Below are 57,671 nucleotides of genomic sequence, written 5' to 3' on the forward strand. Positions count from 1 at the left end.
GGTAGTGTTCTTCCTGTCGCGAGGGAGATGATCTCTCGTCAGGCGTCAGTGGTGCTACCAGAGCACGTCCTACTTTCAGTAGGGAGAGTCCGTGCAACCCGGGCCTGGCGCTCCACGTCGGACGGGGTCCGGTACCTGAGAAGGTGCCGGGCCCCGTTCGCGTTCACCGGGGTCGCCCGGGCGGGCCGCGCCGGTCAGGTCACCGCGCGGTCGGAGCCGAGTTCGCGGGAGATGCGCAGGCCGACCTGGGCGACGACCGGGCCGAGGGCGCGGACCCGGGCGGCGGTCATCCGCGAGGTGAGGCCGGAGACCGAGAGGGCGGCGGTCACCTCGCCGGTGTGGTCGAAGATCGGGGCGGCGACGCAGCGGACCTCGGGCTCGTTCTCGCGGTCGTCGATCGAGTAGCCGCGGGCGCGGATCCGGGCGAGGTCGGCGCGCAGGTGGGTCTCGTCGGAGATGGTCCAGGCGGTGACGGGGCGCAGTCCGGCGGCGACGACCTCGGTGACCGCCTCCTCGGGCAGCCACGCCAGGATCGCCTTTCCGGTGGCGGTGCAGTAGGCGGGGGCCCGACTGCCGACCCGGGAGGCCATCCGGACGTTGGTCTCGTCCTCGACCTTGTCGAGGTAGACGATGCCGGGCGCCTGCCAGACGGTCAGGTGGACGGTCTCGCCGGCCTCCCGCTGGAGGCGGCGCAGGTGTTCGGCGGCGACGCTGCGCAGGTCGAGGGTGGAGAGGTAGGCCTGGCCGAGTCGGAGCGAGCCGTGGCCGAGCCGGAACCAGCCGGTCTCCCGGTCGCGGTCGAGGAGGTGCTCGTCCAGCAGCGGGCCGGTCAGCCGCAGGACCGTCGACTTGTTGAGGTCGAGAGCCTCGGCGAGCTGGGCGAGCGGGACGCCGCGGCCGTCGCCGTGGTCGCGGACGTAGCCGAGGACCGACAGCGCGCGACGCAGGGAGGAGGACTGGTTCCGCTCGCCCGTGGTCTTCTTCGGCTTCTCCGCGCCGGTGGCCGTGCCGCCCGCGGTCGCGCCGGCTGCCGGGCCCGCGCTCGTGCCGGCCGCGCTGACCGCCTTCTCCGTCATCGGTCCGTTCCCCTCTCGTTCCGCCACCGGACTGCGGCGGTTGTCGAACCGTACCCTCCCGCACCTCGCTTACCGCTTTTTCGATACACCGTTGTGCATTGCAAAACTTCCCGAACGGCCTCTTGTTGGCCGTGAGCGCCCGCGCCTAACGTCCCTGGCATCGAGCAGGCGACGTAGCCCACCCGAGCGGTCGCTCTGCCGTACCCCCACATCAATGCGTTCACGCACCCACCATCGGCCCCGGTCAGGGCCTGCTTCGACGCGCCCGTCCCCAGCGGCGCACGTCTCGGCGGCAACTGTCGGGAGGGGAGGTCTCCACCCATGCGAATCGTCAGACGGGCCGCCGCGGCCACCGTCCTCGCCGCCACGTGTCTCGCCGCCGCCGCCTGTTCGCCCGGTACCGCGTTGCCGGCCGGTGACAAGGCGGCCGACGACAAGACCGGCACCCTGCAGGTCTGGCTGTACAACGAGGCCGGCAACGCCGCGAAGGAAGCGGTCGTCAGCAAGGCCGTCGCCGAGTTCCAGGCCTCCCACCAGGGCGTCACCGTCAGTGTCAGCTACATCGACACCGACGCCTCGGCCCGCGCCGCCAAGATGAAGGGCGCGTTCAACGACCCGAACAGCGCCCCGGACCTGGTCGAGTTCGGCAACACCGACCTCCCCGGGTACGTCGCGGCCGGCGGCCTCGCCGAGATCGGCGCCGACCTCGACAAGTGGAAGGACAAGGGCGACCTCGACCCGGCGATCGCCAAGACCGCGGTGCTCGACGGCAAGACCTACGGCCTGCCCTGGTGGGTCGCCGTGCGGGCGCTCTACTTCCGCACCGACCTGTTCACCGAGGCCGGCCTCGCGGCCCCGACGTCCTACGCCGAGCTGGTCGCGGCCACCCAGAAGATCCACGCCGCGCACCCGGACACCTTCGGCATCGCGGTCGGCGGCAAGTACACCTTCGGCGCGCTCCCCTTCGTCTGGGACGCGGGCGGCGACATCGCCGCCAAGGAGGGCACCACCTACAAGCCGACGATCAACTCGTCCGCCTCGCAGGCCGGCATCAAGCGCTACACCGACCTCTTCGGCGAGAGCGGCTGCCCGGTCCAGCAGTGCGCCGACCTCACCGGCGGCAAGACCGTCGACCTCTTCGCGGCCGGCAAGTCCGCGATGGCGATCCTGCCCAACTCCAGCCGCAGCAAGGTCGACGCGGGCCCGGTCAACGGCAAGTACGGGGTCGTCCCGCTGCCCGGCGAGAAGCCCGGTTCGATCGCCCCGGCGTTCGCCGGCGGCAACAACCTCGGCGTGATGAAGGCGGCCAAGCACCGCACCCTGGCCGTCGAGTTCGCCGAACTGCTGGCGAGCCCCGCGTACCAGGAGCAGATGTACGACGCGATGGGCAACCTGCCGACGCTGAAGCCGGTCAACGCCAAGGTCGCCGCCAAGGACGCCTTCCTGAAGCCGTTCACCGACACCATCGCGGCCGGTACCAAGTTCGTGCCGCTGGACCAGGGATGGGCGCAGATCGACGCGCAGGCCGTCATCCCGACGATGCTCCAGCAGATCGTCACCGGCAAGGCGGACGTGGCGAAGGCCTCGGGCGACGCCGCCACGCAGATCACGTCGGCCTTCGCGGCCCGCTGATCGCCGGCCCCCGCAAGAGAGCAGGTCCCGCACGTGTCCGCACCCACCACGACCGCCCCGGCGGCGCCGCCCTCCCCGAGCGGGCGGCGCCGGGGCACCGGCCCGGCCGCGCCCCCGCGCGGCCGGCGCCGCCCCCCGCTGCTGCTCCTGCTGCCGGCCGCGATCATCATGATCCCCCTGGTGGCGTACCCGATCTACCAGCTCGGTCTGCTGTCGGTGCTGGACTTCGGTCAGGCCCAGGCCTCCGGCGGTGTGCCGACCAGCTTCGTCGGGCTCGGCAACTACCAGAAGATCCTCGGTGACGGACAGTTCTGGTCGGTGCTGACGCAGACGATCGGCTTCGCCGCGTTCTGTGTGGTCGCCACCCTGGCGGTCGGCGCCACCCTCGCGGTGCTGCTCACCAGGGTGGGCCGGATCTCCCGACTGGTGCTGACCACCGCCGCCATGGCGGCCTGGGCGGCGCCGGCGATGACCGGTTCGACGGTGTGGAGCTTCCTCTTCGACACCAACCTCGGTCTGGTCAACAAGACCCTGGTCAGCATCGGTCTGAACGGCTTCCACGAGTTCAACTGGTTCTACGACAAGTGGACCGCGTTCCTGATCGTGGGCGCCGTGGTGGTCTGGCACTCCTTCCCGTTCGTCATGGTGACGCTCTACGCGGGCATCAAGGCGATCCCGACCGAGATCCTGGAGGCCGCGGCGCTGGACGGCGCCGGCACCTGGGCCACCTTCCGCCGGATCACCGCCCCGATGCTCCGGCCGATCCTGACCATCGTGGTGATCCAGTCGGTCATCTGGGACTTCAAGGTCTTCACCCAGATCTACGTCATGACCGAGGGCGGCGGAATCGCCGGCCAGAACCTCGTCCTCAACGTGTACGCCTACCAGAAGGCGTTCGCGTCCTCCCAGTACGGACTCGGCGCGGCCATCGGCGTGATCATGCTGCTGATCCTGGTGATCCCGACGGTCCTCTACATCCGCTCGCTGCGACGGACGGGGAATGAACTGTGAACACCCGTGGCCGCAGGCGGCTCGCCGCCAACTCCCTCGCGATCCTGGTGGCCGTGGTCACCGCCTTCCCGATCTTCTGGATGGTGCTCTCGGCGTTCAAGCCGAAGGGCGAGGTGCAGTCGCTCGACCCCCGACCGTGGACCGCGCACCCGACGCTGGAGAGCTTCCGCCAGGTGCTCAGCGTCGACGGGTTCGGCCGGTACTTCGTCAACAGCCTGATCATCGCGCTGTCGGTGGTGGTGCTGTCGGCCCTGGTGGTCTTCCTCGCGGCGGTCGCCGTGACGAGGTTCCGGTTCAGGTTCCGCACCACCATCATGGTGATGTTCCTGATCGCCCAGATGATCCCGGTCGAGGCGCTCACCATCCCGCTGTTCTTCATGTTCCGCGACGCGGGGCGGCTGGCGCCGGGCGTCGGACTCAACACCCTGGCCTCGCTGATCCTGGTGCAGCTGGCGTTCTCGCTGCCCTTCGGGATCTGGATGATGCGCGGCTTCGTCGCCGCGGTGCCGGTCTCCATCGAGGAGGCCGCGCAGATCGACGGTGCGAGCCGGAGCCGGATCCTCTGGCGGATCCTGCTGCCGCTGGTGGCCCCGGGCCTGGCCGCGACCAGCGTGTTCTCCTTCATCGCGGCGTGGAACGACTTCGTCTTCGCCAAGACCTTCATCATCAGCGCGACCGAGAACCAGACCCTCCCCTCCGCGCTGCTGGTCTTCTTCAAACCGGACGAGAACGACTGGGGCGGCATCATGGCGGCCTCGACGCTGATGACCGTGCCGGTCCTGATCTTCTTCATCGCGGTGCAGCGCAAGCTGGTCTCCGGGCTGGCCGGCGCTGTGAAGGACTAGCCCGCGAGGGCCGGTGCCGCGGGGGAGAGGCTGCGGCGGGTGTAGCGTCCCGATCATGGAGGTGGGGTCCATGAACAGGGAACGCGCCGACGGGCAACTCGCCCAGATCGCCGAGACGGTGGGCCTCGCCCGCCGTCTCGGCACTCGTGTCCGGCTGCGCGGCGGCTGGGCGATGGACTTCTTCCTCGGCGAGCTCACCCGCGACCACGAGGACATCGACTGGTTCGTTCCGGCCGCCGACGCCCCCGCGCTCGCCGCCGGCCTGCACGAACTCGGCTACCGCCGGCTCGACGGCCCGCCGCCGGGCCAGCAGTTCCCCGTTCCCCTGAGTCGCTCCGGGGATGCTGCGGCGGCACCGGGCGTTCCGCCCTCCTACGCGGCCAGGGTCCCCTCTGCGGACGGGAGGCCGATCAGCGTGAACTCCGCCCCGCCGTCGTCCCGGACCGCCGCCCGCCGTCCGAACGGTGTCGGGTGCGGTCCCGCCAGCACCTCCCCGCCCAGCTCGCGCACCCGCTCGGCCGCGCGGTCGGTGTCGTCCGTGCCGAAGTGGACGCTCCAGACGGGCGGCGGACCGGCCGCCCCCAGGCCCGTCCCGCCGCTCCCGCTCCCGCTTGCGCGGCCCGTCCGGCCCGTCCGGCCCGTCTGGTCGGCGTCGGCCCCGTGGCCGCCGCCGATGCCGCCGGCCATGGCTCCGCCGACCCGGAACACCGTGCCGCCGTCCGCGCCCGACCCGTACTCGTACCCGAAGACCCGCCGGTAGAAGGTCCGGGCCGTGGCGGGGTCGGGGGAGAGCTGCTCGCTCCAGCTGAACGCGGACGGTTCGTCGACCAGACCCGCCCCCTGCCAGAGCAGCCCCTGCCGGAGCCCGAACACCGCGCCGGTCGGGTCGGCGACGACGGCCGCCCACCCCTGCTCGGGTCTCTCGAACGGCTCTCGGACGACGCGCCCGCCGGCCGTCCGGACCTCCTCGGCCGCCCGTCCGACGTCCGTCACCGCGAGGTACGTGGTCCACGAGCGTTCCTCGCCCGCCGGCCGCCGGACCAGCCCCGCGACCTGTGCCCCGCGCAGCGTCGCCACCGTGTACCCGGGCAGCCCGACGTACTCCCACCCGAACAGCGCGCCGTAGAACCGCCGGGCCCGCGGGAGGTCCGGGGTCCCCAGCTCGACCCAGCAGGGGACGCCGTCGCGGTACCTGCCCGCCTTCGGCATGCCGCCCTCCTCGCCGCCGGAACCACCCGGGCCCCTGGGGCCAGCCTCTGCTTCCGCCCGGCGCCCGGCAACCGGTCCGCGCCCCCTCGGGCCGATCCGCGCTCGTCGCAGCGCCCCCGCGCGTCCGTCAGGTCGCCCCCGGGCCCGTCAGAGCACCCCGCGCGGCCGGAACTGGATGCTGATCCGCGGCCCCACTGGCCGCGCCGTCTTCGGTACCGCGTGCTCCCAGGTCCGCTGGCAGGAACCGCCCATCACCAGCAGGTCCCCGTGCCCGACCGGGTGCCGCACCGCCGGCCCGCCACCGCCCCGGGGCCGCAGCAGCAGCGCCCGCGGTTCGCCGATCGAGAGGATCGCGACCATGGTGTCCACGTGTGCGCCCCGCCCGATCCGGTCGCCGTGCCAGGCCACGCTGTCCCGCCCGTCCCGGTAGTAGCAGAGCCCGAGCGTGCTGAACGGCTCGCCGAGCTCGTCCGCGTAGTGCGCGCCGAGCGCCGCCCGCGCCTCCCCGAGCACGGGGTGCGGCGGTGCGTCCTCCTCCCCGTAGGAGGCGAGCAGCCGGGGCACGTCGACGGTCCGCTCGTACATCTCGCGCCGCTCGGCCCGCCACGGCACCTTCGCGGCCAGGTGTTCGAACAGCTGGTCCGCCCCGCGGAGCCACCCCGGCAGCAGGTCCAGCCACGCCCCCGCGCCCAGCACCGTCCGCCGAACGCCCGACAGCGGCCCGAGGGCGGTCCCGGCCCGGCCGGGATCGTCGAACAGGGAGGGCTGGAGGTGGAGCGTGCTGCGCATGAGCCCAGCGTACGCCGTAATCGAACATGCGAGCGAAAAGACTGCGAGCGGCGCGCGCCCCGGAGCCGGCCCCGGCCGGGCGCCGTCGGGCCGGGCCGGGCGGTGCCGTCGGGTCGGGGCCGGGCCGGGTGCTCGCCGAGGGGGGCTCAGCTCACCGATCGCTTGACGAGGTCGGCGATCCGCGCCTCCACCTCGGGCGTCACCTCGGTCAGGGCGAAGGCCGCCGGCCACATGGGGCCCTCGTCGAGCTGCGCCAGGTCGCTGAACCCGAGCGTCGCGTAGCGCGCCTTGAACTTCTCGGCGCTCTGGAAGAAACAGACCACCTTGCCGTCCAGCGCGTAGGCGGGCATCCCGTACCAGAGCTTCGGTGCGAGGGTCGGGGCGTTGGCGGCGACGACGGCGTGGACGCGTTCGGCCATGATCCGGTCCGAGTCCCGCATCTCGGCGATCTTCGCGAGCACGTCCCGCTCGGCCTCCGCCGCCCTGTCGGCGCGGGAGCCGCGGCGCGCGGCCGTCTTCATCTCCTTGGCGTGGTCCTTCATCGCGGCCCGCTCCTCGGCCGTGAATCCCTCGTACGCGCCGCTGTCGGTGCTGCCCATGGCCGGGCTCCCCCTTGAAGAGTGGAACGGATCTTCGAACCGGCTCTCCGGTACGGGATCTTGAGAGGGGGCCATATCCTGACGTACCGACAGTGCCGCTGCGCCGCCGCGCCGGTGGTCCGGCCGGCGAGTCTCAGACCGCGATCACCGACAGTGTCCGGTCGAAGTAGTTGGTGACGTAGAGCCTCGACCCGTCCGGACTGGTCGCAGCGCCGCGCGGGCCGCCCGGGACGGGGATCGTGCCGGTGATCGTGTGGGTGGTGGTGTCGACCACCGAGACGGTGTCGAACGGGAAGTGGGCCACGAAGAGCCGCCCGCCGTCCGGACTGACCGCCAGCCCGTACGGTCCCCGCCGGACCGGGACGGTCGCCACGACGTCGGCGGGCACCGTCTCCTCCAGCGTCGGGATGCCGGTGGCGTCGATCACGGTGACCGAGTCCCGGAAGTAGTTGCTGGCGTAGAGGAGGCGGCCGTCCGGGCTCACGGCCAGGGCGACCGGGAAGTCCACACCGGTGAGGATCCCGCGGGTCTTGGTGAGGGTGTCGGAGACCAGGACCTGGTCGTCGATGGCGTTGGCGATCAGCAGTCGCGATCCGTCGGCGGTGATCGCCAGGCCGTACGGGCGGGTGCCGAAGCCGGTGGAGACGGCCTGGTCGCCGGTGGCGGCCTCGAACACGTGGATGAAGGTCGAGCTGTTCTCGGCGACGAACACGCGCGCGCCGTCGGCCGCGACGGCCACGCCGTAGGGGCCGACGGCGGCGGGGAAGGTCGTGGCCACGGTGTTCGCCGGAGTGTCGACGGCGGTCACCGTCCCGTCCAGGAAGCTGGTGACGTAGACGCGGCGACCGTCCCGGCTCGCCGCCACACTGTGCGGGGTCTGGCCCACGGGGATCGTCTCGATGGCCTGGTGATCGCCGTGAGCCCCGGTTGTGGGGGTGGTGAAGACTGACATGCGCTGCTACTCCTCCTCCGTCGTCGGGCCGGACGTCGGGCCCGCTGCCGATCACGTCGTCGGGTGCGGCGCCGGGCCCGCAGGCCCGCGGATCCGGTCTGTCGCGCGCGCCCGGGCGGAGCGCCCGCCCGCCGGGAGCCGTCACCGGCGCGAGTCCGGCCGTCCCGGGCGGAGTGCGCACAGCGGGAACCCTCCCCCGACACACCCGGAGGCGGTCGTCGCGTGGCCGCCACGGAGAGGGCCACCGCGTGGCCGGTCGAGTGGTCGTCGCCCTTCGATCGTACGCCCACCGACGTCCGCTGCCCACCGCGTCGGCGGCTCAACGGACGGGCGGAGCGCGGCACTTCCCCCTTCGGTCGGGCCGGATCAGGCTGCGACCACCCTGCTGCCGCCGCGCCGGGCGTACACCTCCGGCCGGTGGGCCCGCCTCCTCGGTGCGAGGCCGACGCCGGTCAGGAGGGCCATCGGGCCGATCGACACCAGGGGCCGGTTCACCTCGGGTGAGGTGAGGTGGCAGGCGAGCCGCGCGGCCGGCCGGCTGGTGACGATCAGGACCCGCTGCACGTCCGTCGTCCGGCCGCCGACGTCATCCGTCATGGCGGTGGAGAACACCCCGGCCGGGTCGTCGGTGGCGGCGGCCACCACTACGGAGCCGCCGAACGCCCCGCCCCTGGTCGGCACGGCGAGGGCGAGCACCAGCAGGGCGCGGACGATCCCGGCCCGAGGTCTGCCGAGTGGAAGCCCGGCAGCCGGACCACCGCCACGCCGAGCAGTGCCCGGCGGTGGTGGTGCCAGTGGTGGTGGGCGTGGCCGTCGCTCCCCCAGGGCAGTAGGGCGCCGCCGGCCAGGTCGACGGTCTCGGTCCGTCCGTCGCGCCCGCGCCGGACGACCACGTCGCCGGCCGGGCGGAGATCGTCGCCCTGGTGCGCGCCGACCTCGTCCTCACCATCGGCGAGCAGTGCGTCCGGCATCGGCCGTGGAAGGACGCGCTGCGCACCCCTGCGCACGCCTGCCGTGACACTTTCGCCGAGCGCCCCGGGATCATCCGTCTGCCGGCCACGGCCCCGCTTGCCGAACCGTTCACGCACGAGCTGTACGAGCGTGCCGTCCCGACGCCGGGGCCCCTGCCGTTCGATTTCTGACCAGGCGTGATGTCCTGCTAGTGTTCAACCCGTCGAGAGGAAACGATCTTCGCGAAGCGAGGAGCGGCCTCCCGAGCAGGCGTCAGTGGTGCTACCGGAGCACGTCCTACTTTCAGTAGGGAGAGTCCGTTCAACCCGGGCCTGGCGCTCCATCCGAAGCGGTCGTCCCCTCTCCGAGGGGGCGGCCGCTTCGTCGTTGTGCGGATCGGTCCTATCGCACGGCCCGGCCGAAACCCGTCGGCGGCGGTGACAACCCGCCAAGGTCGCGCTCCAGGTGGATCGGCGGCCCTTCGGGAGCGCACTCTCCCGGTCTGCGGCTTTGCGGTGACCTGCGGGCTGACGGTCCGTCAAAGGTTGGCCGAAAGTCGGCCCTAATGGTGTGAATATGCCATTGGAATGTTCGTCGTACAGATTCCGGCAGTAGCCTTCCGTGTCGAACCCGCCACTGGTCGTGGCGGTCCGGCCGGTGCCGCGCGGCCCGGAGGTGCGTGCGCCCGGCTGCCCGGAACCCTCCCCGACACCCTCCGGCCTGCGAAGCCACCTCGGCGGGGCCGTCCCGGACCCCTCCCCGAAGCCTCCCCGAACCCTCCGAAGGAGCCCGAGTGCCGGGTATCGACGAATGCCTGACCGAGGCGATGGCGATCGCAGGAGCCCGCGCCGCCAGTCTCGTCGACTGGAGCAGCGGCCTCGCACTGGGCAGCGTCGGCGTCAGCCCCACCGGCGACCATGATACGTCGGCCGCGGAGGCAACCGACCTGGTACGAGCGGCTGTTGAGAGCCCGACCTTCACCGGCTCGGAGGACTCGAAGGCACCGCTCCAGGACATTATCGTGACCGCAGGCCGCAGTTACCACCTGCTGTGCTTCATCGACACCGTCTTCGACAGCCGGTTGGTCCTGCACCTCTGGCTGGACCGCAGCGAGGGCAATCTCGCCGGCGCCCGCTACCGTCTCCAGTCGCTCGCCGAGGAACTGGTGCTCGGATGACGAACTTCCGGACGAGTGACCTGGCGACGGCGGGCGGGACGGTCGTCGGCTTTCGGCCACCCGCCGGGCGGCCGACGGTTCCGGCCGAGGCCGTCGCCCTCGGCTCCGTCCCCGCGGCCCGTACCGCCTCCTCCGGCCCCGGCCCCGCTCCCTCCTCCGGCCCCGCACCGGCGCCCGGTCCCGGCCCTGCCGCGGTGCCCGCTCCCGGCGCCGCACCGGTGTCCGCTCCCGGCGCCGCACCCCTTCCCGTGCACCCCGGCTGGACGCCCGGCGCGGTTGTCGAACGGCTGGCCGCCGAGCACGCCACCGGTGCCCTGCGCGGGCCCGCGGGCACCGTCTACCTCGTCGACGGCCTGGTCACCCACGCCGAGTCCGACCGGACACCCGACCTCGCCACCCTGCTCACCGCCTGCGGCCGGCTCACCCCCGCCACCTGGCAGGAGGAGGTCCGTCGGTCCGGCCCGTATGCCGGGGTCGGCGAGGCCCTGGTCGAACAGGGCCGGCTCACCCGCGGCGAGTTGGAGCTCTGTCACCTCGGCGCCCTCTACGACGCGGCCTGCTTCCTCCTGGACGCCCCGGCCGCCCTCGCCTTCCGGACCTTCGCACCGGGTGTGCGGCACTGGCTCGGCCCCGTGGCGGCCGTGGGCGTCCCCCGGCTCCGCCGGGAGGCCGAACGCCGGCGGATCCTGCTGGACCGCATCTGGCCGTGGCCCCAGCTCGACACCGCGCCGGTCCGTCCGGCCGCACGGCTCCCCGCCGCCCCCGGCCGCCACGCGCGCCGGATCCGCCCGCCGAGCCGCTACCAGCGCGACCTGCTGGACCACGCGGACGGCCGAAGAACCCCGGCGGAGCTGGCGCGGCTGCTCGGCCGCTCGGCGTTCGCCACCACGGTGGACGTCCGCCGGCTGGCCGCCGCAGGACTGCTGCTCGGGCCCGGGGTCGAGTCCGAGCCCGGCTCCGGTGCCGGTGTCGCTGCCGGCTCCGACCCCGGGGTCGGGAGCGGGGCCGGGTCGGGGAGCGGGGACGCCCCGGGGGAACCGTCCGCGTCCGGCGGTCTGCACCGGCGGGTACCCGGTGCGGCGCTGGCCGCGCTGGCCCCGGCCGCCTACGCGGCGTCCGTCGCTGCCGCCTCCGCCGCCTCCGCCCGACCTTCGACCCCGGCAGCCCACCCGCTGACCGCCCCCGATCCGGACATCGCGTTGCTGATCCGGGTCAGAACCCTTCTGGAGGCCCGACTTTGAACCACTCTCCGCCCGCGACCCCGCCCTCACGGCCATGAGGCGGGCGCTCAAGCAGCGTGTCGGAAGGAGACAACTGATCGCCTTGGAGACCGAACTGCTCGCCGAACTCCGCGCCCTCAGGCATCGGGTACCACACCTCGCGGGCGGTCTGGTGGCCGGTGTCGACGGCCAGCTCGTCGCGCACGACACCCACGGGACCGAGCCGTCGAGCCTGGCGGCGATGACCGCCGCCTCGCTCGGCCTGGCCCAGCGGCTCGCCGACAGCACCGGCCAGGGCGACTTCCGGGAGTCACTCGTCCGGGGCGAGCACGGCTACGTCGCCACGTACGCGGCCGGCGGAAGCTGCGTCCTCACGCTCCTCGCCCACCCGGACGCGAACGTGGGCCGGTTGCACCTGGAGGCCCGCCGTTCCGCCCAGCGCATCGCCGCGCTCCTCGACGACACCCTCGCGCCCAAGGAGGTGCGGGAGTCCAGGGAAGCGGCCTTCTGACCGGCGGCACGCAGCACCGGACACCCGACGACCCGACCACCCTCTCGACTGCTCCTCCCTCTCGACCGCTCCACCCTCTTGACCGCTCCACCTTCTCGACCTGCTCCACCCTCTTGACCTGTCCGACCTGAAACCCCACCACCGAACCGGAGAACCGACATGACGGACGCCGCAGGCGCGCTCAAGCAGGCCCTCACCGTGATCGAAGGCGCCATCGGCGCCGCCCTCGTCGACTACAACAGCGGGATGGCCCTGGCCACCCTCGACGGAGCCGGTGGCATCGACCTCAACGTCGCGGCCGCAGGGAACACGGACGTGGTCCGGGCGAAGATGCGCACCATGGACATGCTGGGCCTGAAGGACGGGATCGAGGACATCCTCATCACGCTCAGCAGCCAGTACCACCTGATCCGCCCGCTCACCGGCCGCAGCGGCAACGGGCTCTTCCTCTACCTGGCCCTGGACAAGGGCCGGGCCAACCTGGCGATGGCCCGCCACCAGCTGACGAAGATCGAGGCGGACCTGGAGGTCTGACCGGCCTCCGACCGCTCAGGCCTCTGTACGGGCGACGGACCCCGCGACGCGCGGCGCGGGGTCCGGGCCGGGTGTCGGTGCCGTCTGCAAGGCTGAGGTTCGTTCAGCAGAACGGCCGTCGAGACGGACGTCGTGACGAGAAAGGCCCGTGCAATGTCGACCAAGATCTTCGTCAACCTCCCCGTGAAGGACCTCGCCAGGTCCATCGAGTTCTTCACGTCGATGGACTACGCCTTCAACCCGAAGTTCACCGACGAGAAGGCCGGTTGTCTGGTCATCAGCGACTCCATCTTCGCGATGCTGCTGACCGAGCCGTTCTTCAAGTCCTTCTCCGAGAAGGAGATCCCGGACACCTCCGCGACCGCCCAGACGATCCTGGCGCTCGGTGTCGACAGCCGCGCCGAGGTCGACGCGCTGGTGGACAAGGCGGTCGCCGCGGGAGCCGTGGAGCCGCGTGAGGCCACCGAACAGGGTGGGTTCATGTACGGGCGCACCTTCGCCGACCTCGACGGGCACCTCTGGGAGGTGATCTGGATGGACCCGGCCGTCGCCCAGGACTGACGGGTCGACCGTTCACCCCGGACGGCCGTTCCGGGCCGAGGGCCACTCCGGGAAGGCCGCCCGGTCGGCTGCCTCGGGACAGCCGGTGCCGGGCGTGCTCGGGCCTGCCCGGGCGGGCTCAGCCGGTCCTGCCGTCCTCCGACCACGCGACCTCGCCGCCGGGCAGACCGGTGCAGACCGCGCCCTCGGGCGTGAACACGCGCCAGGGCGCGAGCAGGGCGTGCGGCGGGACGGACAGCGTGCCGACCCCGTCGAAGACCAGCTCCAGCCCTCCGGCCATGGTCACGCGGGCCCCGTCGACGGTCCGGCCCACCAGGCCGAGCAGCGCGCCGGTGGGATGGACGGTGAGTTCCGGGTAGAAGTGCTCCACCTCCGACGGCGCGGAGAAGCGGAACTCGTGCGCCACCCGGACGGTCACCGGACCGTCGAGGGTGAGGTCGAGCCGTCCGCCGCCGCTGACCGACGCCACCCGGCGGCCGGCCAGGGCGTCCTCGATCGTCTGCCGTGCTCCGATCCCGTTCTGCATGCGACCAGTGTGGACCGGCGGCCCGCCACCTGTCTCGCCACCGGTCCCGCCGCTCGTCCCGTCGGTCGGCCGGCCCGCCGTCCCGTCGGCCGGGCCGCCACCCGGCCCGTCACCCCGGTGCGCCGGCCGTCCGGCCGCTTCCGCGTGCCCCGGCGCTCAGTGCGCCGGTCGGCCGCCGACCAGCTCGGCCGGTCCGCCCGGCCGCCCGCGGGCGGCCAGCGCGGCCGAGGTCCTGGCCCACGACGAGGCCGACAGCAGCGCCCGCGCCTCGGCCGGATCGCAGAGCCGCCACTCGACCAGCTCGTCCTCGGCCAGGGCGATCGAGGCCAGCCGCTCCTCGGTCACCGTGCCACCGTCGAAGACGTACACCAGCACGGCGGTGTCCCGGGTGCTCGCCGGGTCCGCGCCCCGGCCGGGGAGCCAGTCCACGGCCAGCAGCCGGCCCGGCTCGCACGCCCACCCCAGCTCCTCGCGGACCTCCCGGCGGGCCGCGGCGCGCGGCAGTTCCCGGTCCGCCTCGACGCCGCCGCCCGGCAGCACCCAGTACGGCACCTTGCCTTTCGGGCCGTCCCAAGGCCGCAGCCGCACCAGCAGGACCCGGCCCGCCCGGTCCGTGAACACCGTCCGCGCCTTGGCCCGGATCCGTGGCCGGGTGGCGATGTAGGCCTCCCGGTCCAGCGGGGGCGCGACGGGCCCGGGGGCCCTCGCCGCGACGCCCGGCGATTCCGCTCCCTCCAGCCGCAGTCCTGCCAGTCCCGTGTACGCGGGCGGCGGTCCCGCCGCCAGGTGGTCGAGGGTGTGCCCGGCCGGAAGGCTGTCCTCCAGCTCCAGCGGCCCGGCCGAGCGCGGCGCCCGCAGGCACGCCGTCACCCGCCGGGAGAGCCGGGGTGGCAGCGCGTGGCCCGCCTCCTCGGGGGTCAGCCACGCCCAGCCGCCGACCTCGGCCCGGTCCGGCCTGATCGCCGCCGCCTGTTCCGGCGTCAGCGGGTCGGCCCAGTAGAGGTGGGCGGCGATCGGCGGACGGGAGTGGTCGAGCGTCCAGTCGAGACAGGCCAGCGGCCCGAGGCGGGGCGTGAACCCCAGCTCCTCCGCGATCTCCCGGGCTGCCGTGTCGCGCGGCGAACGGTCCTGCGGCTCCCAGCCCCCGCCGGGTACGGCCACCGGGTGCTCCCGGTCGTACGGCAGCCGGACCACCAGCACCCGCCCCCGCCGGTCGGGGAACAACACCCCGGCCGCCGCCAACAACTCGCGCCCCGCATGCCCCGTACGCTCCGTCAACGTTCCGCTCCCTCCGCCGTCCTCCCTACCCTGACACCCCGACCGCCCCCGACGGTTCCCCGGGTCCGGAGGAGCGGCCGGAGCCGGTCCGTCGACGACCGGCCGGGCAGCTGGCCGATCCGGGTTGCTCGGCTAGTCCCAGTCGTCCGCCCCGCCCAGCAGCTCGATCAGGGTCAGGCCCGGGTCGTCGGCCTCGGCGGACCAGCGGTCGTACGCGGTCTCCCAGAGCGGGGCCAGCTGCAGCATCCACGGGAGCCGGTAGCGGTGGACGAAGGGGGCCCGGTCCGGGTGGTGCACGATGATGCGCCTGCTCAGCAGGCTGCTCCGGTGCCGGACGCCGGTGCGGGCGTCGAGCAGGGTGGACCTGTCGCCGATCTGCAGCAGGTGCCGGCCGTCGACCTCGCGGAGCGAGGCGGGCTGCCGGCCGAGTCGGCCGGACCAGCGAAGCTTCCCGGGACCGGTGGAATCCACACCTGACAACGGGTCACCCCATTCGCGGAGGCGGGCGTGACCTCGGTCGGCCGCGTCCTGGTGCACCACATGGTGGCCCGGCCCCGACCGCAGCACAAGATCAATTGCCGGACGGGAGGCGGCCCCCGCCGTCCTGCTCGGAGCCGGCCGCCCGCCCGAGGGAGGTGACGGGCGGGAGGGAGGTGAGGGCGGCGGTCGTGGCGCGGGCCATCAGCTCGTCCTGACGGCAGGTGGTGCCCCGGAGGCGGGCGGAGCCCTCGACGGCGGCCAGCGCCAGCAGGCCCGGGAGCAGGTCCGTGCTGCGGTCCACGACCCAGCGGGTGCCCCGGGTGGCCATCCACCAGAGGTCCGCCAGCGTGCCCGGCGGCGGTTCGACCGGCTCCGGGACGGGGACCGGACCGAGCGGGCGCCCGGCGTCCGCGAGCAGGCCGTGGAAGCCCCGGGCGATCAGGTGGTGGCCCTCGGCACTCGGGTGCAGCCGGTCGACGCTGAGCAACTGCCGCTCGGCGCTCCAGGGCAGGTCGGCGATGTGCAGGTGGACGCTCCCGTGGCGGACGGAGAGGGCGTGCACCACCGCGTTCACCGCCCGCATCCGCCGGGCCAGCGGCCGGGCGAGCGGAGGCGGCAGCCGCAGCAGCGTGCCCGGGTCGGGCAGGCAGGCGGTGAGCACCTGCGCGCCGCCGTCCGTGAGCCGGCCGAGGACGGCGTCGAGCGCCCGCGCGGTCCGTGCGACGTCGAAGCCGGACCGCAGGGTGTCGTTGCCGCCGGCGACCACGGCCGCCAGCTGCGGACGCAGCGCCAGGGCCGTCGGCAGCTGCTCGGCCGTCAGGTCGGTGGTGAGTGCGCCGCTCCGTGCGAGGTTGGTGAACTCGACACCCGTGTGCGGCGGGGCCAGTGACCGGGCGAGCAGCGCCGCCCAGCCGCGCCATCCGTCGGCGATCGGGTCGCCGATCCCTTCGGTGAGTGAATCCCCGAGTGCCACGAACCGGACCGGTTCGCCGGTCCGTCGTGCACTCGCCCGTGTCGCCCCGTGAGCGGCACCCGGAACGGTGCCGTCTCCCTCGTCCACCGCCGCGATCGTGTTCATCGCACCTCCCACACCTTCCCGGGCCCTCCGGCCCGGCCGTTCCGTCCTGCGCATGCGCACGCGCGTTCGCCGCAGCGGGAGGACGGGGGCCGCCCTCCTGCTCGGCGCCGGTCCTGCGGCTCCCTGCCTGCGGCCCGTGGGCTTCCGCTATCCCGCGTCGTGGGTCCCCGGTGCGCCGGATGCGCCGGATGCATGTGGTGCGCCCGGTGTGCCGGATGCACCGTGAGCGGCCAGGAAGGCGGCCACGGCGGCGGGCCAGCCGTACCGCTCGGCCTGGGCGCGGGCGGCGGCGCGCCGGGCCGCTTTGGGGCGCGCGAGGAGGTCGTGCACTCCGTCGGCGTACCCGGCGCCCGTGGGTTCGGCGGCCACCCCGGCCGGGCCGACCAGCTCCGGCAGGGCGGAGCAGCGGTTGACGACCACCGGCGTGCCGCAGGCCAGCGCCTCCATCGCCGCCAGCCCGAAGGTCTCCACCGGCCCGGGGGCGATGACCACGTCCGCACAGCCGAGCAGGCGGGCGACCGCGTCGCGCCCGGCGAGGTGCCCGAGGAAGTGCACGGGCAGCCGGTCACGGGCGGCCCGGGCGGCCAGCCGCGACCTGAGCGGTCCGGCGCCGGCCACCGCGAGGACGGCGGGCAGGCCACGCGCGCGCAGCTCGGCGAGGGCGTCGAGCGCGTGCTCGGGACGCTTCTCGGGGGAGAGCCGCGAACAGAGCACCAGCAGCACCTCGCCAGGTGTCGCGTACCGGGCCCGTTCCTCGGCCCGTTCGTCGGCGCCCGGCGGGCACAGGGCGGCGAGGTCCACGCCGAGCGGCGCGCGGGCCACGTTCCGGACGCCGAGGCGGCGGAACTCGGCGGCGGCCCAGTCCGTCGTGCAGATCACCGTGTCGTACGACCCGGCGGTGCGGCCGTTGAGCCGGTCGGCCGCCGCGCCGGCGACCGGGCCGGGCAGGCCCCAGGTGCGCAGCAGTCCGGCGGCACTCTCGTGCGAGACCATCGCCGATCGGACGCCGTGCCGTCGCGCCCAGGAGCCCGTCCACCGCAGGGTGGTCCGGTCGGAGACCTCCAGCCGGTCGGGTGCGAGCCGTTCCAGTTCGGTGGCGACCGCGCGCCGGTCGGTGAGCAGGCGGTAGCCGCCGCTGCCGGGCAGGACCCGCCCGGGGAGGGTGACGACCAGTCCCTGTTCGTCCTCCTCCGTGGCTCGCCGCTCGCCGGGGACGACCAGCACCGGTGCGTGCCCGGCGGCCCGGTAGCCCGCGCCGAGGTGGCGCAGTGCGGTCCGCAGCCCGCCGGAGACGGGGGTGACGAAGTTCGCCACCCGGACGATGCGCAGCGGTCCGGCGGTCATGCCGTCAGCTCCTCCGTGACCGGAGTGCCGGCCGCGTCCCGGGTGGCGTGCGCGCGGGTTCCCGCGGCGCTCCCGGCGGCGTCGGCGGTCTCCTGGACGGCGTGCAGGCCGTTCCGGCCGGTGGTGTCCGCCCGGGGTGCACCGGCCTGCACGCTCCCCGGCACCGGCACGGCTGCGGGCACGGCTACCGGCACAGGCACGGCTGCGGGCACCGGCACCGGCACAGGCACGGCTACCGGCTCCGGCGTGGATGCCGTCGCCGTCGTCGCCCCGTGGTGCTCCGCCAGCACCTCCGCGTAGTGCCGCAGCAGCATGTCCCCGACCGCCTCCCAGGTGCGGGCGGTCACCTCGGCCCGCCCCGCCCGGCCGTACGCGGCCCGTAGCTCGGCGTCCTCGGCGAGGGCGGTCACCGCCCGGGCGACCGCCGCGCCGTCCCGGGGCGGGACGAGCAGGCCGGTGCGGTGGTGCGCGACGAGGTCCAGCGGTCCACCGGCGGCCGGGCCGACCACCGGGACCCCGCTGGCCATCGCTTCCTGGATGGTCTGGCAGAAGGTCTCCAGCGGCCCGGTGTGCACGAACACGTCCAGCGTGGCGAAGCAGCGGGCCAGCTCCTCCCCGGTGCGCCGGCCGAGGAACACCGCACCGGGCATGGCGGCCTTCAGCCCCGGCGCGGACGGTCCGTCGCCGATGATCACGACCCGTACCCCCGGCAGGGCCGAGGTCCGGGCCAGCAGGTCGACCCGCTTCTCCGGCGCGAGCCGCCCGACGTACCCGACCAGGACCTCGCCGCCGGGGGCGAGCGCCCGGTGCAGGGCCTCGTCCCGGTGGCGCGGGTGGAAGCGGGCCGAGTCGACGCCGCGCGGCCAGAGCTGGACCCGGGCGACGCCGTGCGCGGTGAGGTCCTGCGCGGCGGGGGTGGACGGCGCGAGCGTCCGGGAGGCGAGGCCGTGGACGGAGCGGATCCGGTGCCAGGCGGCGGCCTCGCCGAGTCCGCGCCCGGCCCGGTAGGCGTGCGCGTACCCGGCCAGGTCGGTCTGGTAGACGGCGACGACCGGCAGGCCGAGCCGGGTGGCGACCTGTGCGCCGCGCGCGCCGAGCACGAACGGGCTGGCCAGGTGCACCAGGTCCGGCCGGTGACCCCGGATCGCGGCGGCCAGCCGGCGGCTGGGCAGTGCGATCCGGACCTGGGGGTAGCCGGGAAGGGGGACGGACGGGACCCGCACCACGGGGAGGTCGGCCATGGCCGGACCGGCACCGAAGGTGTGTGACGGGCTCTGCGCGCCGCGTGCGGGCGCCGGAGTGACGACGAGCGGCTGGTGGCCCCGGCGGAGCAGGTGCTCGGCGGTCCGCAGCACGCTGTGGGCGACGCCGTTGACCTCGGGGGGAAAGGATTCGGTGACGATGACGACACGCATGCCTGAGTTCTGTCCGGGTCCGGCGTGCACGTGGCCAAAGGGATCTGTCGTACAAACGAACGCGGGTCGGCGATTTGTCCCGCCGACCCGCGTCCCCGCCCGCCGAGGGGCCTACCGGGGCGCTCAGGCCGGCCGGGCGGCCGCCTCCTTCAGCTCCGCGTAGGGAGCGAGCTTCCGGAGGGACTCGATGCTCTTGATGCAGTCGTCCCGGTTCTCCTGCGGGTCGCCCGTCACCACGACGGTGCCGTTGCTCGCCTTGAGCCGGAACCGGTGCATGCCGCTCTCGTCCGTGTACAGCTCGAACTTTCCTGCCATGGCAGTGCTCACCTCTCGTCTGGAAGCCCCCTCGAACCGCACCGTAGGCTCAAATACCTTGCTATGCACGCCAGATGAGGCGTTCGGGGCTGCGCCGAATGGGTTCTGGTCACTCTGGGAGCCGCAAGGTGGTGCCTCATGAGGTGTGAGGCTGCCAGGGCGGGGCGGTCCCGGACCGGCCGGGCCCCGCCGGGGGCGCCCGGGGCCGGCCCCGGGCCGGTGGGCCGCCGGCGGGGGCCGGACGGCCGCGGCGCCGGGCCGAGTGGCGCGTCGGCGTGCGGGCGGGGCAGCCTGGAACCACGGACGGGTGTGCTCCCGGCACCGAGGAGTGGTCATGGGTGACACCGAGGTACTGGTCGTGGGGGCGGGGCCGGTCGGACTGACGGCCGCCGCGGAGCTTCGCCGCCGGGGCGTTGAGTGCCGGATCGTCGACCGTCTGCCCGCCCCGCAGCCGTACGCCAAGGCGGTCGGCATCCAGCCCCGCACCCTGGAGGTCTGGGACGCCATGGGGCTGGTCCGCGAGGTCCTCGACGAAGCCGTGCCGATGCGGGGCCAGTTGATGTTCGTGAACGGCGATCCCGGCCCGCGGATCGACCTCGACCTGCCCGCCGACGTGCCGTACCGCTTCGCCGCGCTCCCGCAGTACACCACGGAGCGGCTGCTCACCGACCACCTCGCCGGCTACGGGACGACCGTCGAGCGCGGCACCGAACTGCTGGACCTGGAGCAGCGCGACGACCACGTCCGCGTCTCGCTCGCCACGCCGGACGGGCCGCGGGAGGCGGCGGCGCGGTACGTCGTCGGCTGTGACGGCGCGCACAGCCGGGTGCGCCGTGCGGCCGGGATCGCCTTCGAGGGCGACGCCTTCCCCGAGCAGTACATGCTGGGCGACGTCGAGGTCGACTGGGACCTCCCCGACGGCTACGGCGTGCGCGCCACCCACCTGGACGCCGACGGGGTCGCCGACGACCTGCTGGTCTGCATACCGCTGCCGGGCCGACGGCGGTACCGGATGTCGATGCTCGTCCCGCCCGAGCTGGCCTCCGCGCCGTCCGGGGAGGTCGCTCACGGTCTCGAACGCGTCCGCGCACCGGAGTTGCGGCACATCCAGGCCGTGCTCGACCGGTTGTCGCCGCAGCCCACCACGGCCACCGCGCTGCGCTGGTCGTCGGTCTTCCGGATCAGCCACCGGCTGGCCGACCGCTACCGGGAGGGCCGGCTCCTCCTCGCCGGCGACGCGGCCCACGTCCACCCGCCCACCGGTGCCCAGGGCATGAACACCGGGGTCCAGGACGCGTACAACCTGGCCTGGAAGCTCGCCCTCGCGGTCCGGGGGATCGCCGCCGACGGACTGCTCGACAGCTACCACGCGGAACGCCACGCGGTGGGCGAGGAGGTCGTCGGACGCACGGTGCGCCATGCCCGGGCGGGCTTCGACGCCGACCCGGACGACCTGACCACCCTGCTGCTCCGGGAGGCCCAACTGCTGGTCGGCTACCGCGGCGGACCGCTGACCCCGCCCGGCGGCGGGGCCGGGGACCCCGGCGGCGGCCACGGCCCCCTCGCCGGTGACCGGGCGCCGGACTGCGGCGGGCTGGAGCGGCCGCTGACCGCCTTCCCGCAGCGCCTGTTCGACCTGCTGCGCAGCCCCCGGCACGCCCTGCTGCTGTACGCCGACGCGGGAACACCGGCGGAACGACTCCACGGGACCGCGGCCGCCGCGCGTTCGGCGGCCCACGGCCTCCTCGACGTCCACGTGGTCCTGGCCGCCGGGGCGGACTCCCGGCCGGACGGTCTGCGGCTCCCGTACGTCCGGGACGCCGCCGGGGCGTTCCGGGCGGCCTACGCCCCGGGCGACGGCGCACGCGACGGCGCGGACGCGGGGACGGGCGCGGGAGCGGCCTTCCTGATCCGCCCGGACGGCTACCTGGCCGCGCGCCTGCCCGCCGGTGATCCGGGCGGCCCCGCCGCCGAACTCCGTCGCGCCTTCGCGGCCCCGGGCGCGACGGGAAGCACCGCCTGACGCGCGGGAGCCCGGTGCCCCGGGCGTCCGTCTCCCGTGGCCGCGGCACCGGTGCGTGGCCGCGGCACCGGTGGGGCGCTGGGCTTGATCGCCACCAACTCGCCGATGCCGACACGGACTTCGCCGGATCGAGTGAGTGCCGTCGGGACACGCCGAGGAGCCCGGTGGACCGCTGCCAGGATCGGGGACCGCACCGGCGAGACCCCACCCGTCCGCAGCCGAGCCGCCCGGCTTGGCTGCCGCTCCCGCGCGCCCACCGGCGGCGGGAAGGGGGTCGCCCGTGCCGCACCGGCAGACGACCCAGGGAGCAACGTGACGCAGTCCCACGCGCAACATGACCGGCCCGACCGTGACCGGCCCGAGGACGGTCCGACCGAGGAGGGTCCGACCGACGGTGACCTGCCCGAGGACGGCCTGCCCGACCGGCAGGACGGCCGGGAGCCGGAGCACTCCGAGGAGTTCCGCGCCCGCTTCTACGGCGACAACCGGCTCAAGGCCGGCGCGTCGATCTCCACCCTCGCCATGGTGCGGCGTCTGCCGCACCTGGTCCGCAGGGCGCTCTCCCTCGCGTGGCGGGCGGACCGCTCCGCCACCGTGCTGCTGCTCGTCTGCCAGGCCCTGTCCGGCGTGTTCGGCGCCCTCGCCCTCTACTTCACCACCGGCACCCTCGACGCGTTGCTCGTCCCCGGGCCCGTCACCGACCACCTCCGCGACGCCGCCCCCTCCCTCACCGTCCTCACCGCCTCCGTCGCGCTGCGCGCCGTCCTCGCCATCGCCGTCACCAGCCTCTCCGGGCGGGTGTCGCCCCGGATCAACCGCGAGGCCGACCTCGCACTGATCGAGGCCGGCTGCGCCGCCGAGCTCGCCGCCTACGACGAACCCGCCTACGCGGAGAGCTGGGAGGCCGCCGACCGGGGCGCCGCCACCACGCCCGACCTGCTCTCCAACGCCCAGGACGTGATCGCCTCCGCCGTGAGCCTGCTCGCCGCGGCCGGCGTCCTCGCCACCCTCCACCCGTGGCTGGTCCCGTTCCTGTTGCTCGGTTCGGTGCCGACCGGCGTCGCCGCCGTGCGGACCGCCCGCATCCACTACCTCGCCTCCGTCGGCACCAACGAGGAGCGGGCGGCGCTGCGGGTCTACCGCTGGTTCCTCATCGACAAGGGCCGTGCCGACCAGGTCAGGTCGGACCAGGTCACGCCGTTCATGCTCGACAAGTACCGGCAGACCGAGGACCGGATCGCCGTGGCCACCGACCGGGCCGTCCGCCGGGCCACCCGGGTCTCCCTGTACGCGGCGTTCGGCACCGGCGCGGGCGCCGCGCTGGTCTGGGGCACCCTGCTCTACCTGGTCGCCTCCGACCGGATCGGGCTGGCCGCCGCCGGCTCCGCCACCTTCGCGCTGCGCACCGCCGGCAGCGGCATCCAGGGTGTGGTCGGCAACGGTGCCCGCCTCTACCGGATGGGCCTCTACCTGGACGACTACTTCCGTTTCCTCGACGAGGCCGGTGGCCACCGCATCCGGCGGGGCACCGTCGTCCCCGGTGCACCGGCCACGGTCGCCGTCACCGACCTCAGCTACGCCTACCCCGGCGAGCAGCAGGATCCGGCGCTGCGGGGGGTCAGCCTGACGCTGCGTCGCGACGAGATCGTCGCGGTGATCGGCCAGAACGGCAGCGGCAAGTCCACGCTCCTCAAGCTGATCTCCGGTCTCTACCTCCCGCAGGGCGGCCGGATCACCTGGGACGGCGTGCCGATCGAGGAGCTCGACGCCGACGGCCTGTGGCGACGGGTGGCGCGCGTCCCGCAGGAGTTCGCCCGCTGGCCGCTGAACGCCACCGAGAACATCCACCTCGGACACGTCGGTGACGCCGAGCGCACCGAGGACCCGGACCGGGCCGGCCGGGTCGACCAGGCCGGCCGTTCCCGGGCGGTCGGCGACACCACCCTGGCGGAGGTCCGGCGGGCCGCCGGGCACACCGGCTTCGACGAGACCGTCGCCCGGCTGCGGTCCGGTTGGCACACCCTGCTCGCCCAGGGCTGGATGGGCGGCGCCGAACTGTCCGGCGGCGGCTGGCAGCGTGCGGCCGTGGCGCGCGCCTTCTACCGCACCACCCTCAACCCCGGTCTGCTGATCCTCGACGAGCCGACCTCTGACCTCGACCCGCGCGCCGAACACCGCATCCTGCACGCCCTGCGCGGCTTCGCACCCGGTCGGATCATCCTTCTGGTGACCCACAACATCGCCAACGCCCGCCTCGCCGACCGCGTCGTCGTCATGGACCAGGGCCTCGTCGTCCAGACCGGGACCTGGGACGAACTCGCCGCCCGGCCCGGCGGGCTGTTCCGTGAACTCCTCGACCTCCAGCGGGACCGGTCCGTCCCGGCCCAGCGCTCCGACGCCCCCTGATCCGCGTCGGGGGCCGGCCGGTCACCCCGGCCGGCCCCCGACGCGGTTCGGAACACTGCCCGGCCTCGCAGTCCGGGACGCGGCCGGGACGCGCCCTATCCGAACGCGTCGGCCGGCTCGTGCGGCCTCGTCCGCTGCTTGGCGAGGTTCCGTGCCGTGGCGCGGCGCTCGGCGACGTCGGCGGCGTCGAACAGCTGCGCCGCGTGGTCGATGAGGATCTCGATCCCGTCCAGCCGACCGGTGTTGCCCACGCAGAGCAGGTCCGGCGAAGGTGCCGGCGGCGCGTAGAGGGCGAACACCGCGGTGCACCGGAACAGGGAGTCCATGGCCCAGCAGGCCGGCCCGTCCAGTCCGGACGTCGTGGTCCTGGCCACCGGCCGCACGCCCTCGGCCAGGTCGACCACGGTGAACGCGGCGCTCCTGGCGTCGGACTGGACGAAGTGCCCGGACCAGCGGTGGAGGGGGTGCAGGGGGTGGATCTCGGCCAGCCGGTACAGGGCGTTCTGGTTGACGCCCGCCTCCATCCCCGGCAGCCCGATCGCCCAGCCGTAGGGAAAGGCGTAGTGCTCGCCGAACTGGTGCACGAGCTCGTCGCGGGTCGCCTCGATCCTGGCGATGGTGTCGGTGGAGAGCGACTCCCAGCCGAGCTTCTCGTAGTGCTCCTGGTAGAGCCGCGCGTCGCCGGCGTTGTGGACGATGTCGTGCAGGAGGAAGCGTTCGGACAGGTCGGTGTAGGCGGGGACCCGGCCGAACTCGGCCAGGACCTGCGCGATCACGGACACTTCGTGCAGGCCCCGCCAGCGGGCGAAGGCCGTGTCGACGAATCCGCCGTCGAGGTCGTCGTGCACGTCCCTGGCCAGTTGGACGGCCCGCGCCTGCAACCGGGAGAGCGCCTCGAACCCGGCGTCCTGCCGGGCGGCCGCCTCTGCGGAGCACTTCGCGTGGAGGTCGCCCTGCAGGTCGAGGACCGCCGCGAGGACGAGACGGTAGGCGTCCAACGCCGGTCCCCAGTGCCGCCGGACGGTCCGGCGGAGCCGGCGATCCGTGCGGTCCTCGGCGAGCAGCCTCTCCGGACCGCGGGCGAGGAAGCGGCGGGCGAAGGAGACGGCCTCGTCCTCCTCGGCGGGGTCCGCCGGGGCGGGGCCGGCCGACGAGGTGCCGGCGGTGCGGGTGTTTCCAGGAGCAGTCACGTGAGCGTAGCTCTCTCGGGTGATCGGGCATGGCGGGATCGACGGCGCTTCAGCGACCGTGGTCCCGATGCCGTAGAGGAATCTGATCCGGTTCGGGGCTCTCCGACCGGCTCGACGCGTTGTGCACGACGGCATCCTTTCGCAGATGACGCTGCCGGGTGAACCGTTCCCGGGCGTCCTTTCCGGCGCGGTGCGGCGTGGTGCGGCGTGGTGACGCATCCGGGTGGAGGCCGGGCCGGGTCCGCCGACGGGCGCCCGGCCCGCGGGCACCGCCCCGCTTGCCGCTCCGCTTGCCGTCCGGGTTGCCGCCCCGCTTGCCGTTCGGGGGTGTTGTCGGAGGGGCGGGCTAGGGTGGGAGGTCCGTCGTTCCCGTACGGTCCCGTACCCCCGCCGTCCCCTCCGAGAGGCTCCGTCCGCCGATGTACGCCCTGCACGCACTCTGGCGGGCCGACGGCCGGCTCGCGGTGTGGGTGGAGGACGCGGCGGCGTACCGGGGTGATCGCGGCCCCGTGGAGCGGGGCCGGGGCGGGCATCCGTTCGCGTGCGCGGCGGACGAGGTGGTCCGGCTGCTGGGCGGGGTCGGACCGGGGGTGGGGTGGCTGGCGGAGCAGGCGTCGGAGCGGTGGACCGGACTGCTGCTGCCCTCGCTCGCCGGGCGCCCGGTGCCGTCGCCGGACCTGCCGGTCGGTGCCGCGCCCCGGGGGATCGGGCTGGCCCCCTGGCGGGTGCCGACGCTGGTGTTCGACCCGGCGCAGGCGGCCCAGCTGCTCGGCGCCCTGCACGATCCGCACTGGCCGGGTGCGACCGTCCGGCTCCCGGACGGTACGTCGGCCGAGCTGGCGTACGGCGCGTCGGTGCGCTGGCTGGCGGCCGTCCACGACCTCGCCTGGCGGCTGGTCGGGCGGGGGCGGCTGGTGCCTGCGCCGGCCGAGGAGGCGGGGGAGTGGTACGCGCGCTGGCGACCCGCCCTGGACGCCCCGGCCCGCCGTGAGGTGACGGCGCTGGTCGCCGGGTGCCCGCCGGTCTGCCGGGCGGAGGACCACCGGGCCGGCCCGACCGCGTCCGGGCCCGCCGGACCCACCCCGACCGCCGTGGCCGCTCCGACCACCCCGACCCCGACCCCGACCACGTCGGCCCCGACGGCCGCCGCCCTGCTCGCCGAGGTGCTGGGCACGCTCGTCGACCAGGAGGCCCGCGCCGCCCTCGCGGATCTCGACCCGCCCGCCGAACCGTTCCTCGCCGCGCTCCACTCGCCCGACGGCCGCCTGGGCGGACCGCCGCCCGACGGCCTGCCCGAGCGGCTGGCCGGCTGGCAGTCGGCCCGGCCGGCGGACGCTCCGGTCCGGCTCGGGTTCCGCCTCGCCGAACCGCTCGGTCCCGATCCGGACGACCCCGACGGCGGGGCGGTCGCCGACGCCTGGCGGCTCGACCTGATGGTCCAGGGGGTGGAGCGGCCGTCGCTGGTGGTGCCGGCCGCCGCGCTGCGGCCGGGGTATCCCGACCCGGCCTACGAGGCGCTGGCCCGGCTGGTCCCCGACCCGGCCGAGGCGTTCCTCGCCGAGCTGGAGCGGGCCGCCCGGGTCCACCCGCCGTTGCGCGCCGTGCTGACGGGGCCGCTTCCGGCCGGGGCGGACCTCGACCGGGAGGGCGCGCTGCGCTTCCTGCGGGACGGCGCGCCCGCGCTCACCCTCGCCGGGTTCGGCGTGCTGCTCCCGGCCTGGTGGCAGCGGCGGCCCCGGCTCGGCCTGGTGCTCACCGCGGGTGCGCCCGGCGACGGGCCGGGCGCGGTCAAGCGGACGGCCCAGGTCGACCGGGACGCCGTGCTGGCCTTCCAGTGGCAGCTCGCCATCGGCGAACTGGGACTCACCGAGGAGGAGCTGGCCGAGCTCGCGGCCGCCCAGCAGGGTCTGGTCCGGCTGCGCGGTCGCTGGGTGGAGGTCGACGCGGCCCAACTCGCCGCCGCTGTGCGGTTCCTGGCCGAGCGGGGCAGCGGGGTCATGGCGGCGGCCGAGCTGGTGCGGCTGGCCGTGGACGACGGAGCGGTGGTCGACGGCCTGCCGGTGACGGCCGTCCACGCCACCGGACCGATCGGCGAGCTGCTGGCCGGGCGGCCGGGCGGGGCCGACCGGGTGCCGGTGCTGCCGGCCGGGTTCACCGGGACGCTCCGTCCGTACCAGCGGCGGGGACTGGCCTGGCTGGACGCGCTGGGCCGGCTGGGCCTCGGCGCCGTGCTGGCCGACGACATGGGTCTCGGCAAGACCGTGCAGACCCTGGCGCTGCTGGCCCTGGAGAAGGAACGCGGCGACACCGGGCCGGTCCTGCTGGTCTGCCCGATGACGATGGTCGGCACCTGGCAGCGGGAGGCCGCCCGGTTCACCCCGGGCCTGCGGGTGCACGTCCACCACGGCGCCGACCGGGCCGAGCCCGGGCCGGCCGCCGACCACGCCGATCTGGTGATCACCACGTACGGGCTGGTCCAGCGGGACACCGCCGAGCTGCGCCGGATCCCGTGGCGGAGGATCGTCGCGGACGAGGCGCAGCACATCAAGAACCGGTCCGCGCGGCAGTCCCGCGCGCTCCGGTCGCTCCGCTCGGGCCCGCGGATCGCGCTGACCGGCACGCCGGTGGAGAACCGGCTGGCCGACCTGCACGCGGTACTGGACTTCGCCAACCCGGGGCTGTTCGGTACCGCGGAGGGGTTCAAGGAGCGGTTCGCGATCCCGGTGGAGCAGGCGGGCAGCGCCGACGCCGCGGCGCGGCTGCGGCGGCTCACCGGACCGTTCCTGCTGCGCCGCCGCAAGAGCGACCCGTCGATCGTCCAGGACCTGCCCGCCAAGCAGGAGTTCACCGTCCGGTGCGGTCTGACCGCCGAGCAGGCGGGCCTCTACCGGGCGGTGGTCGCCGACCTGCTGGAGCGGTTGGGCGGGCTGCGCGGGGTGGAGCGCAAGGGCGCGGTGCTGGCGGCGATCGGCCGGCTCAAGCAGGTGTGCAACCATCCGGCGCAGCTGCTGCACGACGGGACGGCGCTGGAGGGCCGGTCGGGCAAGGTGGAACGGCTGCTGGAGGTGCTGGAGGAGGCGCTGGCGGAGGGCGACCGGGCGTTGGTCTTCACCCAGTACGCGGAGTTCGGCGGCATGCTCCGGCCCTACCTGCGGCGGCGGTTGGGCGAGGAGGTGCTGTACCTGCACGGCGGGGTGCCGCGCGCGAGCCGGGACGAGCTGGTCGAACGGTTCCAGTCGCCGGGCGGGCCGCCGGTCTTCCTGCTCTCGCTGAAGGCCGGCGGCACCGGGCTCAACCTGACCGCCGCGAACCAGGTGATCCACCTGGACCGGTGGTGGAACCCGGCGGTCGAGGACCAGGCCACCGACCGCGCGCACCGGATCGGGCAGCGTCGGGTGGTGCAGGTCCGGCGGCTGCTCTGCGTCGGTACGGTCGAGGAGCGGATCGACGAACTGATCGCGGCCAAGCGGACGTTGGCCGACGCCGTGGTCGGTGACGGCGAGCAGTGGCTCGCCGAACTGCCCACCGAGCGGCTGCGTGAGCTGCTCACCCTGTCCGCCGACGTGATCGGGGAGTGATCCGCAGCCGTGTCCGAATCCGCACCGGGATCCACGTCGGGATCCGCATCGGGGGAGCGTCCGCTTGCCGAGCTCCTCGACACCTTCTGGCAGGGGAGGGTGCCGCCCCCCGTCGGCGACGGCCGCGAACCGGTCACCGCGCTGGACGAGTTGGGCCCGACGGGGATCACCGTGCGCGGCCGGCCGCTGGACGCCGCCCTGGCCGTCGCCTACCGGCGGTTCACCGGCGCGGGCTGAGCACGCGCCGGCCGCCCGGCGGGCCGGTACGGCGGGCCGCCGGGCGGGCCCGCCGTAGCGGCGGAGGTCGCTAGCCGGCCGTCACCGGGTAGTGGTCGGAGAGGTCCGTGTAGGTGTAGTTCTTGCCCCAACTGCTCACGGTCCAGGGCGAGCTGTGGAACCGGACCACCGTGTTGCCGTAGGTCGCCGGGCGCGCGTGGTCGGCGCGGTAGAGGACGTAGTCGAGGTCCTCGTTGGGCTCACCGGGGTAGCGGTAGGCGGCGATCGAGTTGTCGGCGGTGTCGAAGGAGTCGGCCCAGCCGGTGCGGGTGTCGGCGGGGGCGACGCCCGCGTTGGCGAGCAGCGAGGGGTACTCGGTGCCGTGCGAGTCGATGTTGAGGTCGCCGGCGAGGACGACCGGCTCGGCGGCCGGGATGTTCTTGGCGTCGACGAAGGCCTTCATCGTCTTGAGCTGGGCCGCCCGGACGGCCGCCGGCTCGCCGGCGGAGCAGCCGGTGTCGGTGGACTGGAGGTGGGTGCCGATCACGTGCGTGCGCAGGCCGTTGACGTCGAGCACGGCGTAGACGAAGCCCTTGTTCGACCACCAGTCCGCCCCGCACGCGTCCTTGAACACGTACTGCTCCTTGCGGAGGACGGGCCACTTGCTGAGCAGCGTGACCCCGCCGTCCTCCGGGGTGCTGGAGCTGTAGCTGCCGGAGGTGGCGTCCCAGCCGCTGGTGGAGCGGCCGACGACGGGGGTGTGGTACGGGTACGCGGCCGACGCCTGGGCGATCAGCTGGTCGGAGGCGGCGTTGTCGAAGGCCTCCTGGAGGACGACCACGTCCTGGCCCTGGAAGAAGCCGGCGGCGGGGATGGCCTTGGCCCGGTGGTCCTGGCCCCAGTTGGGGTAGAGGTTCTTGCTCATCAGGAAGACGTTGTACGTCAGCACCTTGAGCGCCGGCACGGTGGGGACCGCCGCGGCCCCGGCGGTGGTGGCGGCCGGGGTGGACCCGGGGGCGGTGGTCGCCGCGCCGGCGCTCGGTGCGGCGGCGAGCGGGGCGAGCAGGGCGGCGGCGGCCGTGCAGGCCGCGGCGAGGCGCGCGCCCGGGCGGCGCGTGGAGGGAATTGGCATGACCGCAGTCAATGCGGGACGGGCCACGCCCGGCAAGACAGTGAACGATAACCATATGAACTCATCGGTAACTCAAAGCTGTCTGGCCAACTCCTCCTTGGGCGGAGGAACTTGCCTGGCCAACTTGCTCGGCCACCACATGTGTCGGTCCAGATCCATCGTCACCGCCGTCACCAGCACGGACCGCACCACCAGCGTGTCCAGCAGCACCCCCAGCGCCACCGCGAACCCGATCTCGGCGAACCCGACGACGGGCAGGGTGCCCAGCACCGCGAAGGTGCTCGCCAGGATCAGTCCGGCCGAGGTGATCACCCCACCGGTCGCCGCGAGCCCGGCCACCGCCCCCGCCCGGGTGCCGCGATGCGCGGACTCCTCCCGCACCCGGGTCATCAGGAAGATGTTGTAGTCGATCCCCAGCGCCACCAGGAAGACGAAGACGAACAGCGGGAACGCGTGGTCCACCCCTTCGAAGTGGAAGACGTGTTCGAAGAAGAACGCGCTGATCCCGAGTGCGGCCGCGTACGACAGCACCACCGTGGCGACCAGCACCAGCGGCGCCGTCAGCGCTCGCAGCAGCAGCGCCAGGATCACCAGCACCACGCCCAGCACGAGCGGGATGATCGCCCGGTTGTCGGCGGTCGCGGCCCGTCCGGCGTCCAGGATCACCGCCGTCGAGCCGCCCACCTTGGCGTCGGCGCCCGGTACGGCGTGGACGGCGTCCCGCACCCGGTCGACGGTCCTCTCGGCGGCGGGGCTGTCCGGCGGGTCGGCCAGCGTGGCCTGGAACAGCGCCTCCCCCTCGTGCGTCCTCGGCATCGAGGCGGACGCCACCCCGGCCGTCGCCAGTGTCGCCGCGCGGACCGCCTCGGCCTCCGCGGCCGTGCTGATGACGGTCAGCGGCGCACCCGTCCCGGCGGGGAAGTGCTGCTCCAGCACCTCCTGGCCGACCACCGAGTCCGGCTTGCCGGTGAAGGTGCCGGCCGTGCTCAGACCGGTGACGTTCAGTGAGACGAGGCCGACGCAGCAGGCCGCCAGCGCCAGCGAGGTGCCGATCCACACCTTGCGCGGACGCTGCCCGATCCACGCCCCCACGTGCGCCCAGCGGCCGGTCCGGGTCGGTTCCGGCGTCCCGAACGCGGGCTTGACCGGCCAGAACACCCAGCGTCCGACGATCACCAGCAGCGCCGGCAGCAGGGTCGTCATCGCGGCCAGCGCCACCACCACGCCGATCGCGCAGACCGGACCGAGGCCGCTGGTGGAGTTCATCTCGGCGATCAGCAGGCAGAGCATCGAGGCGACCACGGTGGCGGAGGACGCCAGGATCGCGGGCCCGGCCCGGTGCAGGGCGAACGCCATCGCCTCGTGCCGGTCCTCGTGACGGCGCAGCTCCTCCCGGTAGCGGGCGGTGAGCAGCAACGCGTAGTCCGTACCGGCGCCGAGCACCAGCACGATCAGGATGCCGGCGCTCTGCGCGTTGACGGTCAGTCCGCTGTGCTCGGCCAGCAGGTAGATCACCGCCTGCGAGACCACCAGCGCCCCGGCCGCCGAGAACAGCGGCAGCACCCAGAGGACCGGGCTGCGGTAGGTGAGCAGCAGCAGGATGATCACCACGCTGACGGTGGCCGCGAGCAGCGTGCTGTCGATGCCGGCGAAGGCTTCGGCCTGGTCCGCACCGATCCCGGCCGGGCCGGTGACGTGTGTGGTCATGCCGAGGCTGTCCGCGGCGGCCGTGTCCCGCAGGCTGTCCACCGCGGGGCGGAGGTCCTGCCAGCCGCCGGTGCCGATGTCGATCGGCACGATGGTCTGCAGGGCCTGACCGTCCGCCGACTCCACCGGCCCGACCACCTGGCCCAGCACGTGCGGGGTCGAGGCGAAGGCCGCCGCGTCCCGGGCCGCCTCGACCTTGTCGGCGGGGGTGATCCCGCCGGGGCGCTCGTAGACCACCACGGCCTGGGCGGTGTCCACCGGCTGGAACGCGCGCTGTTCGGTGAGCACCTGGGTGGACTCGGCGTTGCCGGGCAGCCAGCTGGAGGCCTGGTTGTCCTCGGCGTCCGTGAGCTTGCCCGCCAGCGGGCCCGCCACCACCAGCAGGACCAGCCACAGGGCCAGCACCACCCACTTGCTGCGGCGGCCGCAGGGCAGCGTGGCCAGTCTCCGGGACGGGCTCATCGGAAACTCCCAGCCTGTGAGGCGTCAGTCGTTCCAGCCTCCCACCGCCTCCGCTCCTCGGCAGCCCGGGTTACGCCACGGTCCGTCCGCGGGTCACGTCGGCGAGGCCGCCGCCGCGTAGACGCCGGTGCGGCTGCCGCGGTAGACGACGCCGTCGTGGGCGGCGAGCGACAGGTCGGTGTACTGGGTGCCGAAGGAGGACGGCTCGTCGCGCCACCGGAACCGCCCGGTGGCGAGGTCGAGCGCGTGGAGCCGGTCGTCGTTCAGCGCGACGTAGACCATGCCGTCGGCGACGGTCGTGCTGCTCGTGCCGGCGCCCAGGCCGGGCGGCACCTGCGCGGTCCAGCGGGTCTCCCCGGTGACGGCGTCCAGTGCGGTGACCTGGTCGCTCCGGCTCAGGCAGACCGTGCCGTCGGCGACCGAGGAGGGCGAGAGCAGCCAGTGGCCGAACCGCGCGCGCTGCCAGAGCACCCGGCCGGTCGCCGCGTCCAGCGCGAGGACGGACGGCGCCTGCTGGTCGGCGGTGGTGAGGTGGACGACGCCCTGGTGGACCACGGGCCTGCCGCCCAGCCCGCCGACGGCGCGCTGTTCCCAGCGCCGCTCGCCGCTGCTCGCGTCGACCGCCGTGATCCTCTCCTCGTCCCCGGCGAGGTAGACCGTGTCACCGGCGACGACGGGTGCGAACCCGCCCGCCGTCGTGGTGCTCCAGCGGTGGGCGCCGGTGGCGGTGTCGTAGGCGTGCAGCCGGTCGTCGTAGGTCGCGAAGACGCCGCCGTCCACCGCGGTGCCCCGGACCGAGGCGGACCCCGGACCCTCCGGTGCCTCCGGTGCCTCCGCGGTCCACCGGAGGGTCCCGGACGCGGCGTCCAGGGCCTGTACCTGGGAGTCGGTGGCCACGCAGACGAGTCCGTCACCGGCGGCGACGGGCCAGCCGTACGAGGGGTCGGCGGGCTTGCGGAAGCCGATCGCGGTGCTCCAGCGCGCGGCCCCGGTCCGCAGGTCGAGGGCCTCGACCGTCCCGTCGAGGCCCGCGAGGTACAACGAGGACCGGGGGGACGGGGGCAGGGCGATCCGGCCGCCCGTGTGCGTCCGGCTCCACAGCCGGTGGCCGGTGTCGGCGTCGCGGCGCGCCCACCAGCCGGCTCCCCCGCCGACGGCGAGCGCGGCGGCGCCCCCGGCGGCGCTGAGCAGGAGACGCCGGCGGCCGAGCGGCCGGGGCACCGGGTCGATCCGTTGTTCGTTTGCGTTCACACCGAGGACGACCGTCTGCGGCCCCGGGCGGTTCCCCCCGTCGCGCACGGATTTCGCCGGGTATGCGGCACCCGGTGGATCAGACCGCCGGGACGGCCGCCCGGGCCCGCAGCTCCTTCAGGGCGGTGATGTCCAGCGCGTGGCCGGTGCCGTCGCCGCCGTGCTTGCGGTCCGGGGTCTCCACCACCAGCGGGACGCCCGCCGTCGCCGGGTGCTCGAACAGTTCCCGGAACGGCTCCGCGCCGATCCGGCCGGCCCCGATGTTGGCGTGCCGGTCCTTGCGCGCGCCGACCACGTCCTCCGAGTCGTTGGCGTGGATCAGCCGCAGCCGGCCCGGGCCGGCGGCCTCGACCAGGGCGTCCAGCGTCTCCCGGACCCCGCCCGGTACCGCCAGGTCGTGACCGGCGGCGAAGGCGTGGCAGGTGTCCAGGCACACTCCGACCCGGGGGTGGCCGTCCAGCGCGTCCACGTACGCGGCGAGGTCCTCCACCCGCGCGCAGAGCGAACTGCCCTGGCCCGCCGTCGGTTCCAGGAGCAGCCAGGGCGCGTCCTCGCCGAGCGCGTCCAGTTCGTCCAGCAGCGGGCGGACGTCCTCCCTGACCTGCGCCATCGCCTCGTCGCGCCGGGAGCCGCCGCCCGGTGCCGAGCCGACCGCGGAACCGGTGTGCAGCACCACGCCCAGCGCGCCGATCGCGTGCCCGCGCAGCAGCGAGTGGCGCAGCGAGGTGGCCGAGCGTTCCCGGGTCGCCGGATTGTCCGAGCCGAAGTTGATCAGGTACGGCGCGTGCACGTACGCCGGGATCGACTGTTCGGCGCAGGCGGCCCGGAACTCGGCGTCCTGGGCCGGGTTGCCCGGGGGAGTGGCCCAGCCGCGCGGGTTGGCCACGAACACCTGCACCGTCTCCGCGCCCACCCGCCGGGCGTACGCCAGGCCCGTCCCGGCCAGCCCTCGCGCGGCCACCGGCACATGGGCGCCGACCGGGTTGCGGCGGGCGCCGAACGGGGGGACGGCCCCCGCCGCGGGCTCGGCGGGTGCGACGGTCGTGGTGGTGGCGGTGTCCATGGCTCCGAGCATGTCACGTGGGCCGCCGGCGGTCCGGTGCCGGGCTGTCGTCGTGCACGGACGGTCCCTCCGGGGACTGCCTCGTTCTTGCTCGATCGAGTGAATCGGAGCCGGGAAGCCGGACAGGCCGGTGCAGGGCCCGCCACTATCCGTGGGAGCAGCGAGAACCGAGGCCCGAGGGAGGCTCCCATGACCGTCACCGAGCCCGCCGAGTTTGCCGAGTCCACCCAGTCCACCCAGTCCACCGGGGCCACCGGGGCCGCCGGGCCGTTCGAGACGGTCGACCTGCGCGACGCGGAGCTGGTGCGCCGCCCGTTCGAGGTCTTCTCCCGGATCCGCGAACGGGCCCCGCTCGCCCGCGGCACCGTCCCGGGCGTCGACCCGGTCTGGATCGCCACCCGCTACGAGGACGTCCGCACCGTCCTGGGCGACCCGCGCTTCGTCAACGACGTCGCGAACGTGCCCGGTGCCACGCCCGCCCACCGCACCGAGCAGGTCTGGCGGGCCCGCGGCCTGCCCCCGGAGTGCGAGAGGTACCTGCGCGCCGGGGTGTTCGACGCGGACGGCGCCCGGCACCGCCGGCTGCGCGGGCTGGTCCACCCCTCGTTCACCGCCGGCACCGTCGGCCGGTTCCGCCCCCGGATCGAGCGGCTTGCGGAGGAGCACGCCCGCGCCCTGCGCGAGCACGCGGACGCCGACGGCACGGTCGACCTCGTCGCCCGTTTCGCCTACCCGCTGCCGGTCACCGTCATCTGCGAGCTGCTCGGCATCCCCGAGCCGGACCGGCCGCAGTGGCGCACCTGGAGCTCCTACCTCGGCCGGGGCGCCGGGGAGGGACTGGACGAGGCGCTGCGCGCGATGGTCGCCGCCGCCCGGGAGCTGATCGACCGTCGACGGACGGAGCCCGGCGACGACCTCGTCTCGCAGCTGGCCGCCGCCGAGGGTACGGCCCTGGACCCGGTCGAGACGGTCTCGCTGATCCTCAACCTGATCGTGGCCGGCCACGAGACCACCGCCACGCTGATCGGCAACGGGACGGCCGCGCTGCTCGCCCACCCCGAGCAGCTCGCCGGGCTCCGCGCCGACCTCTCCGGGCTGCCCGCCGCCGTCGACGAGCTGATGCGCTGGTGCGGTCCGACGCTCGGTGCGCTGCCCCGCTACGCCACGGAGGACCTCCGGCTGGCGGGCACGCTGATCCGCAAGGGCGAGGCCGTGATGCCGATCCTCGCCGGCGCCAACCACGACCCCCGGGTCTTCGCCGAACCCGAGCGGCTCGACCTCTGCCGGGCCGCCGCGCCGCACCACGAAGTCCACCTGGGATTCGGCCACGGCGCCCACCGCTGCATCGGCGCGGTACTCGCCCACGAGGAGGCGGTGGCCGCGTTCGGCGCCCTGCTGCGGATGTATCCGGAGCTGGCACTCGCCGTCGCCCCCACCGCGGTCGAACGGGGCCCCAACCCGGTCGCCTGGCACCTGGCGGCCCTGCCGGTCCGCCTCGGGACACCCGCCGGCTGACCCTTCGACCGCCGGGTCCGCTCCGCCCCCGCCCCTGCTCCGGCCCCGCCCCCGCCCCCGCTCCGCCCCTCACCGGCGTGCCTCCGGCCCCGGGACCGCCGCCCCCTGCCGCCCGCCCCGCTCAGCCCGCTCGCCCCGCGCGCCCGACCGCACCCTGCGGCCGGGCGCGACGCCGTTCCCGGTCCGCTCCGGGCATCCGTCGCCTTCCCGCGGCGGCCCGCCGCCGTTCCGGCCCGCCGCCCGCTCCGGCACGGCCCCGGTCCGACGCTCCGTCAGTCCGGCAGCCCAACCCTGGTGGCGGGGGCACCGGCGCGCACCTAGCGTCGGTTCGGCCGACACCCACCGGCCGTCATCCCCCGCCCACACCGCGTCACCGCGCCGGCGTCCCCCCGCGAGCGCGCCAGAAAGCAGGTCACCACTCATGCCCACGCGACGGGTCCACCACCTCGCCGCGGCCACCGCCGCCGCCACGACAGCCCTGACCACCGTCCTCACCGCCCTCGGTGCCGCCCCGGCCCAGGCCGCCGGGCCGTTGCACCTGGTCCGGCCCGGAGAATCGATTCAGCAGGCCGTCGACGCGGCCCTCCCCGGCGACACCGTCCAGCTGCTCCCCGGCGAGTACCGGGGCAGCGTCCGGATCGCCACCCCCGGTCTCACCCTGCGCGGCGCCGGCCCGGAGAGCGTGATCCTGCCCGCCGACACCGCCCGGGCAGGAGTCCCCGAGACGGCTGCCGCCTGTGCGACCGCCGGGCACGGCCTCTGCGTGGTCGGCGCCGACGACCGGCCGCTCACGGGCGTCACCGTCGAGGCGCTCGCCGTCACGGGCTTCCGCAAGAACGGGATCAACGCCACCGGCACCGACGGCATGACCGTCCGCGCCACCCACGTCCACGACAACGGCCAGCAGGGCATCAGCCAGGAGAGGTCCACCCGGGGCGTGATCACCGCCAACGAGTCGACCCGCAACGGCCAGTCCGGTGTCTTCCTCGCGAACACCGTGGACAGCGAGGGCGGCGCCCTCTCCGCCGACGGCACGGTGGTGAGCGGCAACCTGCTCGCCGACAACCGGATCGGGGTCACCGTCCGCCGCCTGCGCGACCTGAGCGTCGAGCAGAACGAGATCCACGGCAACTGCGGCGGCGTCTTCGTCGTCGGCGACGAAGGGGTGCCCCGGGCCGGCGCGCTCACCGTCACCCGCAACCGGGTCGTCGCGAACAACCGCTACTGCCCGCCGAACCCCCGCCTGGACCACATCCAGGGGGCCGGGATCGTGCTGACCGGCGCCGAGGAGACCACGGTGACGGAGAACCAGGTCCGCGACAACGTCGGGGCCTCGCCGTTCTCCGGCGGCATCGTGCTCGTCCGCAGCGTGGTCGGCGTGGCCAACGCCCGCAACACCGTGGCCGACAACCTCGTCGTCGGCAACGGCCCGGCCGACCTCGCCGACCGCGACACCGGCACCGACAACGCCTTCGCCCGCAACCACTGCGCGGTCTCCGAGCCGGCCGGCCACTGCTGATCCGGCCGGACCGGCCCCGCCGCCCGCGCACCGCCCGTGCCCGGTCCGGCCCGCACACCGCCCGACCCCACCCGCCGCGCCTCCGGCCCCGGTTCCCCTCCGGCCCCGGAGGCGCGGCGGGCACCCCGAAGACCCTCGTTCGCCCCCGTCAGAGACCGCAGCAACCCGCAGAACCCTGCAGAAAGCAGAGAGACGGCACATGACCACCGCACCCGCCACCACCCCGCAGGCCGCCATGCGCCTGCGGGAGCTCGTCTTCGGCGCCGCCTGCGCCGCCGCCGTCCGCGCGGCCGCCCGGCTCGGCGTCGCCGACGCGCTCGGCGACACGCCCACCACCGTCACCGACCTCGCCGCCGAGCTGGGCACCGAACCCGGGCAGCTGCGCCGTCTGCTGCGCGCCCTCACCTGCTACGGCATCTTCGAGGAGGCGGGCGGCGACCGCTTCGAGCACACCGAGATGTCCCGCCTCCTGCGCGAGGACGCCCCCAACAGCCTCCGCTACATCTCCCTCTGGTGCACCGAGCCGTGGACCTGGGAGGCCTGGCCGAAGCTCGACGAGGCGGTGCGCTCCGGCCGCAACGTCTTCCCCGAGCTGTTCGGCAAGGAGTTCTTCGACTACCTCCACAGCGACGCCGGGGACTCCGCGAAGGTCTTCGACAAGGCGATGACCACCTCCAGCCGGCAGTCGGCCGCCGACTTCGCCGCGTACCTCGACCTCACCGGGATCGACTCGGTGGTCGACATCGGCGGCGGCCAGGGCCACGTCCTGGCCAGCCTGCTGGAGAAGCACCCGACCCTGCACGGGACCCTGCTGGACCTGCCCAAGGTGGTCGCCGGCGCCGACCCCCGGCTGCGGGACGGCGGCGCCTTCGCCGGGCGGGCCCGGCTGGTGCCGGGCGACTGCCGGGAGGCCATTCCGGTCCACGCCGACCTCTACATCATCAAGAACATCCTGGAGTGGGACGACGAGAGCACCCGCCGCACGCTGGCCAACGTGGTCGCGGCGGCCACGCCGGGTGCGCGCGTCGTGGTGGTCGAGAACCTGGTCGACGACAGCCCGTCGATGCGGTTCACCACCGCCATGGACCTCCTGCTGATGCTCAACGTCGGCGGTGCGAAGCACTCCGAGGCGAGCCTGGTCCGGCTGATGGAGGAGGCCGGCCTGTCCGTCGCGGAGGTCCGCCCGGTCAACCCCTACCTGCACGCCTTCGAGGCCACCGTCCGCGGCTGACCGCCGGTCCGGTCCGCGCGACGACGGCGACCGCCGGCCCCTCCTCGGAGAAGGGGCCAGCGGTCGCCGTCCTCGCCGCACCCGGGCCGAAGGCCCGAGCCCTAAGGCTCAGGCCTTGCGCGAGGACTCCAGGTGCGCGAAGACCACCACGTTGTCCAGGTAGTCGCGGCGCTTCTTGTCGTACACGCCGCCACAGGTGATCAGCCGCAGCTGGGCGTCCGGCGTCTTCCCGTACACCTTCTGGTCGGGGAAGGCGTCCTTGGCGAAGGTCTCGACCGAGTCCACCGAGAAGACGGCGATCGTGCCGTCGGCCCGCTGGACCTCGACCTTGTGACCCGGCAGCAGCAGGCTGAGCAGCAGGAAGACGGCGGGCCCCTTGGTGGTGTCGACGTGCCCGGCGACCACCGAGGCGCCGCGCTCTCCGGGGGAGACGCCGTCCCGGTACCAGCCGACCAGGTTCTTGTCCTCCGGCGGCGGGGCGCCGAGCTGGCTGTCCGGGCCGAGGGTGAGTTCGGTGAAGGGGGCGTCCACGCCGATCTGGGGGATCCTCAGCCGGGTCGGCTTGGACCGCTTCAGCGGGGGCGCCGCGGGCGCGGACGCCTTGGCGGGTCCGGCCGCGGCCGTCGTGGCGGGCGCCGCGGCCGGGGAGTCGGTGGGCGCGGCGCCGGGCGAGACGGGCGCGGTGGCCGCCGCGGGCGCGGCCTGCCTCGACTCCGACTCGTCGGAGGACACCGTGTCCACCGAGTTGTAGATCAGCAGCAGACCGACCGCCGCCGCGCCCATCCCCGCGCGCAGCAGCCGGGACGTTCCAGGGACCAGACCGGCCATCGCGCCGGCTCCTCTCCTCGGGCCCGCAACCGCGGGCCCGACACGGCGAAGCGCCGCCCCGCGGGCCCCCGCCGCGACCGGCGCACGGGGCGGCGGTCACGGCGGGGGAGCGGCGGGAACGGCGCGGGATCAGATGGCTGCGTCGGCGCCGCGGCGACCGCGGCGCAGGGCGATCGCACCCGCGCCGAGGCCGCCGAGCAGCAGGACCGCGCCGGAGGCCAGGCCGCCACCGGAGAGGGCCAGGCCGCCACCACCGGTGTGCACGCCACCGTGCGGGGCCTTCTCGTCGGCCTTGTACTCGCCGCCCTTGTACTCCTCGGCCTTGTGCTCCTCGCCGGAGGAGCCCTTCTGCTTCTCTTCCCAGGTCTTCTGACCCTCGGCGCTGGCGCCCTTCTCCTGCTTCTCCTGCCAGGTCAGGTTCTTGCCCGGGTCGGCCGCGCCGTCCGCGTAGGCGAGCGGGGCACCGGCGGTGAGGACGGCGGCGACGGCGGCCCCGGCGAGCAGCGTGCGTGCAGAACGCATGATGATGATCCTTCCGGCGCGGGCTGCGATGGCCGACACGTCGTCGGCCAGGGGATTCGCAGGTACGCGCCTGATCCACCGTCATCCACGGTGGCGGCCACTGCCACCGGAGGACGGCAGCGGCGGGCGGGCCGGTGCGCCCTTCGGGTGGACTCCCGGGCGTGTTCACCCGGGTGCCCTGGGCGATCCGGGTGATTGGGTCCCCCCGGGGTATCCGTCGTCGGAACGGGTCGTTCCGACGACGCGTCGGCATCCCGTTCGGCCGTCGTCCGGCCGTCGTCCGGCCGTCGTCCGGTCCGTGCCGCGCCGGCCGGTGCCCGGGTGCGCGGGTACGGGTGAGCCGGGGCGGGGGTGGGGAGACTCGGCGCATGGCTGAGATCTCGAAGGACGTCCGTGAGCGGATCGAGGCGGGACACATCTGGTACGTCGGCACGGTCAACGCCGACGGTTCGCCGCATGTGAGCCCGATGTGGGTGGGGATGGAGGGAGACCTCGTGCTGTTCAACACCTCCGTCGGGCGGGTGAAGGAGCGGAACCTGCGGCGCGACCCCCGGGTCTGCCTGTCGCTCGCCGACCCGGCCGACCCGTACGACCGGGTGCAGATCCGGGGGCGGGTGGTGCGGTTCGTCGAGGGGGAGGAGGCCGACCGGAACATGGACCGGCTGGCCCGGACGTACCTCGGCACGGAGTACGGCTGGCGGGTCCCCGGCGAGCGGCGGGTGGTGGTGCTGGTCGAGCCCACCCGGGTCAGCCGGGTGGTGGGGGTCGAGCCGTTGCCGCAGGGCGCCCCGGGCGGCGCGGCGGCCGACCCGTCCTGACCCGCCGTGATCCGGTCCGCCCGGGGCCGGTCGTGACCGTTCGCCCCCGGAGCGCTCCGGGGGCGCCCCGGCCGCGCGCGGCCGTTCGCCGAGGTGGATGCCCCGGAGAACCGGCAGGCCCGGCCCGCGTCTATCTTGAGGGACCACGGACACGAAAGGGGCGGGACATGGGGACGGCCGGTCGGAAGGTGGCCGCCGCGGCGGCGGTGGGTGTGCTGCTGGGGACGCTGGCGGCCTGCGGGTCCGGGGGGAAGACCTCCGGCCACACGGCCGGGAGCACGGTGGCCGCCTCGGCGAGTCCGGGGAGCGCGGAGGGCGCGGCGGGGGCCTCCGGCGCCGCCTCCCCGGCCCCGACCGGGACCGCCTCCCCGGCCCCGACCGGGACCGCGGCCCCGGGGACGGCGGGCGGTACCGAGCCGGGCGGTACTCCGGCGGCCGACGGCGTGACCGCGCCGGCCGGTACGGCGGCGGGCGCCACGACGGGCGCCGGCTCCGGCGGTGCGTCCGGTGGTGCTCCCGCCGGTGGCGCTCCCGGTGGCGCTTCGGGCGCGAACACCGCGGGCACCACCGCCGGTGGCGGTGCGCAGCCGACCGCCGGGCCGGACTCGGACACCCTGCTGCTCGACGGCAAGCTCGTCCTGCAGCTCCTGCCCGACCAGAAGGCGATGACCGGGTGGGAGGAGGAGAAGCGGAAGGTGGACACCGCGGACCACGCCACCACCTGCACCACCACCGCGCCGTGCACCGGCAAGCCGCTGAGCGGCACGGCCCGTTTCGCCTCCGGAGAGGTGACCGCGCGCTTCGGCGTCGACACCCTCGCCGGAAGGGCGGAGGCCGCGAACCGCCTCAAGGAGGCTTACGCGGCCTACGGCGACGCCGCTCACTACACCGCGCTCGACCTCGGGGTGCTGGGCACCGAGAGCCGCGCGTTCCAGGGGCAGCTGGGCGGCCGGGACGGCGTGAGCATCGTCCTGCGGTCCGGCACGGTGGTCGCCAGTGTGACCACCGAGGGCGGCCCGGTCGACCGGGCCGCGACCCGTCGGCTCGCCGCGATGCTCGTCAAGCGCATCGAGCAGGCCCAGGCCGGCCGCACCCCGGACGCCGTCCTCGACCCGGCCTGACCGGGTGCCGGGCGGCCCCGGCACCGTCGGCCCCCGGCCCCCGGACCCGCTGTGGTCCGGGGGCCGTTCGTCTGCGGTTACCACGGTGGAGCCACGGCCAGGTGACGGAACGTCAGCACTTCACCGGATCCGGCCAAGTTGAGGTTGACCGTCCGCTGGCGCGAAACGGGTGGTCCGGATATCGGACGCAACGGTGGACACGTGACGCCGGTGGCGACAGGGGGACGACATCGCTGGTCCCGGTTCCGGAGGAGGGTCGCGGGCCCGGATCCGTGACATAAGGGCGGGCTAAGGGAAGCCTGCGGGAGCGGCGGGATCCGGTCGTTCGGGAGGGAGGCCGGAAACGAGCCAGACGGTTGCCCGGTAGCGAATCGGTAACCGAGAGTCGTACTGATGAACGACAAGCCCCATCCACCCCGCACCCCTCCGTCGGCCCGTCGCGACTTCCGGCTCCTGCTCTCGGGAGCGGTCGCGGCCCAGGCGGGCACGCAGGTGACCCTGGTCGCGCTGCCCCTGGTCGCGGTGCTGGAACTCGACGCCACGCCCTTCCAGGTCGGCCTGCTGACGGCCGCCGAGACCGCCGCCTTCCTCCTGGTCGGCCTGCCCGCCGGTGCCTGGCTGGACCGGATGCGCAAGCTGCCCGTCCTCGTCCGCGCCGATCTGCTCCGCTGCCTGGCCGTCGGCTCGATCCCGGTGGCCGGCGTGCTCGACGCGCTCACGCTGGTCCAGCTCTACCTGGTGGCCCTGGTCACCGGAGTGGCGACGGTCTTCTTCGACGTCGCCCACCAGTCCTACCTGCCGGTGCTGCTGCCGCGTGAACAGCTGATCGCGGGCAACGGTGCGATCGAGACCGTCCGCTCCTCCGCACAGATCGCCGGACCGGGGCTGGGCGGCGGGCTGGTCCAACTGCTCGGCGCACCGCTGGCGATCGTCGCCGACGCGTTCGGCTACCTCGCCTCGGCGGTGCTGCTCTCCCGGATCCGGGCCCACGAACCGCAGCCCCGGACCGAGCCCGGCCGCTCGCTGCGCGAGGACGTCGCCGAGGGCGTCCGGTTCGTGGTGGGGCATCCACTGCTCCGGGTGATCGCCGCCGCCACGGCCGCGTCCAACCTCTTCAGCGCGGTGCTGATGGCCGTGCAGACCGTCTTCTGGGTCAGGGTCCTGGACCTCTCCCCGGCGGCGATCGGGGTGCTGCTCTCGGTCTCGGCCGTGGGCGGCCTCGCCGGCGCGGTCTGCGCGGGCCCGCTCGCCCGGCGGATCGGCCAGGGCCGGCTGATCTGGCTCGCCCCCTTGGTGACCGGGCCGTTCGCGCTGCTCTGGCCGCTCGCCGACGGGGGAGCGGGGGCGGTGCTGTTCGCGGTCGGCGGCGTCGTGGTGCTGTTCGGCGCGGTGGCCTACAACGTCGCCCAGGTGAGCTTCCGGCAGAGCCTCTGCCCGCCGGAGCTGCTCGGCCGGATGAACGCCACCATGCGCTTCCTGGTCTGGGGGACGCTGCCGCTGGGTGCCCTGATCGGCGGCACCGTCGCGGACACGGCCGGGCCCCGGGCGGCGCTCTGGGTCTGTGCCGTCGGCACCCTGGTGGTGCCCGTGCCGCTGCTGCTCTCACCGTTGCGCGGCATGCGGGACCTGCCCTCCGCCCCGGGGGCGGAGCCGGTGCCGGACCCGGAGACGGGGTCGGGACCGGACGCCGGACCGGCGTCGGCCGGCGTCCCCGAGCGCACCGACCCGGAGGCCGCGGAGGACGCGAGAACGGTGCACTGACCACCGCCCGCCCGCCGGACCGTCCTCCGCCCCGACCTTCCGACTTCCTGACTTCCTGACGTTCCGACGTCCTGACAGGGCCGCATCGGGCCGACCGGCCCGCAACGGCTGAACGGGATCCGACGCCCGCAGCCGCCCGCACCAGCCCTGGACGTCCGAACGCCCTGAACCGAAAGCGGAGACCCTCCGTGTACTCCAGCATCACGGCCGCCTACCTCGCCCGCTACCGGTCCGTCCTCGACGCCGCCCCCGCCCCGGCGGAACTGCTCCCGCTCACCGGGGCCCAGCGGCGGTTCCTGATCACCCGCCGCCGCGACCCCCGCGGCCGAACCGACATCGTGCCGCTGTTCTTCGCCTTCCCGCGCGGGACCGTCGACCTGCCGCGCCTGCACCGCGCAGCCGTCCGGCTGGCCGCCCGCCACCCCGCCCTGCGCGGCGCGTTCACGACGGTGCGCGGCACCCCCCTCCTCCGGCTCGGCGCGCCGGCGGTCGAGGTGGCCCGGGCGGCCGTCGGCCGGGGCGGCCCGGACCGGTCGGCCGCGGCGGCGCTGCGCCGCGCGCTGCTGGACTGGCCGCTCGACGGACCGGTGCTGCGCCTGCTGCTCGCGTCCGCGCCGGACGACGACGAGGAGGTGCTGGCCGTCGCGCTGGACCATGCCGCCTGCGACGAGCAGTCGCTCGGACTGGTCACGGCGGACCTCACCGCGGCGTACGGACAGGACGACGCGTCCGCACCGGAGGGGTTGGGAGGCCGGGCCCGGCCGGACAGTCCGGACGAGGACGGCGTCGCGGCCTACCGGGCCGCGGTGGAGGGCCAGTTGGCCGGCGAGGCGGCGGCCGCGAGCGAGACCGCACACGCCCACTGGGCCGCCCGGCTCGGTGGACTGGAGGAAGTCCCCCGGGAGGAGGCCGCCGCCGGCGGTGTCGCCCGGTCCACCGGCGTGGTCACCCACCGGCTGCCCGCCGCGACCGGGGCCGCCCGGGGCGGTGTCTTCCCGGCCCTGCTGGACGCCGTCGGCGCCGCGGCCCGCCGGCTCGCCGCCGGGGAGCGGGTGCTCGCGCTCGGCTACCCGTGGGGCGGCCGCCCGCCCGGGGCGGAACCCGTCCTCGGTTGCTTCCTGAACACCCTCGTCCACCCGGTCGCGCCCGGGCCTGCGCGGAGCCTCGACGAGCTCGGCGCCGAGTGGTGGGACGACCTCGACCACGCGGACACGCCGTACGACGAGGTGGTGCGCGCCGCCCGTTCGGCCGGGGCGCGCTGGTCCGGGACCCTGGACGGCCTGCTGACCTTCGAGGACCTGAACCGTCGGCCGCCGCTGGTGCTCGGCGGCGCCGCCGGACGGGAGACCCACGTGGGCGGTCGTCCGCTCGCCGCCCCGCTGGCGGTCTCCGCCTCGCACGGTGAGGACCTGCTGGTCCGGCTGGCCTGGGACCGCGACCGCTACCGGGACGCCGACGCCGAGGCCGCGTTCGAGGCACTGCTCGCGACGCTGCGCCGTCACCTCGGCCCGCCCGCCTGAGGCCGCCGGACCGGACCCACCGACCCTCACCACCCGGACGACCCAACCGAATCGGGCCCGAATCCGGACCTGACCTCCGACCCCGCACACGTCCCGCCGCGCGCGCCACCATCCCCGGCCCGCCCGGCAGCGGCGGGCCCACCGCGCCCGCCCGCCCCGTTGCACACACACCCAATCGCTACCGCAAGGGAGTTGTCCATGTTCGCACTCTCCTCGTCGCAGGAGATCGTCTGGCTGCACGAGCAGATGCTGCCAGGCAGTCGCGCGTACAACTTCACCGCCGCCCTCGATCTCTGGGGGCCGCTCGACACCGACGCGCTCCGGGCCGGCCTGGCCGCCGTGCTCGCCCACCACCCGGGCCTGCGGCTCGAACTGGTGGCCCGGCCCGAGGGGTTGCCGCTCCAGCGGGTCGGCGCCCGGACCGAACCGCGCCTGCGCACCAGCGACTTCTCCGTCGAACCCGACCCCGAGGCGTCGTTCCGGACCCTGCTCGCCGCCGAGGCCGAGGAGCCGCTGGACACCGCGCAGGCTCCGTTGCTGCGCTGGCACCTCGTCCGGCTGGCCGACGACCACCACCGGCTGATCCACGTCGAGCACCACCTCATCCACGACGGGCACTCGTTCGCGATCCTGCTCCGGGACCTCTTCACCGTCTACCGGGCCCACGTCCTCGGCGAGGTCGCCGCCCTGCCCGCCGCACCCTCGTACGAGGACCACGTGCGGGCCGCCGGTCCCAGCCAGGACGCCGCCAGGGAGCGCGGACTCGCCTACTGGAAAAGTGAGTTGGCCGACGCGCCGGTGGACCTCGCGCTGCCCGGGCTGGCCCGGCCCGGCGTCGTGCGCCGGCACCGCGGCGGCCAGCTGCGCCAGTCGATCGGCGCCGATCTGGCCGAGCGGCTGCGCGAGCGCGGCCGGCGCGACGGGCACACCCCGTTCTCCACCCTGCTGGCGCTCTTCGCCGAGTTGCTGCGCCGGCACAGCGGCCACCGCGAGCTGATGGTCGGCACCGCCGTGGGCAACCGCCCGCCGGGTTTCGAGGGCACCGTCGGGATGTTCGTCAACACCGTCCCGCTGCGCCTGCGGCTCGACCCGGTCGCGCCCGGCACGGAGACCGTGGACGAGGTGACCGACGTCCTGTTCCGCGCGCTGCCCCACCAGGACGTGCCCGTCCAGGAGCTGACCCGCGCGCTGGGCCGGCACACCAGCGGCGCGGACAACCCGCTGTTCAGCGTCATGTTCAGCGCGCACGACGCGCCGCTGCCCGACGTCCAGGCGCCCGGACTGGAGGTGTCGCTGTACGAGGGCTTCAACACCGGCACCACCCGCTTCGACCTCGACCTGGTACTGCTGCCCGACGACCGCCGGGTGGTCGGCGAGAAGCTCGGCACGGCCGGGATGACCCTGGTCTGGGACTACGACGCCGACCTGTTCGCCGAGGAGACGGCCGTCCTGCTCACCGAGCGGCTGCTGGCGCTGCTCCGCGACTACCTCGACCGGCCGGACGCGCCGCTCGCCGACCTCGCACCCGTCACCGGGGCCACCGCGGCCACCGTCGGGACCGGGGTCACCGCGGCCACCGACGGGACCGGGTCCGCCGCGCCCACCCCGCCCGCCGGCCTCGACCGGCTCGCCGACCTCGACCCGGCCGCCGCCCACGACCCGGGCGCCCTCGCCCTGCTCGCCGGCACCGAGCGGCTCGGCTACGGCGACCTCGACCGCCGCGTCGGGGCCCTCGTCGAGCGCCTGCGCGCCGCCGGTGTGACGCCCGGCCAGCCGGTCGCCACCGTGCTGCCGCGCGGCGTCGACAGCGTGGTCGCGCTGCTCGCCTGCCTGCGGTACGGCGCGGTCTACGCCCCGCTCTCGGCCGAGGACCCGCAGGCCCGGCTCGCCCTGCTGCTGGAACGGCTCGGCCCGGCCCTGGTCCTCGCGACCCGGCAGAGCGCCCTCGCGCTGCCCGGCACGGTCGCCCCGGCCCTGCTGGACGGCCCGCCGTTCCCGAAGGCCGAGCCCGCAGCGGTGCTCGACGGCGCCGCCTACGTGATCCACACCTCCGGCTCGACCGGTGTGCCCAAGCCGGTCCTGGTCGGCCGCACGGCGCTGGCCCGCTACACCGCCGCGGTCGCCGCCCGCTACGGGCTCGGGCCCGCGGACCGGGTGCTGCTCTTCGCCCGCCCCTCCTTCGACGTGGCGCTGGAGGAGGTGCTGCCCTCGCTGGTCGCGGGCGCCGCTCTCGTGGTGCCGCAGCGCGAGGTCCCGACCGGGCCCGAGCTGGTCGCGGTGCTGGCCGCCCGCGGGGTCACCGTCGCCAACCTGCCGACCAGCTACGCCCTGGCCGTCCGCGACGACCTGCGCGAGGCGCTGGCGGACGGCCGCTGGTCCCCGCGTCTGCTCGTCCTCGGCGGTGAGCGGCTGCCCGCTCGGGCCCTGCGCGGGCTGACCGCGGGCACCGGGGTGACCGTGCTGAACGCCTACGGCGTCACCGAGGCGACCGTCACGTCCACCGTGCACGAGATCACGGACGAGGACCTCGCGGAGTCCGGCCGTCCGGCGACCGACCCGGCGGCGACCGACCTGACGGCGACCGACCCGGCGGCGGCCGGTGTCGCCGCGGACGCCGCCGAGATCCCGCTCGGCACCGAACTGCCCGGCGTGCGCGTGCACGTCCTGGACGAGGGCCTCCGCCCGCTGCCGCCCGGTGCGGTCGGCGAGCTCGTCGTCGGGGGAGACGCGCTGGCCGACGGCTACCTCGGCCTGCCGGAGGTCACGGAGGCCCGGTTCGTCACCGTCCCCGCGCTCGGCGGCGAGCGGGTCTACCGCACCGGCGACCGCGGCTTTCGGGGCCTGGACGGCCGGCTCCGCTTCCTGGGCCGGCACGACAACCAGGTGAAGCTGCGCGGCTTCCGGATCGAACTGGAGGAGATCGAGGCCGCCGCCTCCGCCGAACTGGGCGGCCGTTCCTGCGCCGTCGTGCTGCACGAGGACGCGACCGCCGGCCCGCGCCTGCTCGGCTTCCTGGAGGGCGCCGAGCAGCCCGACCAGACGGCCCTGCACGCCGCCCTGGCCCGCCGGCTCCCGGCCGGCCTGGTCCCCTCGGCCTGGACGGCCCTGGCCGTCATGCCGCTGCTGCCCGGGGGCAAGCCCGACCGTGCCGCCCTGGCCCGGATCGCCGCCGTGGCGCCGGGCGCGGCCGAGGCGGCGGCGGCCGAACCGCAGGCCTTCACCGACCCCGGCGAGGCCATGGTGGCCGAGGCCTGGCGCGAGGTGCTCGGCCACGACCGGTTCACCGCGGACTCGCACTTCTTCGAGGTTGGCGGCCACTCGCTGCTCGCGGCCCGGCTCGCCGCCTGGCTGGAACCGCGCCTGGGTTCCCGTCCGCCCCTGCGCACGCTCTTCCAGCACCCCGTCCTGGCCGACCAGGCCCGCGCCCTGACCGGAGCCGACCAGTGAGCCTCTCCGCCCCCTCCGCCGTCCTCGAAGCCGGCCACCGCGAACTCGTCGACGCCTTCGAGAGCTTCGTCCGCCGCGAACTCGAACCGCTGGCAGCCGAGTTGGGCGATTCCGCCGAGCAGCCGCCGGCCGACCTGCGGACGTACGTGCGCAAGCGCTCCGCCGCGCTCGGCTTCTACGCCGGGGACTACCCGGAGGAGCTGGGCGGCGCGGACATGCCGTTCACCGCCGTCGTGCTGCTCCACCACGCCGCCGGGCGCAGCGGCTGCGCGCTGGCCCCGTACGCGCTGGCCGGGTCCGACGGGCCCAGCCCGCTGCTGCGGCACGGCACGCCCGAGCAGATCGAGCGCCACCTCGTCCCGCTGGTCCGCGGCGAGCGGACCCGCTGTCTGGCGCTGACCGAACCGCAGGCCGGGTCCGACGCGTTCCGGCTCACCACGACCGCCGTCCGGGACGGGGACGGCTGGCTGCTGAACGGCCGCAAGACCTTCGTCAGCAACGCCGACCGGGCCGACCTCGCCCTCGTGGTCACCGCCACCGACCTCGGCGGCGGCGCCGGGCCCACCGCCGGTGCGACGGCCTTCGTCCTCCCGATGGACCACCCGGGCCTGCGGATCGGCCAGCGCTACGAGGGCATGTCCGGCGAGCCGCTGTTCGAGCTGACGCTCGACCGGCTGCACGCCCCCATGGCGTCGGTGATCGGCGGCGAGGCCGGTGTCGGCGCCGCCACCGCGCTCGCCATGGACAGCCTGTCCCGGGGCCGGCTGGTGGTCGCCGCGATGTGCAACGGCATCGCCGAGTACGCACTGCGGCTCGGCGTCGAGTACGCCCGGGAGCGGCGGGCCTTCGGGCAGCGGATCGGTGACTACCAGCACGTCCAGGAGCACCTGGTGAGCACCCGGGCCGAGGTCGAGGCGTCCAAGCTGCTCACCCTGGCCTGCGCCCGGCTGGTCGACGACGGCACCGAGGCCCCCGAGAACGCCGCGCTCGCCAAGCTCACCGCCTCCGAGACGGCCGTCCGGGCGGTCGACCGCTCGCTCCAGGTGCACGGCGCCACCGGCTGGGTGCGCGGCCATCCCCTGGAGTTCCTCTACCGCTACGTCCGGATGACGACCATCATCGAGGGGACCTCCGAGGTCCAGAAGGTGATCGTCGCCAAGGCCATGGGCCTGGGGTGAGACCCACGACGACCGCCCGATCGATCCACGGAGGAGCAGCCATGACGAACCCCCAGTCCGACATCCCCCAGACCGACACCCGCCAGACCGACACCACCCCGGCCGGGGCCAGCATCGCGTACGGGCGTCCGCACCAGGACGGCGCGGTGCTCGACCTCTTCACCAGCTGGGCCCACCGGACCCCGCACGCCCCGGCGCTGATCGACGGCGAGCAGACCCTGAGCTACGCGGAACTCGACGCCCTCGCGTCGGAGTTCGCCGACGTCCTGGCCGACCGCGTCCGCCCCGGCGACCTGGTCGGCCTCTGCCTGGACCACTCTGCGGCCCTGGTCGCGGCCACCGTCGCCGTCGCCAGACTCGGCGCCGTCCACCTGCCGCTCGGCCCGCGTCCCGGCGAGCGCCGGCTCCAGGCCGTCGCCGAACAGCTGCGGCCCGCGTGCCTGGTCGGTGACCCGGCACTGCTGCCGCCGTCCCACCGGGACGGGCTCCACCGGCCGCTGACCGCCCCCGGCGCGGCCGGCGCGGTCGCCGCCTTCGCCGCCGACCGCGCGGCGGGCGTCCGCATCCCCGCCGGCACCCTGTACACCGTGCTCACCTCGGGCTCCACCGGCACCCCCAAGGCCGTCGCCGTCACCGAGTCCGCGCTCGGCGCGATGCTGCAGTGGTACCGCGAGCTGACCGGCCTCGGCCCCGGCGACCGGCACAGCCTGCTCATCGGGGTCGCCTTCGACCCGCACCTGATGGAGCTCTGGGCCACCCTCACCTCCGGCGCCGCGCTCGTCGTCGCCCCCGACGCCGTCCGCTGGGACCCGACCGCGCTCACCGACTGGTGGCGCACGGCCGGCATCACCGTCGGCGTGCTGCCCACCCCGCTGGCCGAGCCCGTCCTCGACCGCCCCTGGCCCGCCGGGCTGGCCCTGCGGCACCTCTGCGTCGGCGGGGACCGGCTGCGGCGCGCCCCGGGGCCGGACGTCACCGCGACCGTCCACAACGCCTACGGTCCCGCCGAGGCCACCGTCGTCACGACGGTCCACAGCATGGCGCCCGGCGCGGACCACGGAGCGGGCGCGCCGCCGATCGGCCGCCCGATCCCCGGCGCCGTCGTCCTGGTCACCGACGAGGACGGCCGCCCGGTGCCGCACGGCCACGCGGGCGAACTGCGGATCGGCGGGCGGGGCCTGGCCATCGGCTATCTCGACGCCGAGCTCACCGCCCGACGCTTCGTCTCGGCGCCCGACGAGATCGAGGGCACCGACCGGGTCTACCGCAGCGGCGACCGCGTGCTGATGCGCCCCGACGGCGTGGTCGAGTTCCTCGGCCGGCTCGACGACCAGGTCAAGGTCAGCGGGGTGCGGATCGAACCGGCCGAGGTCGAGGCCGCCCTCGAACGCGACCCCCGGGTCCGCCGCGCCGCCGTCGTCGCCCGCCCGGGCACGGCCGGCGGTGCCCACCTGCTCGCCTTCGTCCAGCCCGCGCCGGAGGAACCCGTACCCGCGGCGGCCGACCTGCTGGACGCCGTCCGGCCCTGGCTGCCCGAGCAGGCCGTGCCGGGCACCCTGCGGCTGGTCGACACCTTCCCGCTGGACGCCAACGGGAAGATCGACCGGGCCGCGCTGCTCAAGGCCGAGGACGCCGGCCGCCCGGCCGGACCCGCGCCCGAGACGGCCGCCACCGCCACCGAGCGGACCGTGCTCCGGCTCTGCCACGAGCTGCTCGGCCGCACGGACCTCGAACCGGCGGACAACTTCCTCGACTCGGGCGGGACGTCGGTCACCGCCGCCCGACTGCTCGCCGCACTGGAGGACGCGTACGGAGTACGGCTGCGCGCCCCGCTGCTGCTGCGCCAGCCCGACCTGCGGGCCATCGCCCGGCTGATCGACGAGCGGCTCACGAGCGCCGCCACCGGCTGACGGGCCGCCGCACCTCCCGACCGCCGCCGCAGGGCACCCCGGTACGCCGCCGGGGTGCCCGGAAGGGAACCACCCCATGACCTCCACCGCCGCGCACACCCCTGCCACCGGTGACGCCCCGCCCGAGGCCGCGCCCGCCGGCGCGCCCGAAGCCGCCACCGTTCCGGCGCTCATCGCCGGGCAGGCGGCGCTGCGCCCCCGCGCCCTCGCCGTCACCGACGGCTCCACCGCCCTGACCTACCGCGAACTCGTCACCACCGCGGGCCGGCTGGCCGCCGACCTGACCGCCCGAGGGGTCGGCCCCGGCACCGCCGTCGGCCTGCTCTGCGCCCGCGCGACCCGCCAGGCCGTGGCCCAGCTCGCCGTCTGGTGGGCCGGCGGCCACGTGGTGCCGCTCGACCCGGCCTACCCGCGTCCGCGCCTCACCGGCATGCTCGACGACGCCGGCGTCCGGCTCACCCTCGGGGACAAGGCGCTGCTCGCCGACGCCGGCCTCCCCGCGGACCGCTCGCTGGCGCTCACCGAGTCCGGTCGCGCCGCGGCCGGCACGGTCGAGACCGCCGAGGGCGCCGACCCGGTGCACCCGGACCCGGCCGGCGTCGCCCTCGTCTACTACACCTCCGGCTCCACCGGGCAGCCGAAGGGCGTCCAGGTGCCGCACAGCGCCGTCGCCGACCTGGTGACCGCCCCCGACGGGATCGCGCTGGGCCCCGGCGACCGCGTCCTGCTCCACTCGCCCGCCGCCTTCGACGCCGCCACCTTCGAGCTGTGGGCCCCGCTGGTCCGCGGGGCCGCCGTCGCCGTCTCGCCCGCCGAACGGCCGACCCCCGAGGAGCTCGCGCGCGACATCGAGCGGTTCGGCGTCACGACGGCGTTCCTCACCACCGCGCTCTTCCACCAGCTGGCGGCCCGCCGCTCGCGGATCTTCGGTGTCCTGCGGACCCTGATCGTCGGTGGCGAGGCGCTCTCCGTCGAGCACGCGGACGCGGTCCTGCGCGCCTTCCCCTGGCTCGACCTGGTCAACGCCTACGGGCCCACCGAGGCCACCACCTACACCACCCTGCACCGCATCCGGCCGGCCGACTGCACGGGCCCGATCCCGATCGGCCGCCCCTTCGGCGGCGCCCGCACCTTCGTCCTCGACGAGGAGCGGCGGCCCGTCGCGGACGGCACCCGCGGCGAACTCTGGATCGGCGGGGCCCGGTTGGCCCTCGGCTACCTCGGCCGACCGGAGCTGACCGCCGAGCGGTTCGCGGACCTCCCCGGCCTCGGCCGGGCGTACCGCACGGGCGACCGCGCCGCGCGGCGCCCCGACGGCACGCTGGAGTTCCACGGCCGGCTGGACGACCAGGTGAAGGTCCGCGGCTTCCGGATCGAACCCGGCGAGGTCGAGCACGCGCTGCGCAGCCTGCCCGAGGTCGCCGAGACGGCGGTCGTGGTCCGCCGGGCGGGGCACGAGGACGCCGCGCTGGCCGCGTACGTCGTCCCCGCCGAGGGCACCCGCCCCGTCCCCGAGGCGCTCCGCCGGCAGCTCGCCGAGCGCCTCCCGGCGCACCTGGTGCCCACCGCCTGGACCGTGCTGGACGCCCTCCCGCTCACCGGCAGCGGGAAGGTCGACCGCCGGGCCCTGGCGTCCGACGACCGGCCCGCGCCCGGGGCCGCCGCCGGGCCGGGCGCCGGCGCCGCGCTCACCCCGATCCAGCAGGTCGTCGCCGCGGCCTGGTCGCGGGCCCTGGAGCACGAAGTGACCGCTCCCGAAGCGGACTTCTTCGCCGAGGGCGGCCACTCGCTGCTCGCGATGTGGGTCGTCGACGACCTCCGCGAGGACCTCGGCGTCGACCTGCCGCTCGGCGACTTCCTCGACCACCCCACCGTGGCGGGCCAGGCGGCGCTGATCGAACGCGCCCTCCTCGCGGCCGAGTCCGCCGCGCCGGACGCCTCCGCCGAACCCGCCGAACCCGCGGACGGCGACGCCGCCCGGCCCGCCGCACACCACCAGGAGCCCACCCGATGACCGCCCCTGCCGACCAGGCAGGTCAGGCCGCCCCCGTCGACCAGGCCGCCCTGCTCCGCCGCGCCCGCCGCCGGGTCGCGGACGGGTCCGCCGACCGGGCGGGCGGCCCCCCGGCCGCCGTTCCCGGCCCCTCCGCCACCCCCGTGACCTCGGGCTCCGCCGCCGGCCCCGGTCGCGCCGTGAGCCCCGCCCGCGGCGCCGGGCCGGTCCCGCGGACCTCCGCCACCGGCGCGGCCCCGCTCTCCCACGCCCAGCAGCGGATGTGGCTGATGGAGCGGCTCGGCCAGGGCGGCGCGCGCTACCACGTCCCGCTCGCCACCAGGCTGCGCGGTCCGTTGGACCTCGACGCCCTCGCGACGGCCCTCACCGGCCTGACCGCCCGCCATGCGATCCTCCGTACCCGCTACGGACAGCGCGACGAGCGGCCCTACCAGGAGACCGGGCCGGTCGTCCCGATCCCGGTCCCCGTGCGGCCCGCCGCCCCGGAAGGCACCGATCCCGGCAGCACCGACCCCGACGGCACCGCGCTGCTGCACGCCGAAGCGGCCCGCCCGTTCGACCTCGCCACCGGCCCCGTGCTCCGCGCACTCGCCCTCCGGCACGCCCCCGACGACCACACCGTCCTCCTGACGATCCACCACATCGCCGTCGACGGAGGGTCCCTGCCGATCCTCGCCGCCGACCTCGCGGCCCTGTACGCGGACGCCGCCGGGCTCCGACCGGAGGACCTCCCCGAGCCGGGACTCCCGTACGCCGACTACGCCCGCTGGGAGCGGGGCCGCGACGACGAGCTCGCCGCCACGGCGGCCGACCGGGCCGCCGCGCTCACCGGCGCCCGGCCGCTGCCGCTGCTGCGCCCCGTCCCGCCCGGCACCCCCGACCGGCGGGCCGCCCTGCACGGCTCCCCGCTCGCCGCGGGCACCCTCGACGACCTGCGCAGGCTCGGCGCCCGGCACGGGGCCACGCTCTTCGCCGTCGTCCTGGCCGCCGCCTTCGCCGCCCTGCGCACCGCCACCGGCGAGCCCGACCTCGTCCTCGGCTGCGCCGGCGGCCACCGGGCCCGCCCGGAACTGCGCCGACTGGTCGGCCTCCAGGTCAACACCCTGCCGGTCCGCGCCGAACTCCCCGGCGGTGACCCGGTCTTCACCGACGTCCTGGCCGCCGTCCGGACCGCCCTGCTCGACGCGCAGGTCCACCACGACGTCCCGTTCGACCTGGTCGTCGAGCGGCTCGGCCCCGCCGCCCGGGGCGCTGACGGCACCCCGCTGCTCGCCGTCAGCTGCGACCTGGTCGGCCCGTCGGAGCCGCTGACCCTGCCCGGTCTCGCCGCCGAGGCCGTCGACATCGACCTCGGTCTCGCGAAGTTCGGCCTCACCCTGCTGGTCGAGGACGGCCCGCAGCCGCGCTGCCTGCTCCAGCACGACCCGGCCGCCCTCGACGAGCCCACCGCCCGCCGTCTGCACGCCGCCTTCGCCGAGCTGCTCGTGGCCGTCGCCGCCGACGCCGACCGCCCGCTCTCCGAGCTCCCCGGCAGCCGCCTCGCCGCCCCGCCGTCGCCCGCCGGGTCCGTCGGACCGGAGCACCCCGCGGTCGCCGCCCTGCTCGCCGACCCCCGGGTCGCCGACGCCGCCGTGCTCGCCCCGGACGACGGTCCGGCGCTCGCCTACGCGGTGGTCCGCGGCCCGTCCGCCCCGGGCGGCACCGACCTGCGCGCGGGCCTCCGCCGACAACTGCCGCCCGACCGGCTCCCCGCCGCCGTCACCCTCATGGACACCCTGCCCCGCCACCCCGACGGCGCCCTCGACCCGGCCCGCCTCCCCGGCGCGCCCGCCGCCGCCCCGTCCGCCCACCTCGACGCGGTGCTGGCGGCGTTCGGGGACCTGCTGGGCGGACGCCCGTCGCCGGACGGGGACTTCTTCGGGCTGGGCGGCCACTCGCTGGTGGCGGTCCAGCTGGCGGAGCGGCTCCGGACCGGCACGGGTCTGCCGCTGACCGGGCTGGACGTTCTCGAACAGCGCACGCCCCGGGCGCTGGCCGGCCTCCTCACCACCCGCGCCGCGGAACGGCGCTCCACCGCGACCGCGTCCGCCGCCGCGGGCGTGCGGACCGGGACCGGCCGGAGCACGGCCACCCGGGCCGGCACCGTGCTGCTCACGGGGGCCACCGGCGGTGTCGGCGCGGCCGTCCTCCAGGAGCTCGTCGCCCAGGGCCGACCGGTCCGCGCCCTGGTCCGCCCCGAGTCGGCGCACCTGGTGGCCCGCAGCGGCGTCGAGGTCGCGGAGGGGGACCTCGCCGACCTCGACAGCCTGCGCCGGTCCGTCGAGGGCGTGGACGCCGTCATCCACTCCGCGTGCACGTTCACCGAGCACGCCGTCGACGTCGCCGCGATGCGCGCCCTGGTGGACGGTTGGCGCGGCGGGGCCGGCTTCGTCTTCGTCAGCAGCGTCGACGCCTACGGGCGCCCCGCGCCGGGCGAGGTCGCCGAGGGCGCCCCGGCCACCGGGCCGGTCAGCCCGTACGGGCGGGCCAAGGCGGAGTGCGAGCGGATCCTCCGCGAGTCCGCCGACGGTCGGGGACCCTGGACGGTGGTCCGCTCGCCGCTGGTCTGGGGGCCGAACCGGCGGCTGCGCGACCAGCTCCGCTGGGGCGCCACCGGCGCGCTCTACCAGGACGCCCTGGCGGGCCGGCCGATCACCCTGCCGCGATCCGCGCCGGAGGGCGGCGCCGACTGGTACGGCGCGAGCTGGGTGCACTCGGCGGCCCTCGCCCGCGCCCTGGCGGGCGGCCTCACCCGGGCACCGGGCCGGGTGGTCAACGCGGTGACCGGCCACGTCTCCTGGACGGACTTCGCCACCGAGCTGGTCCGCCTGCTCGGCTCGGCCGGCGCCGTCACCGCCACGGAGGACGCGGACCCCGAGCTGCGCCGCCCGTGGCGCTACCGGGCCGACGCGCTCGCCGAGCTGCTCCGCCCGGAGCCCGGGGAGGACTGGCGCGCCGTCCTCGCCGCGATGACCGGGCCGGCCGGCTGACCCGCACGAGCGGACACCCCGCAGGCCGCAGGCCGACGGGGTGTCCGCTCGACGGACCGGCACCGGCCCTCAGCCGGTGCGCTCCCAGCGGTAGAACTCGTGCGCCATGGCGTCCTTCGGCCCGCGCCAGGTGGCCGGGTCGTACGCCTGGACGTACGCGGTGAGCGCGTCGCTGACCGCCCGGAACTCCGGATGCCCGACGACCTGGGCGACGGCCGGGCCGGGCGGCCGGTCCGCCTCGATCAGGTGGAGGTAGACGTCGCCGAACTGGAAGAGGCTCCGCCCGGTGACGCCGATCAGCTGGGGCAGCTCGCCCCGGTCGGACTCGGCGAACACGTCGGCGATGCCCCGGGCCGCGTCCGGCTTCATCCGGGCGACGATCAGCGCGCGGTGGGTCTGCGTGGTGAGGGGGGACGTCGTGCTCACAGCTCCGCGGCCTTCTTCTCGACCTTCTCGCGGATCAGCTGCAGCTGGATCCGCGAGTTGCGGTTGATGTGGTTGACCATGCCGTCGTCGTCGACCGGCGCGGTGGGCTTCATCGAGAAGTCCTGCACCCAGCGCATCCTGGTGCCGGCCGGGACCTCCGCGTACTCCCACTGGATGTCCATGAACTCGAACGGGCCGGGTTCGACCCGCCGGGCCCGGACCGCGAGCGAGGACCGGTCGGTGGTGCGCTCGGAGACCCAGCTCCACACCTTCCCGTCGTCGTCGGGGTGCATGGTCAGCC

47 protein-coding genes and 1 pseudogene (1 of these 48 running past the window's edge) are annotated in these 57,671 nt (G+C 75.3%); 26 read left to right on the forward strand and 22 right to left on the reverse strand.

Annotated features, from left to right (window positions below; translation table 11 throughout):
• Positions 1-194 precede the first annotated feature (194 nt).
• Positions 195-1,076, reverse strand: a complete 882-nt coding sequence (locus tag PUR56_RS28030) for an IclR family transcriptional regulator (protein WP_329880118.1) — start codon at positions 1,074-1,076, stop codon at positions 195-197.
• Positions 1,077-1,397: 321 nt separating this feature from the next.
• Here PUR56_RS28030 and PUR56_RS28035 point away from each other — a divergent pair, with 321 nt between their 5' ends.
• From PUR56_RS28035 to PUR56_RS28050, 4 genes and pseudogenes are all read left to right on the forward strand, one after another.
• Positions 1,398-2,708: an extracellular solute-binding protein gene (locus tag PUR56_RS28035; protein WP_329880117.1), complete on the forward strand. Its 1,311-nt coding sequence runs from the start codon at positions 1,398-1,400 to the stop codon at positions 2,706-2,708.
• Positions 2,709-2,741: 33 nt separating this feature from the next.
• Positions 2,742-3,719 carry a carbohydrate ABC transporter permease gene (locus tag PUR56_RS28040; RefSeq protein WP_329950978.1) on the forward strand — a complete coding sequence of 326 codons (978 nt, stop codon included), beginning with the start codon at positions 2,742-2,744 and terminating at the stop codon, positions 3,717-3,719.
• Positions 3,716-4,564, forward strand: a complete 849-nt coding sequence (locus PUR56_RS28045) for a carbohydrate ABC transporter permease (protein WP_329880114.1) — start codon at positions 3,716-3,718, stop codon at positions 4,562-4,564. The genes PUR56_RS28040 and PUR56_RS28045 overlap by 4 nt, the downstream gene beginning before the upstream one ends.
• 70 nt (positions 4,565-4,634) lie before the next feature.
• Positions 4,635-4,835: pseudogene (locus PUR56_RS28050) on the forward strand (nucleotidyltransferase domain-containing protein); the annotation flags it as partial.
• A 101-nt stretch (positions 4,836-4,936) separates the two neighbouring features.
• Here the strand turns inward: PUR56_RS28050 and PUR56_RS28055 are convergent.
• The 5 genes from PUR56_RS28055 to PUR56_RS28075 form a co-directional block, all read right to left on the reverse strand.
• Positions 4,937-5,773, reverse strand: a complete 837-nt coding sequence (locus tag PUR56_RS28055; protein WP_329950979.1) for a VOC family protein — start codon at positions 5,771-5,773, stop codon at positions 4,937-4,939.
• A gap of 147 nt (positions 5,774-5,920) precedes the next feature.
• Positions 5,921-6,562: an alpha-ketoglutarate-dependent dioxygenase AlkB gene (locus PUR56_RS28060; RefSeq protein ID WP_329950980.1), complete on the reverse strand. Its 642-nt coding sequence runs from the start codon at positions 6,560-6,562 to the stop codon at positions 5,921-5,923.
• Positions 6,563-6,708: 146 nt separating this feature from the next.
• Positions 6,709-7,161, reverse strand: coding sequence for an iron chaperone (locus tag PUR56_RS28065; RefSeq protein ID WP_329950981.1), 453 nt, complete (start codon positions 7,159-7,161; stop codon positions 6,709-6,711).
• Positions 7,162-7,294: 133 nt separating this feature from the next.
• Complete coding sequence (locus PUR56_RS28070; protein ID WP_329950982.1) at positions 7,295-8,113, reverse strand: YncE family protein; 819 nt, start codon at positions 8,111-8,113, stop codon at positions 7,295-7,297.
• 366 nt (positions 8,114-8,479) lie between these two features.
• Positions 8,480-8,809, reverse strand: a complete 330-nt coding sequence (locus PUR56_RS28075; protein WP_329950983.1) for a hypothetical protein — start codon at positions 8,807-8,809, stop codon at positions 8,480-8,482.
• A 227-nt stretch (positions 8,810-9,036) separates the two neighbouring features.
• On the opposite strand from PUR56_RS28075, the gene PUR56_RS28080 reads away from it, so the two are divergent.
• The 6 genes from PUR56_RS28080 (at position 9,037) to PUR56_RS28105 (ending at position 13,067) form a co-directional block, all read left to right on the forward strand.
• Positions 9,037-9,255, forward strand: a complete 219-nt coding sequence (locus tag PUR56_RS28080; protein WP_329950984.1) for a hypothetical protein — start codon at positions 9,037-9,039, stop codon at positions 9,253-9,255.
• A gap of 602 nt (positions 9,256-9,857) precedes the next feature.
• A complete protein-coding gene (locus PUR56_RS28085; protein ID WP_329880103.1) occupies positions 9,858-10,241 on the forward strand; it encodes a hypothetical protein in 384 nt (127 codons plus the stop codon).
• Positions 10,238-11,482 carry a hypothetical protein gene (locus PUR56_RS28090; protein WP_329950985.1) on the forward strand — a complete coding sequence of 415 codons (1,245 nt, stop codon included), beginning with the start codon at positions 10,238-10,240 and terminating at the stop codon, positions 11,480-11,482. The genes PUR56_RS28085 and PUR56_RS28090 overlap by 4 nt, the downstream gene beginning before the upstream one ends.
• 82 nt (positions 11,483-11,564) lie before the next feature.
• Positions 11,565-11,972 carry a roadblock/LC7 domain-containing protein gene (locus PUR56_RS28095; protein ID WP_329950986.1) on the forward strand — a complete coding sequence of 136 codons (408 nt, stop codon included), beginning with the start codon at positions 11,565-11,567 and terminating at the stop codon, positions 11,970-11,972.
• A 159-nt stretch (positions 11,973-12,131) separates the two neighbouring features.
• Entirely contained in the window at positions 12,132-12,506 is a 375-nt protein-coding gene (locus tag PUR56_RS28100; protein WP_329880100.1) for a hypothetical protein, read from the forward strand.
• 153 nt (positions 12,507-12,659) lie between these two features.
• Complete coding sequence (locus tag PUR56_RS28105; protein WP_329880099.1) at positions 12,660-13,067, forward strand: VOC family protein; 408 nt, start codon at positions 12,660-12,662, stop codon at positions 13,065-13,067.
• 118 nt (positions 13,068-13,185) lie between these two features.
• Here PUR56_RS28105 and PUR56_RS28110 read toward each other — a convergent pair whose 3' ends face one another.
• From PUR56_RS28110 to PUR56_RS28140, 7 genes are all read right to left on the reverse strand, one after another.
• Positions 13,186-13,593 carry a DUF6188 family protein gene (locus tag PUR56_RS28110; RefSeq protein WP_329950987.1) on the reverse strand — a complete coding sequence of 136 codons (408 nt, stop codon included), beginning with the start codon at positions 13,591-13,593 and terminating at the stop codon, positions 13,186-13,188.
• A 156-nt stretch (positions 13,594-13,749) separates the two neighbouring features.
• Positions 13,750-14,871 carry an NUDIX hydrolase gene (locus PUR56_RS28115; protein ID WP_329950988.1) on the reverse strand — a complete coding sequence of 374 codons (1,122 nt, stop codon included), beginning with the start codon at positions 14,869-14,871 and terminating at the stop codon, positions 13,750-13,752.
• A gap of 132 nt (positions 14,872-15,003) precedes the next feature.
• Complete coding sequence (locus tag PUR56_RS28120) at positions 15,004-15,342, reverse strand: hypothetical protein (RefSeq protein WP_329880095.1); 339 nt, start codon at positions 15,340-15,342, stop codon at positions 15,004-15,006.
• 100 nt (positions 15,343-15,442) lie between these two features.
• Complete coding sequence (locus PUR56_RS28125) at positions 15,443-16,429, reverse strand: SGNH/GDSL hydrolase family protein (RefSeq protein WP_329950989.1); 987 nt, start codon at positions 16,427-16,429, stop codon at positions 15,443-15,445.
• A 147-nt stretch (positions 16,430-16,576) separates the two neighbouring features.
• Positions 16,577-17,773 (reverse strand): glycosyltransferase, encoded by a 1,197-nt coding sequence (locus PUR56_RS28130; RefSeq protein ID WP_329950990.1) that lies wholly within the window; start codon positions 17,771-17,773, stop codon positions 16,577-16,579.
• Positions 17,770-19,188, reverse strand: coding sequence for a glycosyltransferase family 4 protein (locus PUR56_RS28135; protein WP_443034581.1), 1,419 nt, complete (start codon positions 19,186-19,188; stop codon positions 17,770-17,772). Before PUR56_RS28135 ends, PUR56_RS28130 begins: the two co-directional genes overlap by 4 nt.
• 123 nt (positions 19,189-19,311) lie before the next feature.
• Positions 19,312-19,503 carry a YegP family protein gene (locus PUR56_RS28140; RefSeq protein WP_329880092.1) on the reverse strand — a complete coding sequence of 64 codons (192 nt, stop codon included), beginning with the start codon at positions 19,501-19,503 and terminating at the stop codon, positions 19,312-19,314.
• A 334-nt stretch (positions 19,504-19,837) separates the two neighbouring features.
• Here PUR56_RS28140 and PUR56_RS28145 point away from each other — a divergent pair, with 334 nt between their 5' ends.
• Both PUR56_RS28145 and PUR56_RS28150 read left to right on the forward strand, forming a co-directional pair.
• The gene (locus PUR56_RS28145) at positions 19,838-21,526 is read left to right on the forward strand and encodes an FAD-dependent monooxygenase (protein WP_329950991.1); all 1,689 of its coding nucleotides are present in this window, start codon (positions 19,838-19,840) and stop codon (positions 21,524-21,526) included.
• 312 nt (positions 21,527-21,838) lie between these two features.
• A complete protein-coding gene (locus tag PUR56_RS28150) occupies positions 21,839-23,932 on the forward strand; it encodes an ABC transporter ATP-binding protein (RefSeq protein ID WP_329950992.1) in 2,094 nt (697 codons plus the stop codon).
• A gap of 95 nt (positions 23,933-24,027) precedes the next feature.
• Here the strand turns inward: PUR56_RS28150 and PUR56_RS28155 are convergent, their stop codons facing one another.
• A complete protein-coding gene (locus PUR56_RS28155) occupies positions 24,028-25,122 on the reverse strand; it encodes a DUF5677 domain-containing protein (RefSeq protein WP_329880089.1) in 1,095 nt (364 codons plus the stop codon).
• Between the two features lie 419 nt (positions 25,123-25,541).
• On the opposite strand from PUR56_RS28155, the gene PUR56_RS28160 reads away from it, so the two are divergent.
• Both PUR56_RS28160 and PUR56_RS28165 read left to right on the forward strand, forming a co-directional pair.
• A complete protein-coding gene (locus tag PUR56_RS28160) occupies positions 25,542-28,700 on the forward strand; it encodes a DEAD/DEAH box helicase (protein ID WP_329950993.1) in 3,159 nt (1,052 codons plus the stop codon).
• Between the two features lie 9 nt (positions 28,701-28,709).
• Entirely contained in the window at positions 28,710-28,937 is a 228-nt protein-coding gene (locus PUR56_RS28165) for a hypothetical protein (RefSeq protein ID WP_329950994.1), read from the forward strand.
• A gap of 70 nt (positions 28,938-29,007) precedes the next feature.
• Here PUR56_RS28165 and sph read toward each other — a convergent pair whose 3' ends face one another.
• The 4 genes from sph to PUR56_RS28185 form a co-directional block, all read right to left on the reverse strand.
• Positions 29,008-30,048, reverse strand: a complete 1,041-nt coding sequence (gene sph, locus PUR56_RS28170) for a sphingomyelin phosphodiesterase (protein WP_329880085.1) — start codon at positions 30,046-30,048, stop codon at positions 29,008-29,010.
• 72 nt (positions 30,049-30,120) lie between these two features.
• Entirely contained in the window at positions 30,121-32,217 is a 2,097-nt protein-coding gene (locus tag PUR56_RS28175) for an MMPL family transporter (RefSeq protein WP_329950995.1), read from the reverse strand.
• A 93-nt stretch (positions 32,218-32,310) separates the two neighbouring features.
• Positions 32,311-33,468 carry an outer membrane protein assembly factor BamB family protein gene (locus tag PUR56_RS28180; RefSeq protein ID WP_329950996.1) on the reverse strand — a complete coding sequence of 386 codons (1,158 nt, stop codon included), beginning with the start codon at positions 33,466-33,468 and terminating at the stop codon, positions 32,311-32,313.
• 79 nt (positions 33,469-33,547) lie between these two features.
• The gene (locus tag PUR56_RS28185; protein WP_329950997.1) at positions 33,548-34,531 is read right to left on the reverse strand and encodes a deoxyribonuclease IV; all 984 of its coding nucleotides are present in this window, start codon (positions 34,529-34,531) and stop codon (positions 33,548-33,550) included.
• A 189-nt stretch (positions 34,532-34,720) separates the two neighbouring features.
• Between PUR56_RS28185 and PUR56_RS28190 the strand changes: the two genes are divergently transcribed.
• The 3 genes from PUR56_RS28190 (at position 34,721) to PUR56_RS28200 (ending at position 38,796) form a co-directional block, all read left to right on the forward strand.
• On the forward strand, positions 34,721-36,046 hold the full coding sequence (locus tag PUR56_RS28190) for a cytochrome P450 family protein (protein ID WP_329950998.1): 1,326 nt from the start codon (positions 34,721-34,723) through the stop codon (positions 36,044-36,046).
• Positions 36,047-36,467: 421 nt separating this feature from the next.
• Positions 36,468-37,565: a right-handed parallel beta-helix repeat-containing protein gene (locus tag PUR56_RS28195; protein ID WP_329950999.1), complete on the forward strand. Its 1,098-nt coding sequence runs from the start codon at positions 36,468-36,470 to the stop codon at positions 37,563-37,565.
• Positions 37,566-37,764: 199 nt separating this feature from the next.
• A complete protein-coding gene (locus PUR56_RS28200) occupies positions 37,765-38,796 on the forward strand; it encodes a methyltransferase (RefSeq protein ID WP_329951000.1) in 1,032 nt (343 codons plus the stop codon).
• Between the two features lie 108 nt (positions 38,797-38,904).
• On the opposite strand, the gene PUR56_RS28205 is transcribed toward PUR56_RS28200, so the two are convergent.
• The gene (locus PUR56_RS28205) at positions 38,905-39,624 is read right to left on the reverse strand and encodes a class F sortase (protein WP_329951001.1); all 720 of its coding nucleotides are present in this window, start codon (positions 39,622-39,624) and stop codon (positions 38,905-38,907) included.
• A gap of 129 nt (positions 39,625-39,753) precedes the next feature.
• Positions 39,754-40,146 carry a hypothetical protein gene (locus tag PUR56_RS28210; RefSeq protein ID WP_329880077.1) on the reverse strand — a complete coding sequence of 131 codons (393 nt, stop codon included), beginning with the start codon at positions 40,144-40,146 and terminating at the stop codon, positions 39,754-39,756.
• 368 nt (positions 40,147-40,514) lie between these two features.
• Here PUR56_RS28210 and PUR56_RS28215 point away from each other — a divergent pair, with 368 nt between their 5' ends.
• From PUR56_RS28215 to PUR56_RS28255, 9 genes are all read left to right on the forward strand, one after another.
• Positions 40,515-40,964, forward strand: coding sequence for a PPOX class F420-dependent oxidoreductase (locus PUR56_RS28215; RefSeq protein WP_329951002.1), 450 nt, complete (start codon positions 40,515-40,517; stop codon positions 40,962-40,964).
• A 167-nt stretch (positions 40,965-41,131) separates the two neighbouring features.
• Positions 41,132-42,085 carry a hypothetical protein gene (locus PUR56_RS28220; RefSeq protein WP_329951003.1) on the forward strand — a complete coding sequence of 318 codons (954 nt, stop codon included), beginning with the start codon at positions 41,132-41,134 and terminating at the stop codon, positions 42,083-42,085.
• Positions 42,086-42,478: 393 nt separating this feature from the next.
• Positions 42,479-43,846: an MFS transporter gene (locus tag PUR56_RS28225; RefSeq protein ID WP_329951004.1), complete on the forward strand. Its 1,368-nt coding sequence runs from the start codon at positions 42,479-42,481 to the stop codon at positions 43,844-43,846.
• A gap of 188 nt (positions 43,847-44,034) precedes the next feature.
• Complete coding sequence (locus tag PUR56_RS28230) at positions 44,035-45,366, forward strand: condensation domain-containing protein (RefSeq protein WP_329951005.1); 1,332 nt, start codon at positions 44,035-44,037, stop codon at positions 45,364-45,366.
• A 198-nt stretch (positions 45,367-45,564) separates the two neighbouring features.
• Positions 45,565-48,813 (forward strand): non-ribosomal peptide synthetase, encoded by a 3,249-nt coding sequence (locus PUR56_RS28235; RefSeq protein WP_329951006.1) that lies wholly within the window; start codon positions 45,565-45,567, stop codon positions 48,811-48,813.
• Positions 48,810-49,991 (forward strand): acyl-CoA dehydrogenase family protein, encoded by a 1,182-nt coding sequence (locus PUR56_RS28240; RefSeq protein WP_329951007.1) that lies wholly within the window; start codon positions 48,810-48,812, stop codon positions 49,989-49,991. The genes PUR56_RS28235 and PUR56_RS28240 overlap by 4 nt, the downstream gene beginning before the upstream one ends.
• A 41-nt stretch (positions 49,992-50,032) precedes the next feature.
• Entirely contained in the window at positions 50,033-51,901 is a 1,869-nt protein-coding gene (locus PUR56_RS28245) for a non-ribosomal peptide synthetase (RefSeq protein WP_329951008.1), read from the forward strand.
• Positions 51,902-51,977: 76 nt separating this feature from the next.
• Positions 51,978-53,915, forward strand: a complete 1,938-nt coding sequence (locus tag PUR56_RS28250; protein WP_329951009.1) for a non-ribosomal peptide synthetase — start codon at positions 51,978-51,980, stop codon at positions 53,913-53,915.
• On the forward strand, positions 53,912-56,944 hold the full coding sequence (locus PUR56_RS28255; RefSeq protein WP_329951010.1) for a condensation domain-containing protein: 3,033 nt from the start codon (positions 53,912-53,914) through the stop codon (positions 56,942-56,944). Before PUR56_RS28250 ends, PUR56_RS28255 begins: the two co-directional genes overlap by 4 nt.
• Positions 56,945-57,013: 69 nt before the next feature.
• Here PUR56_RS28255 and PUR56_RS28260 read toward each other — a convergent pair whose 3' ends face one another.
• Together PUR56_RS28260 and PUR56_RS28265 are read right to left on the reverse strand one after the other, a co-directional pair.
• A complete protein-coding gene (locus PUR56_RS28260) occupies positions 57,014-57,370 on the reverse strand; it encodes a TcmI family type II polyketide cyclase (RefSeq protein ID WP_329880062.1) in 357 nt (118 codons plus the stop codon).
• On the reverse strand, positions 57,367-57,671 hold the 3' portion of the coding sequence (locus tag PUR56_RS28265; protein ID WP_329880061.1) for an SRPBCC family protein. 151 nt of this gene lie beyond the right edge of the window; 305 of the gene's 456 nt are visible here — the last part of the coding sequence; its start codon lies beyond the right edge, outside the window; the stop codon is at positions 57,367-57,369. The genes PUR56_RS28260 and PUR56_RS28265 overlap by 4 nt, the downstream gene beginning before the upstream one ends.

This window comes from Streptomyces sp. BE303, from assembly GCF_036290945.1.
GTDB lineage: Bacteria > Actinomycetota > Actinomycetes > Streptomycetales > Streptomycetaceae > Kitasatospora.

Coding starts and splice junctions, on each gene's coding strand:
- PUR56_RS28140 (WP_329880092.1), bottom strand. CDS start 19,503: ATGGCAGGAAAGTTCGAGCTGTACACGGACGAGAGCGGCATGCACCGG.
- PUR56_RS28090 (WP_329950985.1), top strand. CDS start 10,238: ATGACGAACTTCCGGACGAGTGACCTGGCGACGGCGGGCGGGACGGTC.
- PUR56_RS28065 (WP_329950981.1), bottom strand. CDS start 7,161: ATGGGCAGCACCGACAGCGGCGCGTACGAGGGATTCACGGCCGAGGAG.
- PUR56_RS28070 (WP_329950982.1), bottom strand. CDS start 8,113: ATGTCAGTCTTCACCACCCCCACAACCGGGGCTCACGGCGATCACCAG.
- PUR56_RS28200 (WP_329951000.1), top strand. CDS start 37,765: ATGACCACCGCACCCGCCACCACCCCGCAGGCCGCCATGCGCCTGCGG.
- PUR56_RS28245 (WP_329951008.1), top strand. CDS start 50,033: ATGACGAACCCCCAGTCCGACATCCCCCAGACCGACACCCGCCAGACC.
- PUR56_RS28235 (WP_329951006.1), top strand. CDS start 45,565: ATGTTCGCACTCTCCTCGTCGCAGGAGATCGTCTGGCTGCACGAGCAG.
- PUR56_RS28175 (WP_329950995.1), bottom strand. CDS start 32,217: ATGAGCCCGTCCCGGAGACTGGCCACGCTGCCCTGCGGCCGCCGCAGC.
- PUR56_RS28205 (WP_329951001.1), bottom strand. CDS start 39,624: ATGGCCGGTCTGGTCCCTGGAACGTCCCGGCTGCTGCGCGCGGGGATG.
- PUR56_RS28195 (WP_329950999.1), top strand. CDS start 36,468: ATGCCCACGCGACGGGTCCACCACCTCGCCGCGGCCACCGCCGCCGCC.
- PUR56_RS28135 (WP_443034581.1), bottom strand. CDS start 19,188: ATGCGTGTCGTCATCGTCACCGAATCCTTTCCCCCCGAGGTCAACGGC.
- PUR56_RS28225 (WP_329951004.1), top strand. CDS start 42,479: ATGAACGACAAGCCCCATCCACCCCGCACCCCTCCGTCGGCCCGTCGC.
- PUR56_RS28250 (WP_329951009.1), top strand. CDS start 51,978: ATGACCTCCACCGCCGCGCACACCCCTGCCACCGGTGACGCCCCGCCC.
- sph (WP_329880085.1), bottom strand. CDS start 30,048: ATGCCAATTCCCTCCACGCGCCGCCCGGGCGCGCGCCTCGCCGCGGCC.
- PUR56_RS28035 (WP_329880117.1), top strand. CDS start 1,398: ATGCGAATCGTCAGACGGGCCGCCGCGGCCACCGTCCTCGCCGCCACG.
- PUR56_RS28210 (WP_329880077.1), bottom strand. CDS start 40,146: ATGCGTTCTGCACGCACGCTGCTCGCCGGGGCCGCCGTCGCCGCCGTC.
- PUR56_RS28060 (WP_329950980.1), bottom strand. CDS start 6,562: ATGCGCAGCACGCTCCACCTCCAGCCCTCCCTGTTCGACGATCCCGGC.
- PUR56_RS28160 (WP_329950993.1), top strand. CDS start 25,542: ATGTACGCCCTGCACGCACTCTGGCGGGCCGACGGCCGGCTCGCGGTG.
- PUR56_RS28220 (WP_329951003.1), top strand. CDS start 41,132: ATGGGGACGGCCGGTCGGAAGGTGGCCGCCGCGGCGGCGGTGGGTGTG.
- PUR56_RS28105 (WP_329880099.1), top strand. CDS start 12,660: ATGTCGACCAAGATCTTCGTCAACCTCCCCGTGAAGGACCTCGCCAGG.
- PUR56_RS28145 (WP_329950991.1), top strand. CDS start 19,838: ATGGGTGACACCGAGGTACTGGTCGTGGGGGCGGGGCCGGTCGGACTG.
- PUR56_RS28100 (WP_329880100.1), top strand. CDS start 12,132: ATGACGGACGCCGCAGGCGCGCTCAAGCAGGCCCTCACCGTGATCGAA.
- PUR56_RS28030 (WP_329880118.1), bottom strand. CDS start 1,076: ATGACGGAGAAGGCGGTCAGCGCGGCCGGCACGAGCGCGGGCCCGGCA.
- PUR56_RS28130 (WP_329950990.1), bottom strand. CDS start 17,773: ATGACCGCCGGACCGCTGCGCATCGTCCGGGTGGCGAACTTCGTCACC.
- PUR56_RS28215 (WP_329951002.1), top strand. CDS start 40,515: ATGGCTGAGATCTCGAAGGACGTCCGTGAGCGGATCGAGGCGGGACAC.
- PUR56_RS28190 (WP_329950998.1), top strand. CDS start 34,721: ATGACCGTCACCGAGCCCGCCGAGTTTGCCGAGTCCACCCAGTCCACC.
- PUR56_RS28055 (WP_329950979.1), bottom strand. CDS start 5,773: ATGCCGAAGGCGGGCAGGTACCGCGACGGCGTCCCCTGCTGGGTCGAG.
- PUR56_RS28125 (WP_329950989.1), bottom strand. CDS start 16,429: ATGAACACGATCGCGGCGGTGGACGAGGGAGACGGCACCGTTCCGGGT.
- PUR56_RS28185 (WP_329950997.1), bottom strand. CDS start 34,531: ATGGACACCGCCACCACCACGACCGTCGCACCCGCCGAGCCCGCGGCG.
- PUR56_RS28255 (WP_329951010.1), top strand. CDS start 53,912: ATGACCGCCCCTGCCGACCAGGCAGGTCAGGCCGCCCCCGTCGACCAG.
- PUR56_RS28110 (WP_329950987.1), bottom strand. CDS start 13,593: ATGCAGAACGGGATCGGAGCACGGCAGACGATCGAGGACGCCCTGGCC.